Raw genomic sequence first — 57,671 nt, 5'->3', positions numbered from 1 at the left:
CGTTCGCGGCGCCTGGACTTCGACGACCTGGCCGGCTTCGTCGGTGCGCCGCCGCGCACCGGCGCTGGCGAGACCGCCAACGACGAACAGAAGGCGCAGGCGGCCAAGCTCGCCGCCAACAGCAAGGTGCTGCCCTCCACCCCGTACGACCTGGGCAAGCTGCGCGCGATGGACGCCGACGTGCGCTGGAAGGCGCAGCGCATCAACGCGCAGACGCTGCCGCTGGACGACATGGACGCGCATCTCAAACTCAACGACGGCGTCCTGCTGCTGCAGCCGCTCGACTTCGGCGTGGCCGGCGGCAACATCCGCTCCGACATCCGCATGGATGCGCGCAAGCCGACCATCGCCACCCGCGCGCAGATCTCGGTGCGCGGCATGCAACTGGGCAAGCTGTTCCCGGACGGGCAACTGGCCAAGGAAGCCTCCGGCGCGATCGGCGGCGAGATCGCGCTCGCCGGCACCGGCAACTCGATCGCGCAGATGCTCGGCAGCGCCGACGGCAGCGTCGCCATCGGCATGGGCAAGGGCCACATCAGCAACCTGATCATGGAACTGGCCGGGCTGGACATCGCCGAATCGCTGAAATTTCTGGTCACCAAGGACCGCGAGATTCCGGTGCGCTGTGCGTTCGGCGATTTCGCGGTCAGAGACGGGGTGATGGCGTCGCGCGCACTGGCGTTCGACAGTACCGATACGCTGCTGATCGGCAGCGGCGACATCGACCTGGGCGACGAGACGCTGGACCTGCTGCTGAAGGCGCGCCCGAAGGACCGCAGCATCCTGTCGCTGCGCTCGCCGCTGCGCGTCGGCGGCACCTTCAAGGATCCGACCTTCCGCCCCGACTTCAAGGCCCTGGGCATGCGCGGCGCGATCGCCCTGGCGCTGGGCAGCATCGCCCCGCCGGCGGCCCTGCTCGCCACGCTGGAAACCGGCCCGGGCAAGGACGCCGATTGCGGCGGTCATTACGCCAAGTAGCCGGGATTGGGGATGACCAGCCATTCGGCTGTGGAAAGCCGGGATTGGGGATTCGTAAAAGCAAGAGCGGCTGATGTGCTTTTGACTTTCCGAATCCCGAATCCCCAATCCCGCGTCAGCTACTGATATAGCGCTGCAGCTGATCGAGCTCCTGCTGTTGTTCCTCGATCACCGCCTTGACCAGATCGCCGATCGAGATCACCCCGACCACCGCGCCCGCCTGCACCACCGGCAGATGGCGGATGCGCTGCCCGGTCATCAGCTCCATGCATTGCTGCACGCTCTGCGACGGCTCCACCGTGTACACCTTCGCGCTCATGATGTCGCGCACCGGCGTGGTCGCCGAAGAGCGGTCCTGCAGCACCACCTTGCGCGCGTAGTCGCGCTCGGAGAGGATGCCGGCCAGACGCCCGTCCTGCATCACCAGCACTGCGCCGATGCCCTTGTCGGCCATCAGCCGCAGCGCGTCGACCACCGCCGCATCCGGCGACACCGCGTGGATCTCACCGCCCTTGTCGCCCAACAACTGTCGTACCGTACGCATCGCTGCCTCCCGGTTCGCTGGATCGTACGGCCGAGGATACTCCTCCGCCCGGTGCGCGCCAGCTGTCGACCAGATACAGCGGCCGCTGCTTGGATTCCTCGTACAGCCGGCCCAGGTATTCGCCGATCAGGCCCAGCGCGATCAGCTGCGCGCCGCCCAGGAACAGGATCACCGCCATCATCGTCGGCCAGCCGGCGACCGGATCGCCCCACAGCGCCGCCTTGATCACGATCCAGGTGCCGAACACGAACGCGGCCATCGCGGTCGCCAGGCCCAGATAGGTCGCCACCCGCAGCGGCGCGGTGGAAAAACTGGTGATGCCTTCCAGCGCGAAGTTCCACAACCGCCACAGGCCGAACTTGCTGCGCCCGGCCAGCCGCGGCGCACGCCGGTACGGCAACGCCATCTGCCGGAACCCGACCCAGCCGAACAGCCCCTTCATGAAGCGATGGCGCTCGCGCAACTGCGCCAGCGCCGCCAGCGCGCGCGGCGACAGCAGGCGGAAATCGCCGGTGTCGGCCGGAATCGGCGTCTTCGACAGGCGTCCGATCACCCGGTAGAACAGCGACGCGGTGCCGCGCTTGAGCCAGCCTTCGCCGTCGCGCGCGATGCGGGTGCCGTAGATGTCGTCGTAGCCGGCGCGCCAATGCGCGACGAACTGCGCGATCAGTTCCGGCGGATCCTGGCCGTCGCCGTCCAGCAGCATCGCCGCGCCGCGCTCGACGAAATCCAGGCCCGCGGTCAGCGCCAGCTCCTTGCCGAAATTGCGCGACAGACGCAGCGCCCCGACCCGCGGATCGGCCGCGGCCAGCGCCAGGATCACTTCCCAGGTCGCATCGCGGCTGCCGTCGTCCACGTACAGCACCCGCCCCTCCAGGCCATCCACGCCATCGAGCGCGGCGAGGATCCGCGGCTGCAGCAGCGGCAGGGTCTGCGCCTCGTTGAAGGCAGTGACGACGACGGTCAGGCGCTCGGGTTCCATGTGCCGATGGTACGGAGCGGCCTGCGCGTTCACCAGCGGCAGCGCATCACCTGACGAGGATCCGGAGCCACTCCCTTCTCCCACCTGGACCATGGCCGCCTTTTCGGGAGAAGGTGCCTCGAAGAAGCGGATGAGGACACGCCTGCCGCCGAAGACCCCAAGTTCATGGACGGCCGTACCCTCACCTCACCCCCTCTCCCGATGGGAGAGGGGCTAAAACGCGGCGCCTGCGCAGTGCCATGCCGAAACCCTCGACCGCGTCCTGGCAGGCAGCGTCCGCCTTACGCCGGGACGGCTCAGGCAGGCCCATGGGCTGGCGCCCGAGCGCTCACGTCGCTACGCACATATGCAAAAACGGCCAACGTCGCATGCGCCATAGCTCGAATGTTCCTAGGGCGCCTGCAGATAGGCCGGCCCGCCCAGCTGCCGCGTCTGCCGCTGGATCCAGTTGGCGCGGCGCTGCACATACGGTCCCGGGCGCGCGGCGTTGTAGCGCTGCGGCGCCGGCAGCACCGCCGCCAGCAGCGCGCTCTGCGCCGGACTCAGTTGCGCCGCATCCTTGCCCCAGAAACTGCGCGCCGCCGCCTGCGCGCCGTAGACCCCGTCGCCGAACTCGGCGACGTTGGCATACACCTCCAGGATCCGCTGCTTGGACCACAGCGCCTCGATCAGCACCGTGTACCAGGCCTCCAGTCCCTTGCGCAGCCAGCTGCGGCCCTGCCACAGGAACACGTTCTTGGCCACCTGCTGGCTGATCGTGCTGGCGCCGCGCAGGCGCCCGCCGCGCGCATTGTGGTCGCGCGCCTTCTCGATCGCCTCCAGATCGAAGCCGTGGTGGCTCGGGAAGCGCTGGTCCTCCGCGGCCACCAGCGAAATCGGCAGGCTCGGAGCGATCTGCGCGCTGTCGCGCCAGTCGTAGGCGACGCGGAACGACCAGTCGCCCTCGCCCCAGGCGCCGAGCTGGCGCTCGAGCATCATCGCCGAGAACGGCGGATCGACGAAGCGCAGCATGATCACCTGCGACGTGCTCGCCAGCGCAAACAACAGCGGCGCCGCCAGCAGCCAACGCAGCCAGCGCCGTCGCCGCGGCACGGCCGCGCCACTTGCAACGCCCCGCGCCGCCCCCATTGCTATGCCTTCTTCGACTTTGTCCACCGAGATGACCCACTATCCTGCGGTCGCCATCTTCCCATGCGCAGCGAGGCCGCGATGAGTTCTTCCGATCACGATCACCTGACCCGCTTCCTGCTGCCCAGCGCCGGCGTGCGCGGCGTGCACGTGCGCCTGGAGTCCGCCTGGCGCGACATCCTCGCGCCGGCCAGCTATCCCGCCGCGGCGACCGAGTTGCTGGGCGAGGCCTGCGTGGCCGCGGCCCTGTTCACCGGCCACACCAAGGTCGACGGACGCCTGTCGGTGCAACTGCGCAGCCAGGGCGCGCTGCGCACCCTGTTCGCCGAGTGCACCGCGGCCGGCACCCTGCGCGGCATCGTCCAGCTCGGCGAGGGCAGCGACGCCCCGCGCGACCTGCGCGCGCTGGGCAGCGGCGCGCTGCTGGCGATCACCATCGAGAACCCCGGCCTGGACCCGCGCGAGCCGCAGCGCTACCAGAGCCTGGTGGCGCTGTCGGCGGCCGAACTGGGCGAGGCGTTCGAAGACTATTTCCGCCAGTCCGAACAGCTGCCGACGCGCCTGATCCTGGCCGCCGACGGCCGCCAGGCGGCCGGCCTGCTGCTGCAGAAGCTGCCCGGCGACAGCGGCGACGAGGACGGCTGGAACCGCGCCGGCGCCCTGTTCGAGACGGTGAGCGAGGCCGAACTGCTGGCGCTGCCGGCCGACACCCTGCTGCACCGGCTGTTCCACGAGGAAGCGCCGGAGCTGCTGGGCACCAAGCCGCTGCGCTTCGGCTGCTCCTGCTCGCGCGAGCGGGTGGCCGCCATGCTGCGCTCGCTGGGCGAGGAAGAAGCGCGCGCCGCCGCCGAGGCAACCGGCCAAGTTGAGATACGGTGCGAGTTCTGCGGCCGACACTATGACTTCCCCTTGACGGAATTCGGCGTATTGTTCGCTGTAACCCCGGCTGAACCGGCGCCCTCGGAGCGCTTGCAATAGCCAGGGGCGAGGACTAGGACCGGGGAGTCCGACTTGTTAAAGAAACATAAACCCACTAGTATCATTCACCCTGCACGGCGGGAACTTTAGTCCCCGCCCGAGAGTCACAGACTGCCGATGCGAGCCTTACTGCGCCTGCCACTTGCCCTGCTGATCGCCCTTGCGGCGAGCACGGGCGCGCATGCGCAGAGCAAGCCCGCGGACCGTACCGTGCTGCCGGTCTGGAACAAGGGCAGCGGCAAGGTCGAGGCGCTGCTGTACCTGGAGCCGACCGGCGAACAGGCGGTCGGCGCGCGCTGGCACTTCGGCCGCAACTCGCTCGACGCCGCCTTCGGCCTGTCCTCCGGCGATTCGCTCGGGCTGCTGTGCAACAGCGCCAGTGGCAGCAGCATCAGCGGGCTGGCCAGCCATTGCATGCTCGCCAGCCTCGGCGACGACGACAACGATGTCGGCCACCACGTTGCCGCGACCACTACCTTCAACCGCCCCGGCGGGCGCGTGTCGCTGTCGGCCGGCACCGGCCGCGAGAACATGCCGGCGTGGCTGGCGGGTCCCAACAAGACGCCCGCGCTGCGCATGGAGCAGAACGATCTGACCGTGTTCGCGCAACAGAACATCGGCCGCGAAGGCTTCGTCTCGATCGGCGGCACCTATGCGCGTGCGCGCTTGGTCCCGATCGCCGATGCCTCGCAGGCGCTGGTCGACCAATGGGACAGCAAGAGTCTGAGCATCGGCGGCGGCTACGGCTCGTTCAGCGCCAACGTCATCGGCCGCGTCGTCGACGCGCCGGGCCAGCCGGGCAAGTGGTCCGGCCTCGGCGTGGGTCTGACCTGGCGCACTCCGTGGAGCGGCCAGCTGACCGTCGGCGCCGAGAACGTGATCACCCGCGGCAAGAACCCGTTCGCCCCGAACAACATCAGCACCGAGGAAGGCACCATCCCTTACGTGCGCTACGAACAGGACTTGTAAGTACAACCCCTTGTTCGAAAAGGAGTTGCCGCGGAAAAACGCCCCCTTGAGGGGCTTTTTTTTGTCCGATCGGCGCAAATTAGTGATACTTACATCACATTTATGTCGATCTTATTAACAACTCTTTAATTTCTCTGAAGACGCAGTTACTATCGGTTCACCCTGCGGATTTTGGCATCGCCTTTCGACGCCACCGCCGGACAACCTTCAGTTGACACCACATCTCATTCGGAGAGAGAGCCAATGAATTGCAAGACCCATCGCCTGCGCGACGCCATCACGTTCGCGCTCGCCGCTGGCACCACCGCCCTGCTCAGCACGGGTGCGGCCGTTGCCCAGGACAGCTCTTCCAGCGACCCCTCCAAGACCCTGGACACGATCCAGGTGACCGGCTCGCGCGTTGCCCGCGTCGAGACCGAAACCGCCAGCCCGGTGGTGGTGATCGATCGCGCCGCGATCGAGCAGACCGGCAAGCTGACCCTCGGCGACCTGGTGCAGGAACTGCCGGCGATGTCCGGCGCACCGTCCACCCCGGCGGTCAACAACGGCGGCGGCGACGGCAAGTCCTCGGTCGACCTGCGCGGCCTGGGCGATGAGCGCACGCTGCTGCTGGTCAACGGCCGCCGCGTCGCCAACAACGACGTCAACTCGATCCCCGCCACCGCGGTGGAGCGCATCGAAGTGCTGACCAGCGGCGCCTCGGCCGTGTACGGCTCCGACGCCGTCGCCGGCGTGGTCAACTTCATCCTGCGCAAGGACTTCGAAGGTCTGGCGGTCACGGTCGATTACGGCCAGGCGACCCACCTGAGCGACGGCGCGCGTAACGGCGGCTCGGTGACCTTCGGTCAGGTCGGCGACCGCGGCAACATCATGGCGGGCCTGAACTACAACAAGTTCGACGGCATCTCCTCGGCCGACCGCAAGTACTCCAAGGACGCGACCTACCTGTACAGCGGCTCGGTGACCATCCTCGGTTCCAGCCGCACCCCGGGCGGCCGCATCACCATGCCGGCGAACCTGGCCACGCAGTACGGCTGCGCCACCGTCACCCTGACCCCGGGCGCCAGCGGCGCTTCGCAGGGCGACTACCGCTGCTACTCCGGCGCGCGCGACTCGTTCAACTATCAGGCCACCAACCTGATCATGACGCCGCAGGAGCGCACCAACGCGTTCTTCCTGGCCAACTACCAGATCACCGACAGCATCAACGCGTTCGCCCAGGTCTACCACAACAAGACCAGCTCGAACTTCGCCATCGCGGCGCTGCCGTTCGATGCACGCGGCGACAAGGTGGTGATCTCCGCCGACAACTTCTACAACCCGTTTGGCGTCGATTTCGGTGCCGACACCGCCGGCAATCAGTACAACCAGTTCCTGACCCGCTTCACCTCGCTGGGCCAGCGCCGCTCGTACTACAGCACCGTCACCGACCAGGTCGTCGCCGGCCTGGAAGGCTTCGTCGGCGACACGTCCTGGAAGTGGGACGCGGCGATGAACTACGGCCACTACACCCGCGAGAACACCAGCTACGGCTACGTGTACTACGCCGGCCTGCGCGACGCGCTGGGCCCGTCGTTCCAGGACACCGACGGCGTGGTCAAGTGCGGCAGCGCCGGCAACGTGATCGCCGGCTGCACCCCGCTCAACATCTTCAACATCAACGATCCGCAGACGATCTCGACGCTGAAGGACTACGAAGCGCGTCCGACCTACTCGACCACGTACCAGATGCGCAGCTTCGAAGCCAATGCCAACGGCGAGCTGTTCACGCTGCCGGCCGGCGCCGCGCAGCTGGCGGTGGGCGTGTCCTGGCGCGAGGAGTACCAGAAGAGCGCGGTGGACTACATCGCCATCGCTGACGCGAACGGCAACTGCTTCATCTCGCAGGAAGCCTGCGGTACCCCGCTGAGCGGCAAGTACAACGTCAAGGAAGTCTACGGCGAGCTGTACGTCCCGCTGCTGTCGGAAGTGCCGTTCGCGCACCTGCTGGCGCTGACCCTGGGTACGCGTTACTCCGACTACAACACCTTCGGCAACACCACCAACAGCAAGATCCAGCTGGAATGGCGCCCGATCGAGAACCTGCTGCTGCGCGGCACGGTGGCTGAAGTGTTCCGCGCTCCGACCATCGACAACCTGTACGCGGGTGCGAGCGGCGATGCGCCGAACTTCACCGACCCGTGTATCGGTTACGGCGCCACCGGCACCTCGCGCAATCACGAAGCCGCGTGCGGCGCGGGCTCGGGCGCGACCGCCATTCCCGCCACCGGCATCACCTCCAGCGGCCTGTCGCAGACCACCGGCGTGTGGTCGGGCTCGGTCGCTGCCGGTTTCGACCTGAAGCCGGAACAGGGCAAGTCGTTCGACTGGGGCGTGGTGTACGACCCGGATTGGCTGCCTGGCTTCTCGGCCAGCCTGGACTACTGGCGCCTGTACCTGAACGACACGATCAACCGCGCCGATGCGCAGACCGTGGCCAACATCTGCTACAACGACGAAAGCAGCCCGTTCTGCGGCTTCATCAGCCGTTACTCGGATGGCCAGGTCAACTTCATCCGCGAGCCGATCGTCAACCTGGGCCGCCTGGATACCAAGGGCTGGGATCTGGCGCTGCGCTACCGCCTGCCGGATACCGCGTGGGGCAGCTACACCTTCGGCCTGGACGGCACCTACATCGCGCGTTACGACAACAACACCAACCCGGCCGATCCGGATGGCGTCGTGACCCACGTGGCAGGCACCTACAACAAGACCTACGGTCTGTACTCGCGGGTCCGTGGCCGCTTGTTCGTCAACTGGCAGAAGGGCGATCTGGGTGCCAGCTGGCGTATCCGCTACATCGGTCCGTTCGACGTGGGCAGCGCCGATCCGTCGCAGAACTTCAGCTCCGACGCCGGCTACCCGAACATCGTCACCTCGTACGGCTCCTACTTCCTGCACAGCGTCAGCCTGAACTACGCGCTGCCGTGGTTCAACTCGAAGGTGGAAGTCGGCCTGGACAACGTGTTCGACAAGCAGCCGCCCATGCTGTATCAGAACAACGTGCTCAACGCGAACACGGACGTCAACAGCTTCGACACCGTGGGCCGCTACCTGTGGGCTCGTTACAGCATGAACTTCTGAGCACGGCAACGACGCGCTTGATTTGAAGACGGGGCCGCGCGAACCATTCGCGCGGCCCTTTTCATTGGCAGATCCGAATGAACTCACCGCAACTGCAATACGCCATCCAATTGATCGACCAGGGTCAGGCCGAGATGGCCGCCGACCTCTGTCGCAAGGCGCTGGCCAACGCCGCTGGCGATCCTTCCTGGAACACGCTGTTGGCGATGTCGCTGCAACATGCCGGCGATATCGCAGGCGCTGCCGCCATCTATCGGCGGTTGACCGAACTGCAGCCGCACGAATCCGCGCATTGGGCCAATCTCGGCCTGACCCTGCGCACGCTCGGCGAGCACGCCCCGGCCGAGCACGCCTATCGGCAAGCCCTGGCGCTGGCGCCGCAGACGTATCACTACCTGGTCGATTACGGCCTGGTATTGCTGGACAAGGGCGACATCGCCAATGCCCGCCACCGATTCCTCGATGCCGTGGACCTGGACCCCAGCCAGGCCGAGGCACGCATCTATGCCGCGATCGCCTGCTTCGAGTGCGGCGACGCCCAGCGCGCGGCAGCGTTGCTGCCGCCACCGGCGATCTGGCCGCAACTGCCGGACAACCTGCGCGAGGAACTGGCCACCGCCCTGATCCAGGTCGGCCGCACCGATGAAGCCGAAGCGCTGCTCACGCAGAACCGGCCCGGACAGGCCCCGTCGCTGTCCAACGTCCTCCGCCTGGCCCAGTTGCACGAACGCACCAACCGCGTCGAACAGGCCAGCGCGCTGTTGGCGCAGGCGGCATCCATGCCGCCGCAGCAGCACGACCGTCAGACCCGCGTGGAGATACTGCAACTGGAAGCGTCGCTGGCGCAGCGCCGCAAGGACTATGCCGCGGCACGCCGCGCAATCGAGAACCTGCTGGAGCTGCAGCCGCACATCCAGGTCCAAGCCATCGCCTATTTCGCTCTTGCCGGCATCGAGGACAAGCAAGGCCATCCCGCCGCCGCGATGGCCATGCTGGAGAAGGCGCATGCCATCCACTTCAAGCTCGCAGCCGATAGCGTGCCGGAGATCGCCTACTCCAACGAAGAGCCGCTGCAGGTCTCCAGCCTGTGGCTGGACGACGCACAGGCGCGCTACGCCGACGCGCGCAGCGACGCGCCCGGCAGCGACGCCTCGCCGGTGTTCATCGTCGGCTTCCCGCGCTCGGGTACCACCATGCTCGAGCAGATGCTGGACGCGCACCCGGGTTACGCGTCGATGGACGAACGCGCCACCTTGCAGCGCTGCATCGAGTGGATGGAAGCGCAGGGCAAGCGCTATCCCTACGATCTGGGCGCGCTGGACGATGCGCAGGTGGAGGCGATGCGCCAGCTGTACTGGTCGGAGATCGCCAAGGTCATCGCGCTGGCACCGGGCCAGCAGCTGGTCGACAAGAATCCGCTCAACATGCTGCGCCTGCCGATGATCGTGCGCCTGTTCCCGAACGCCAAGATCATTCTCGCCCTGCGCCATCCCTGCGACGTGCTGCTGAGCTGCTACATGCAGAACTTCCGCTCGCCGGCGTTCATGGTGCTGTGCTCCAGCCTGGAACGCCTGGCCAAGAGCTACGTCAACGCGATGCGGTTCTGGATCCACCATCAGGCGCTGCTGCAGCCGGACCTGCTGATCCTCAAATACGAGGAAACGGTTGCCGATTTCCCCGCGCAGGTGCAGCGCATCGGCGGCTTCCTCGGCATCGCGCAGCCCGAGTTCCTGGAAGGCTTCAGCCAGCATGCCGCACGCAAGGGCTATATCAGCACGCCCAGCTACTCGCAGGTGGTGGAACCGGTGAACCGGCGCGCGGTGGACCGCTGGCACGCCTACGCGCCGTGGCTGGCCGGCGCGTTGCCGATCCTGCAACCGGTGGCCACGCATTGGGGGTACGACCTGGAGACAGCTGCGCCATGAAAGCACTGAGCGACTACATCCGCAGCTACGACGATGCGCTGCCCGAGGCGTTCTGCCGCCAGCTGATCGATGGCTTCGAGGCCTCGCGCGCGCATCACCAGCGCAACGGCAGCAACAGCCGCGCGGCGCTCGGCGACAGCAACTGGACCGAACTGGATGTCGGCAAGCTGGCCGATCCGGCGTTCCTGGGATTCTTCCTGGACAAGATCGAGCACTACCTGGCGCGCTACAACCAGGACCTCGGGCTGACCCTGTCGATCCCGTACCGGCCCACCATCGACCGGCTGATCCTGAAGAAATACCAGGTCGGTGGCAGCGACCGCTTCCAGCCGCACTTCGATTCGATCGACGAGGTGTCCGAACGCTACCTGGTGTTCCTGTGGTACCTCAACGATGTGGCCGAGGGCGGCACCACGCGCTTCTGCGACCTGGACGTGGAAACCGTGCCGCGCACCGGCAGGCTGCTGATGTTCCCGCCTTACTGGATGTACCAGCACGTCGGCAACCCGCCGGTCTCCAACGACAAGTACATCCTCTCCACCTACCTGATGTTCAAGCGCTGAGCGGCGCGTGCCGGCCCGACGCCGGGTGCTTGGAGCGGGCCGCGCGCGGCGTCCCGCCGACTGCGCCCGCTACAGGCCAGCGCGCAGGTTGAACGCGCCGATCGTCTCGATCAGCTGCCGCAGCGCCAGGGTCTCGGCCTCTTCCAGGTCCGGATGCCAGGTGTCCAGGATCATCACCACCCGCAGCTGATCGCTGTGGTTCCAGGCCTGGTGCAGGCAGGTGTCGTTGAAGGTGACCAGTTGCCCGACCTGCCAGTGGTGGGCGATGCCGGACACCTCCAGCGCGCACTCCGGCGGCACGATCAGCGGCAGATGGGTGACCACGCGCGAGTTGCTGACGCCATAGTGCGGCTTAATCGTGGTACCGGGCGCGAGGATCGAGAACAGCACCTCCGGCGCGTGCAGGTCGATCCGGGTCAACGGCACATGCGCCAGCGCCGCCGCGGTCACCGGGCAACGCTGCAGGTTCTCGGCATGCGCAACGCCGTGCCGATAGAAGAAATAGGCATCCCAGGCGCCATCGCCGTGCTTGGCGCTGAGATAGTCCTGCGGCGTGGCGCCGTTGCTGAAATCCAGGAACGGCTGCACGGCCTGGCGCGACGCCAGCACCTGCCGCACTTCGTTGCAGATGCCTTCGGTGGCGGCCTGCAGCCGCGCGTACCAGGGGAAACGTGACGCATCCAGATACGGCGAGGGGTCCAGATCGGGCACATACAGGAAGGTGGGGCGCTGGCCGTCGTCGGCAGGACGCGGCTGCAGCCCCAGATAGATCCGCAGCGCCGCCGTCACCCGGCGCAGCGCCGTTTCGCCGAAACGGTCGATCAGCGGCTGCACCGCCGCCGCGAACAAGGCGTGCCGTCCCTGGTCGATCCGCGCCATCGCCGCGATCACCCGCGGCCGCAACTCCGGCGCGGTGCTGTGCTGATCGAGCCAGCGGCCCTTGGCCTGCGCGGCGTGCACCGCGGCGAAGTACATCGGCAAGGCGTCGTCGCCGCGCCCCACCGCATCCAGGCTCTCGGCGTAGCACAGCCGCACCAGGAACGCGTCCGCCGACAGCTGCAAGGCCTGCTCGAACGCGGGCAACGCCTGCGCATGCTCGCCCAGGTGGGCCAGGCAGATGCCCAGCCGGCTGCACGCCTCCAGGCTCGGTTCGGCGGCGGCCACCAGGGCCCAGGCCTGGGCCGCGCGCGCGATCTCGCCGCTCTCCATCAGCAGCATCGCGTGCATGCGCCGCAGCGTCACGTCGTCCGCCGCGATGGCCAGCACCTGTTCGCACAGCGCATCGGCACGCCGATGGTCGCCCTGGGCGAGATGGCGGCGCACTTGCTCGTGCACGCTGGCGCGGGTCAGTTCCTGGAACATCAGCCGGGAATCAGGGTCACGATCACGTGTTCGACGTAGGCCTCGAATTCCTCGCGCGCCTGCTTGGGCTGGTGCAACTGCAACGACAACTGCAGGAAGCCGACGTAGGCCGCGTAGGCCAGGCGGGCGCGGTGCTGGGCATCGGTGCGGCTGAGGCCGGCCTGGCGGAACGAAGCGATCAGGTACTCCATGCGCCGCTGCGAGACCCGGTCGATGACCGGACGCACCGCCGGATGGTCCAGCGCCTTCAGCAGCTCGCTGTAGATGATGTGCGGCTTGACCTCGTGCGCGACCAGCTGGAATAGCGCGCGCAGCCGGGTGCGCGGATCCGGCACCTCTTCCAGGCTGCCGAACACCTGCTGCTGCTCGACCAGTTCCCAACGCTCCAGCGCCGCCTGCAGCAACGCATCGCGCGAGGGGAAGTGCCAGTAGAAGCTGCCCTTGGTCACGCCCAGACGCCGTGCCAAGGGCTCCACCGCCACCGCGTTGACGCCCTGCTCGGCGATCAGGTCCAGTGCCGCCTGCGCCCAATCTTCGGCGCTGAGTCGGTTGTTGCGGCCACCGCTGGGAGCGGCGGCATCGTCGGTGGTAGACACGGAGGCATTGTTCATCCGTCGATTTAACCATACGGGGAAGTCGGTTGCAGTATGTGCCCTCCATGAATCGCACGCAAATGCCCGGCAGCATTGGCTTTTCGTTTCCATACTGCATCGTATTGACATCGCTGCCGGCTCATCCATACTAGCTCGTATGGTTTCCTCTCCTTCCAGCATGCCGATTGCGGCCTCCGCCCTGCTCGCCGGCGCGGACGACATGCAATTGACCGCGACCGTCACCGAACCCGGCGCTGCGGGCAGCGTGCTGTTCGCGCACGGCTTCGGGCAGACCCGGCATGCCTGGATGGCCAGCGCCGCGGCGTTGCAGGCGCACGGCTACCGCAGCGTCGCCTACGACGCGCGCGGCCATGGCGACTCCACGCGCAATCCCGCCGCCCTGCCTTACCGCGGCGAGCAATTCACCGACGACCTGATCGTGGTCGCCGGCGAAATGGCGCCGGCGCCGGTGCTGGTGGCCGCCTCGATGGGCGGGCTGTTCGGGCTGATGGCCGAGGCGCGCTGGCCGGGCCTGTTCCGCGCGATGGTGCTGGTCGACATCACCCCGCGCTGGCAGCCGGCCGGGGTCGAACGCATCCTCGCCTTCATGACCGCGCATCCGCACGGCTTCGCCACGCTGGACGCCGCCGGCGATGCCATCGCCGCCTATCTGCCGCAGCGCGCGCGCAAGTCGCCGGACGCGCTGCGCAGCGTCCTGCGCCGGCACGCCGACGGCCGCTGGTACTGGCACTGGGACCCGCGCCTGGTCGAGGAGCTGGCGCGCGACGGCGAGCAGCACCAGGACGCGATCGCGCAGGCCGCGAGCAAGGTGCATTGCCCGGTGCTGCTGGTCAGCGGCGGGCGCAGCGACCTGGTCACGCCGCAGACCATCGAAGAATTCCTGTCGTTGGTGCCGCATGCGCAGCATGTGCACCTGCCCGAGGCCACGCATATGCTGGCCGGCGACGACAACGCCGCGTTTACCGCCACTGTGTTGCATTATCTGGACGCACTGCCACCGGCTAGCGCCGGCGCACCGTCCGCCGTCACCGAGCAAGTCCCCGGAGCAAGCCCATGAGCATCGTCGCACCCTTCCTCGTGTTGTTGTTGGCAGGCGCCTTCGCCGCCTATCACCGCATGCGGCTCGCCGTCTGGGCCGCGCTGAGCGCCACGCTGCTGGTCGCATGCTGGCTGCTCGGCGCCAGCCACACCGCCACCATCGTCGCCGCCGTGCTGCTGGCGCTGGTCGCGGTGCCGCTGCTGTTGCCGTTCGTGCGCAAGCCGCTGCTCACCGCGCCGATGCTGAAGGTGTTCCGCAAGGTGCTGCCGCCGCTGTCGCAGACCGAGCGGATCGCGCTGGAAACCGGTTCGGTCGGCTTCGAGGGCGAACTGTTCACCGGCGACCCGGACTGGCAGAAGTTGCTCGATTATCCGAAGCCGCAGCTGACCGCCGAAGAGCAGGCCTTCCTCGACGGCCCGGTGGAAGAGCTGTGCCGGATGACCAACGACTGGGAAATCACCCACGTCCATGCCGACCTGCCGCCGGAACTGTGGAGCTTCGTCAAGAAGCACAAGTTCTTCGGCATGATCATTCCCAAGGAATACGGCGGCCTGGGTTTCTCCGCGCTGGCCCACCACAAGGTGATCCAGAAGATCGCCTCGGTCTCGAGCGTGGTCAGCTCCACCGTCGGCGTGCCCAATTCGCTGGGCCCGGGCGAACTGCTGCTGCACTACGGCTCCAAGGAGCAGAAGGACTATTACCTGCCGCGTCTGGCGGTCGGCCAGGAAGTGCCGTGCTTCGGCCTGACCGGCCCGTTCGCCGGCTCCGATGCGACCTCGATTCCGGACTACGGCATCGTCTGCAAGGGCGAGTGGAACGGCGCCAACGTGCTCGGCGTCAAGCTGACCTTCGACAAGCGCTACATCACCCTGGCGCCGGTGGCCACGCTGGTCGGCCTGGCGTTCCGCATGTACGACCCGGACGGCCTGATCGGCGACACCAAGGACATCGGCATCACCCTGGCGCTGCTGCCGCGCGAAACCCCCGGCGTCGAGATCGGCCGCCGCCACTTCCCGCTGAACTCGCCGTTCCAGAACGGCCCGATCCACGGCCGCGAGGTGTTCATCCCGCTCAGCCAGCTGATCGGCGGCGTGGACATGGTCGGCAAGGGCTGGAACATGCTCAACGAGTGCCTGGCCGTGGGCCGCTCGATCACCCTGCCCTCCACCGCCAGCGGCGGCGCCAAGTACGGCGCGATCGTCACCGGCGCCTACGCGCGCATCCGCAAGCAGTTCGGCCTGTCGGTCGGCCGCTTCGAGGGCGTGGAAGAGGCGCTGGCGCGGATCGGCGGCAAGGCCTATGCGATCAGCGCGCTGTCGCAGGCGACCGCCGCGGCGGTGGACCGCGGCGACGTGCCGTCGGTGCCGTCGGCGATCGCCAAGTACCACTGCACCACGATGAGCCGCGAGGTCATCAGCGACGTGATGGACGTGGTCGGCGGCAAGGGCATCATCCTCGGGCCGCGCAACTTCGCCGGCCGCAGCTGGCAGGCGGCGCCGATCGCGATCACCGTGGAAGGCGCCAACATCATGACCCGCAGCCTGCTGATCTTCGGCCAGGGCGCGATCCTGTGCCATCCGTGGGTGATGAAGGAAATGAAGGCCGCCGGCAATCCGGACCACAAGGCCGGCGTCGACGAGTTCGACCGCAATCTGTTCGGCCATATCGGCTTCGCGATCTCCAACGCGGTGCGCTCGCTGTGGTTCGGCCTGACCGCCGCACGCATCGGTGCCGCGCCCGGCGACGCCTACACCCGCCGCTTCTTCCGCAAGCTGGACCGCTATTCGGCGAACCTGGCGCTGATGGCCGACGTGTCGATGCTGATGCTCGGCGGCAAGCTGAAGTTCAAGGAATCGCTGTCCGGCCGCCTGGGCGACGTGCTGAGCCACATCTACATGACCAGCGCGATGCTCAAGCGCTACCACGACGACGGCGCGCCGGCGACCGACCAGCCGCTGCTGGCCTGGGCGTTCCACGACAGCGTGCACAAGATCGAACTGGCGCTGTCGGCGGCGTTGCGCAACTTCCCGATCCGTCCGGTGGGCTGGCTGATGTGGGCGCTGATCTTCCCGTGGGGCCGCCGCGCCGAAGCCCCGGGCGACCGCCTGGGCCACCGCGTCGCCGCGCTGCTGATGACGCCGAACGAAGCCCGCGACCGCCTTGGCCAGGGCGTGTTCCTGACCCCGTGCGAGAACAATCCGGGCGGCCGCATCGCCAGCTACCTGACCAAGGCGGTGCTGGCCGAGCCGGTCGAGCGCAAGTTCCTGAAGGCGCTCAAGAGCAAGGGCATCGAGGCGCTGGACTTCGCCTCGCAGCTGGACGAAGCGGTGCGCGAAGGCGTGCTGTCGGCCGACGAGCGCCGCCAGCTGGAGGAACTGCGCGAGATCACCATGGACACGATCAGCGTGGACGATTTCGACGCCGACGAACTGCGCTCGGCCAGCTACTACCACCGTGCCACGGCCGGCGACGACCATTCGCGCGAAGCGGCCTGAGATCCATTCGGCAATGCGCTCACCACGACGGCGGACTTCGGTCCGCCGTCTTCATTTGAGGCACGCACCATGAGCAAACTGCTGTCGCTCTATCGACGCATGCAGCGCTGGCCGGCCGGGCAATGGCTGTTTTCCCGCGCCGTGTGCTTCAAGGCGCCCTACTTCGCCAGCATCGCCCCGCGCATCACCGTGCTGCAACCAGGCCGCTGCGAGGCGCGCATCGCGCATCGGCGGCGGGTCAGCAACCACCTCGGCACCGTGCATGCGATCGCGTTATGCAACCTGGCCGAGTTGGCCGGCGGGGTCATGGTCGATGCCAGCCTGCCGCCGTCGATGCGCTGGATCCCCAAAGGCATGCGCGTCGAATACCGCAGCAAGGCCAACGGCACGATGCACGCGGTGGCGACACCGGACGTGCCGATCGTGGCCGCCGACAGCGGTTACGAGCTGCCGGTCAGCGTGGAGATCCGCGACGCGCGCGAACAGGTGGTGTTCTTCGCCAGCATCGCCATGTGGGTGTCGCCGCGCGCGAAGGCGGCGAACGGCTGATGCGGCACCGCGATGCCGGCGCGCAGCCGGCTCAATACGCCAGCAGCACCGCCGCGCTCGCCAGCGCCGCCGGCAGCGCCTGCACGAACAGGATGCGGCGGCTGACGCTCCACGCGCCGTACAGGCCGGCCACGACCACGCAGCCCAGGAAGAACAGCATCACATCCACGCGCTGCGCCGCCACGCCCCAGCCCAGGCCGGCAGCGAGGAAGCCGTTGTACAGGCCCTGGTTGGCCGCCAGCACCTTGGTCAGCTGCGCCTTGTCCGGCGTGTTGCGGAACACCTTCATGCCCAGCGGCCGCGTCCACAGGAACATCTCCAGCACCAGGATGTAGACGTGCAGCAAGGCCACCAGGCATACCAGGATCGAGGCCAGCAGGGTCATGCGCGCGTCCATCGGCGAAAGAGGATGCACAGCATAGCGGCTGGCGCGGCGGCCGGCAGCGGGGGCGTACGGCGCGCGGGCTCAGCGCGTCGGGGGCGTCTCGGCCGCTGCAACGGGCGCGGCGCTTTCGACCGCGCGCGCCAGGCGCCAGCCGATGACGCCGGAGAGCGTCGCCGCCAGCGCCGCCAGCGCGGCGAAACCGGGCACGCCCATGCCCAGCCCGCGCAGGCCGATCATCGCAGAGGAGACGGCCACGTCGCCGGCACGCCACACCGCCGTATCCACTGCGTTCTTGCCCTGGTAGCGCAGCTGCCGCGGCACCCGCGTGTACAGCGATTCGCGCGCCGGGCCGACCATGCCGTAGGTCAGCGAACGGGTGATCACCACCGGCAGCACCACCCAGGGCACGATCCACACCGCCAGGGCATAGGGATCGGGCGACAACGCGGTCGCCACCAGCGTGCCCACGCTGATCAGCGCCCACAGCGCGATCACCGCGCCGGCGCCCTTCTTCATCAGCAGCCAGCGGGTCACGGTGATCTGCACGGCGACCTGCAACACATTGGCCAGCATATCGATATTGGCAGCGAACTCGGTACGCTCGACCGCGTTGTGGAAGGTGGCGCCGGAGTAATCGGTCATCAGCGCATAGCCGGCCGTGCCGATGCAATCGCCCAGCAACATCAGCAGCGCCATGCCGCGCATGAACGGATTGGCCAGGATCTGCTTGAGGCCGTCGAACATGCCCCCACCGACCGCCGCCTCGTGGCCGGCGTCGTGGCGACGCGCGCCATGCACCCGCGCCCAGCGCCCGAGCAGGATCACGCATGCCAGCGCCATACCGAGCAGCGCCGCCGACACCAGCAGCAGCGGCGCCACACCGATCACCCCGACCAGCCCGCGGGTCAGCAGCGGCCCGGCCACCGCGCCGGCGGTGCCGCCCAGGCCGATCAGCGGGAACAGCCGCCGCGCCTGTTCGTTGCTCCAGATATCGGCCATGAAGCTCCAGAACACCGACACCACGAACAGGTTGAACACGCTGACCCAGACGAAGAACACGACGCCCAGCGCACGCGGACCAAGCCCGCCGTGGCCGTTGAACAGCGGCACGAAGCCGATCAGGCACAGCGCGAAGAACACGTACACCGCCGGCACCACGATCCGCCGCGGCCAACGCGCCGCCATCCACGCGAACAGCGGGGTCAGCAGCAGCGTGGCGACGAAGGTCGCCATGTAGAACCAGGGCAGTTGGGTCGAGCCGACCGCCGCGGCCAGCTGCTCGCGCACCGGGCGGATCACGTAGTAAGCCGCCAGCACGCAGAAGAAATAGACGAAGGACAGCAGCACCGCGCGCAGCTCGCCGGTCTGGACGCGCTTGTTTTCCGCTTGCATCGGCCTGCCGTTCGCCGTGTGGTTGCGCGCACGTTAGCCGATGCACTGCAACATCGCCAGCGCCGCCGACACGCGCAGACCCACGCCCATCGCGGCGTCCGCAATCCCGCGGCGCGGCCGAGCATATGCTCTATCCCCGGCGACTAGCGTCGGCGCCACGAAACAGGGGGACCGCGGGTGTACGACTACATCATCATCGGCGCAGGCTCGGCAGGCTGCGTGCTGGCCAACCGGCTCAGCGAGGATCGCGATTGCAAGGTGCTGCTGATCGAGGCCGGGCCGCGCGACCTCAATCCCTTCATCCACATGCCGGCGGGCCTGGCGCGGCTGACCGGCAACCGCCGCATCAACTGGAACTACCTCACCGCACCGGAGCCGGCCTTGAACGATCGGCGCCTGTGGTGGCCGCGCGGCAAGGTGCTGGGCGGCTCCAGTTCGATCAATGCGATGTGCTACGTGCGCGGCGTGGCGGCCGACTACGACGACTGGGCCGCCGACGGCGCCGAGGGTTGGGACTGGCAAGGCGTGCTGCCGTATTTCCGCCGCAGCGAGCGCAACAGCCGCGGCGGCGATGCGCTGCACGGCGGCGACGGGCCGCTGCACGTGTCCGATCTGCGCTATCACAACCCGCTGTCGGACGTGTTCATCGCTGCCGGAGAACAGGCCGGTTTCGCCCACAACCGCGATTTCAACGGCCCGCAGCAACAGGGCGTGGGCCTGTACCAGGTCACCCAGAAGGACGGCGCGCGCTGCTCGGCGGCGGTCGCCTATCTGGCGCCGGCGCAGGCGCGCGCCAACCTGCAGGTGATCACCGACGCGCTGGTGCTGCGCCTGCTGCTCGAGGGCGAGCGCGTGGTCGGCGTGGCCTACGCGCAACGCGGCGCCGAAGTGCAGGCGCGGGCCGCGCGCGAGGTGCTGCTCAGCGCCGGCGCGGTGAACTCGCCGCAATTGCTGATGCTTTCGGGCATCGGCCCGGCCGACGAACTGCAGCGCCATGGCATCACGGTGCGTCTGGACCAGCCGCAGATCGGCGCCAACCTGCAGGACCATCTGGACGTGTGCACGCTGTACCGCACCCGCCCGGGCATCAGCTACGACCGCCGCAACCAGCTGAAGATCGCCTTCGACTATTTCCTGCGCGGCCACCGCGGCGCCGGCAGCAGCAACATCGCCGAAGCCGGCGGCTTCATCCGCTCGCCGCTGGCGCCGGACGCGCGCGCCGACATCCAGTTGCATTTCGTGCCGGCGATGCTCGACGACCACGGCCGCAACCGGTTGCCCGGCGACGGCTTCACCCTGCACGCCTGCCACCTGCAGCCGCGCAGCCGCGGCCGCCTGTCGCTCAACGACGCCGACCCGCGCACGCCGGCGCGGATCCAGGCGAACTACCTCAGCGATCCGGACGGCTTCGACCTGCGCATGCTGGTGGAATGCGCGCGCCTGGCGCGGCGCATCCTGCAGCAGCCGGCATTCGATCCCTGGCGCGGCGCGCCGCTGCTGCCGGCACGCGACGACCTGGACGACGCCGGCCTGGTCGCCTACATCCGCGCCAAGGCCGAGACCATCTACCACCCGATCGGCACCTGCCGCATGGGCAACCATGCGCAGGCGGTGGTCGATCCGCAACTGCGCCTGCGCGGACTGGAAGGGTTGCGCGTGGTCGATGCATCGGTGATGCCGCGCCTGGTCAGCGGCAACACCAACGGCCCGACGATGATGATCGCCGAGCGCGCCGCCGACCTGATCCGCGGCCACAGCGTGCTGCGCGACGGCTGAGGCGCAGCGTGCGGGCCTACCCGCGCCTCACCGCGCGCGCCCTGCCAGCCACACGCCCAGCGCCGCCAGCGCGAAGCCGCACAGCTTCAGCGCGGTCAGGTGCTCGCCGAGCAGCACGTGGCCGAACACCGCGGTCACCGGCGGCATCAGGAAGAACAGGCTCGCCACCTGCGTGGCCGCGCCGCGCCGCAGCAGCAGGAACAGCAACGCGAAGCCGCCGATCGAATTGACCAGCACCAGCCACGCCATCGCCGCGACGAAGCCGTCGCTGGCCTGGAAGCGGAAACCTTCCCACGCCGCCAGCGGCAGCAGCACCAGCGTCGCCGCGGCGTTCTGCACCGCCAGCCCGACACGCAGGTCGAGCTGCGCGGCATGCCGCTTCTGGTACAGGGTGCCGGCGGCGATGCCGAACAGGCCCACCAGCAAGGCCAGCCAGCCGCCCCACGGCGTCGCCCCGTCGATGCGGTCGGCGGCCACCGTGGCGACGCCGGCGAAGCCCAGCGCCATGCCCAGCCACTGCGCCGCGCGCAAGCGCTGGCCGCCCCACCATGGGCTGGCCCAGGCCACCAGCAGCGGCATCGCCCCGATCACCAGCGCGGCCACGCCGGAGCCGGTGCCCAGCGCGAAGGCCGCGTAGACCCCGCCGAACTGCAAGGCGAGCATCAACACCCCGGCCACGGCGCTGCGTGCCAGTTCCTGCCGCGGCAGCGCCTGCAAGCGTGCGGGACCGGCAGCCAGCGCGAAGCACAGCGCGGTCAGGCCGAAGCGCCACAGCAGCGCGGTGAACGGCGCCGCATGCGCCACCACCTGCTTGCCGGCGATGTAGCCGGTGCACCAGACCAGCACGAAGGCCAGTCCCAGCCAGGTCGCGGCGGCCGGCGCCGTACGCGCGGCGGGGATCGGGGGAAGGTCGGGATCGGGCATGCGCCATGATCCCGCAGCGGTACCGCGCCGTCACTGCGCTGGCAACGGTTCAGCCTGGCCGGCGGCGACCGCAGCGGCTTCGGCACATCGATTGCATGCGTTTCAGGCACCCGCCGCGCCGTCGCGGCAACCGCGGCGGACGCCGCGTTGCCGGCCTTGTCGGCCCGGCAAAATCACCAGCAGGATCAAGACGATGCCCATTCATCTTCTCCCGGTTTGTGCAATGGCGAAAAGCGGCGCTAGAATCGGTTTCGGCAGCACCTCACAGGCCACACGCGCGATGAAACAGAACAGCAGGCACCGGCTCCTTCGACCGGTGGCAACCGGGTTGCTCGGGGCATTGCTGCCCTTTGCGATGTCCTCCACCGCGCAGACGCCGGCGCCCTCGCAGCCGCTGCCGCCGCCGATCTACACCGAGGCCACGCGCTACACCTCGCCGACCCAGCCGCTGCCGTACCGCGCCTCGCTGCCGGAGAGCAAGGTGCTGCCGCTGGCCAGGGACTTCGATGTCGCCAGCCTGGAAGCGATGGCCGAGCAGCTCACCTACGGCGAGCGCGTGCCCGGCCTGGCGGTGGCGATCGTGCACAACGGCCAGGTGATCAGCGCGCGCGGCTACGGCGTCACCGACGTCAACCGCCCCGAGCCGGTCGATGCGCACACCGTGTTCCGCCTGGCCTCGCTGTCCAAGGCCTTCGCCGGCACCATGGCCGGCCTGCTGGTCAACGACGGCACCCTGCGCTGGGACAGCAAGGTCGTCGACTACGTGCCCGGCTTCCAGCTCAGCGATCCGGTCGCCACCCGCCAGTTGAACGTGGCCGACCTGCTCAGCCATCGCGTCGGCCTGACCTACAACGCGTACGACCGCGACGTCGAATCCAATACCGACTACTACACGCTCAGCCACAAGCTCGCCTACGCGCCGCTCAAGTGCGCGCCGGGCGACTGCTACGCCTACCAGAACGTCGCCTTCAGCCTGATCGGCGACGTGGTGTTCGCCGCCTCCGGCAGCTTCTACGAGCAGTCGGTGGAGCGCCGCATCTTCAAGCCGCTGGGCATGAACGACGCCAGCATGGGTCTGGCCGGGATCCAGGCCAGCCCGCGCTGGGCGCGCCCGCACGTGCGCAGCCGCAACGGCTGGGTGTCGCTGATGCCCAAGCCCACCTATTACCGGCTGGCCCCGGCCGCCGGCGTCAACGCCAGCATCAGCGACATGGCGCAGTGGCTGATCGCGCAGACCGGGCACCGTCCGGACGTGCTGCCGGCGCCGCTGCTGGCCACGCTGCACGCGCCGCTGATCACCACCCCGGGCGAGATGCGCTCGGGCTGGCGCCGCGAGCGGGTCAATTCGGCCAGCTACGCGCTGGGCTGGCGCATCTTCGATTACTCGGGCCACCAGGTGGTGTTCCATGCCGGCGCGGTGCAGGGCTATCGCGGCCTGGTCGCGCTGGTGCCGGAACGCGACCTGGGCGTGGCGATCCTGTGGAACGGCGAGAGCGGCCTGCCCTCCGGCCTGCTGCCGACCATCCTGGACCGCGCGATCGGCCTGCCGACGCAGCGCTGGCTGGACGTGGACACCGACTTCGGCAGCGACAACATGATGGCCGAGCGTCCGGATCCGAAGGACAAGAAGGGCGCCTCCTCGTCCAAGTCGACCGCGTCGCCGCACTGACGCAGGCGGTCTCCCGATGGTTCGGCGGAAGGCGGCGCAAGCCGCCTTTCTGCTGTCTGCGCGCTGGTTTCGGGAGACCTGCGCTCCGGCGCGACAGGATCTGGTGAGGCCGCGCAAGCCAGCAATTGCGACGGCCCCGACGTCGATGGAATCCAGGCGATACGGTCGCGGCTGAAGCCGCTCTTACAGGGGAGCGGCACGCGGTAGCGGCTCGGCCAACATCGAAGCGCTGCTTGAAGCTATCGACGGAAAAACCTTTGTTGCGTTGACCGTCGTCCGTCACTACGACAACCGGCACCGGATCAGCTGCGGACACCCGCGCAGAAGTCCCATCAAGCGAATAGAGCCCCTCTCCCATCGGGAGAGGGGTTGGGGTGAGGGTCCGGGCGAAGCCTCGCGGCAAGAGGTTGCTGAGGGTTCGGGCGAAGCCTCGCGGCAAGAGGTTGCTGAGGGTCGGACGAAGCCTCGCGGCAAGAGATTGCTGAGGGCCAGGCGCAGCCTCGCGGCAAGAGGTTGCTGAGGGTCGGGCGCAGCCTCGCGGCAAGAAGCTGCTGTGAGGATCCGGGCCAAGCCTCATGGCAGTGAGTGCGCATGGCGACGCACGTCCACCTCGCCCCACACGCGTCGCTACGCACGCACCCTCATCCGGCGCTGCGCACCACCGCCCTCCCCCGGTGGTCCAGTTGGAGGCGCAGGATCAGTCAGCCAGCCCGAGCAGCAGGCCGGCACTGCAGCGATGGGGTTGCCAGCACCTCAGCGCCTGCCCGCTCGCACTCGCACGCTCCACGCCGGCGCCGCCAGCGCGCGCGGCACCGGCGCATGGAGCACGGTGCGGATGGTTTGAAAACGGCGAGGCTGCCAGCGCGACATGGCAGCGCCGCCGGGATGCCCTCGCGCAGACGAAAGCGAGGAGCCGAGCGGCGGCGTCGACCACGTCGCCTGCGGCAGCGAGGCAGCCGCTTGGCGAACTCGCGCAGCATCGCCGCCTGCAGCGCAGTCGGAATTCAGTGCAGGCCGGGCACGCGCCCGGCGGCGAGAGAACACGGTGGCGGCAACAGCGCCGGCTCTGGGACTGGCCACCGTGCAGGCGACACGTCGGCGGCAGATGGGCGGCAGGTCGGTGCCATGTCGACGCCGGCAAGCAGCTGGTCGCGGCGACGGCAGACGGACGCCCATAAAAAAGCTCCCTCCCCGCTGGGCACCGGGGAGAGAGCTCTAGGTACGGCTATCGGGATGGATCAGATCAGATCAGCGGCGCGGGCGTTGCCGGCAGCGCGACCGGAGCGGTCTTCTTCTTGCGGGCAACCGGCTTCTTCTTCGCGACGGCCTTCTTGGCGACGGCCTTCTTCGCGGCCGGCTTCTTGGCAGCCGACTTCTTCACCGCCCTCTTGGCGACGGCCTTCTTCGCGGTCTTCTTTACGGCCTTCTTAGCGGTGGCCTTCTTCGCGGTCTTCTTGGTGGCGGCCTTCTTGGCGGTCGCCTTCTTCGCCGTCTTCTTTACCGCCTTCTTCGCGGTGGTCTTCTTGGCGGTGGCCTTCTTGATGGCCTTCTTCACCTTGGCGACCTTCTTGGCGACTTTCTTGGCGACCTTCTTGACCGCCTTCTTTACCGAGACCTTCTTCGCTGCCGGCTTCTTGGCGGCAGTCTTCTTGACCGCTTTCTTAGCGGCCGGCTTCTTTTTCGCAGCTTTTTTCGTGGCCATGGGATGGCTCCTCGTCAGTGAACTATGGATTGAAAACGCCCAGTTAAAGCAAACCCGCGGCGATGGTCCGCCTGCAGGATCCGCCGGCGCGTAGTGCGGGCCGGGTCGGATACAGAAACACCCGTATCGAAGCTCGATACGGGTGTCGTGCCAGGGGAGACGTTGCGTTTCTCGGAGGGAAGCGACACCTGATCCACCATCGTCAGGTTCCTGGTGGAGGTCCAAGTTGTGCTTCGCGTTCTGATGTCGATCCGATTCACTCGCTTGCGCAGCAACGTCTGCTGGGCGAAACCTAATCACGCTTTTTTTTACTGTCAACAGTTCTACGCAATTTTTTTTCAGGCGTCGCGTGCCGCGAGCGCACCGATCGTCGCGATCGGCGGCCCCGGGACCTCGACGACAGCCGTTGCGAAACCCGCGGCGAAACTTCGACGCAAACAAAAACAGCGGTAATTCCCGTGCTTTTTCGCAAGACGCCGACGCGACCGGCCGTTTCGCGCACTGCCGCGCGCTGCGCTGGCGGCATCCAGGCGCGCATACGCGAGCCTGTCCGCAAGCTGAAAAAAACTTTTCGCGGCATGCGCCGTTCCGGCATCGCACAAGAGCAAATGCGCAAAACTGCGCAAACTTTTTCGCGTTGTTCGGCGCTTGCGAGCGCGCGTGCGCGGCGCCTCGCAGCGCATCGCCGCGGCGACGACGATGCCGTTGTAGCGTCCGCATGTCTGCGCATGCTCCTCACCGGCACGTCACGCACACGCGACCGGATGCGTCGCGCGTGCTGTTGCCGCCGCGTCCGCTGCCGAGTGCGTGTCTCGCCTCGACCGACCCGCAGCACCGCGCGCGCACGCCACGACGAACACACCCGACCGGACGAACGCGACGACGCTGGCCGCAGCGCAGCAGGCGCTGCTGCGATCGGCAGACGCCGCGCCCGCGACGCCCGACTGCGATGCACATCACCGTCACTGCCAAAAAACCGGCGCGACGTTCGCCGCGTCCAGGCACCGCTGCAGCGGCGCCGCCTTCCAACACGTGGCGACCGAGTCGTGCGCGTCGATGCATGCGGCGCGGCCGGCATCCGCCGCCTGGCGCGGCGCATCCGGCGCCTGCGTTGCGTCCGCTCGCCGCTACTCCGGCCATTCGGAGAAGCCGATCGCCCGATCGGCAAACGTCGCGGACTGTCGACAGCGCGCTCCGCTTCCTGCCGCCGCTTTCGTTTGTGCCGCACAAACGAAAACCGGCCGCATAAGGCGGCCGGTTCGGCTGTCGCGACGTGGGGCTCGGCTCAGTGGCCGTCTTCCTCGAGCAGCTCGGCGTAGTCGTCCGGCGTCAGCAGGTCGTTCAACTGCTCCGGATCGGCGATCTCCAGCACGAAGATCCAGCCTTCGCCGTAGGCGTCCTCGTTGATCGTCTCCGGCTTGTCGCTGAGCGCGGCGTTGACCTCGACCACCTTGCCGGTGAGCGGGCTGTACACGTCCGACGCGGCCTTGACCGACTCGACCACGGCCACGCCGTTGCCGGCGACGACCTCGTCGCCGACGTTGGGCAGCTCGACATAGACCAGGTCGCCGAGCAGGCCCTGGGCATGTTCGGAGATGCCGACGGTGACGCGACCGTTGCCTTCGACGCGCGCCCATTCATGGGACTTGAGGAATTTGAGGTCGCCAGGGATCTCGCTCATGGGGCTGCTCCGGAAAAAGACGGTATCGGGGATGGGTGGCTAGTGTAGCGAACCGGATGCTCCGCAACGACGTCGCGGGCGCATTGCGGCGGCCGCCGGTTCAATCGAGGACGCCGGGCTGGACCTGGCCTTCGCGCACGAACGGGAACTTGACCACGCGCACCGGCACCTCCTTGCCGCGGATGTCCACCCGCACCTGCCCGGGGTCGCCGGCCGGCACGCGCGCGAACGCGATCGCCTTGCCCAGCGTCGGCGAGAACGTGCCGGACAGGATCTCGCCGTCGCCCTGCGCGGTGAGCACCTTCTGGCCGTGGCGCAGCACGCCCTTCTCGTCCATCACCAGGCCGATCATCTGCCGCGGCGCGCCGTTGGCCTTCTGCGCCTCGAGCACGTCGCGGCCGATGAACACGCGGCCCTCGTCCAGCGCCACGGTCCAGGCCAGCGCCGCCTCGTACGGCGACACGCTGTCGTCCATGTCCTGCCCGTACAGGTTCATGCCGGCCTCCAGGCGCAGCGTGTCGCGCGCGCCCAACCCGGCCGGCTTGACCCCCGCGTGCAGCAGCGCGTTCCAGAACGCCACCGCCTGCTCCTGCGGCAGCACGATCTCGAAGCCGTCCTCGCCGGTGTAGCCGGTACGCGCGACGAACAGCGCCACGCCGTCGGCCGAGGTCGCCTCGAAGGCGGCGAAGCGGCCCAGCTTCTGCACCGCGGCACGGTCGTCCTCGCGCAGCAGGACGATCGCCTTGGCGCGCGCATTCGGGCCCTGCACCGCGATCATCGCGAAGTCCTCGCGCTCGCGTACCTCCACGCCGAACGCCTGCGCCTGCGCGCCGATCCAGGCCAGGTCCTTGCTGCGCGTGGCGGCGTTGACCACCAGGCGGAAGAAGGTGTCGGACATGTAGTAGACGATCAGGTCGTCGATCACCCCGCCCTGCGGGTTGAGCATGCAGGTGTACAGCGCCTTGCCCGGCAGCTTCAGCTTGTCTACCGAGTTGGCCAGCAGGTGGCGCAGGAACCCGCGCACCTGCGTGCCATGCAGGTCGACCACGGTCATGTGGCTGACGTCGAACATGCCGGCGTCGCGGCGCACCTGATGATGCTCGTCGATCTGCGAGCCGTAGTGGATCGGCATGTCCCAGCCGCCGAAGTCGACCATCTTGGCGCCGAGGGCGCGATGGCTGTCGTTGAGGATGGTCTTCTGGGTCATGGCGCGGGTCCGTGAGAAAAGTCGCCCATTATCGCCGCCGAGCGGCCGGGATTGGAGATTCGGGATTGGGGGATTCGGGGCGGCCGCATACGATCCCGCCCGAAGGCACGCCGTTGTAGGAGCGGCTTCAGCCGCGACAGGCATTATCAGAGATTGTGTCGCGGCTGAAGCCGCTCCTACAACGGATGCATGCAGCATGCGGAGATGCCGCGCACGCACGGCAGCCTCCCAATCCCCAATCCCGGCCCTACTCCGCCTGCACCAACAGCGTCATCCCATCCACCCCGACGATGCGCACCGCGCTGCCGGCCGGCAGGTCGGGGCCGCCGACCACCCAGAACGCGTCGTCGACCTTGGCGCGGCCGCGGCCGGCCTGGATCGGCTGGTCCAGCGTCACCACCCGGCCGATCAACTGTTCGGCGCGGCGGTTGAGCAGCGGCCGGTCGCTGACCCGGTCGCGGCCGCGGAACCAGGTGCGGTAGATCTGGATCGAGACGAAGCTGAGCACCACGAACGCGCCGATCTGCAGCAGCAGCGCGATGTCCGGCAGCACCAGCACGGCCACGAACACCGCCGCGGCGGCGAAGCCCATCCACAGCATGAACGCGCCCGGCGCCAGCGCCTCGGCCGCGAACAGCAGCAAGGTCAGCGCGCCCCATGCGACCACCTCGGCGCGCATGGCTCAGACTCCGCTGCGCGGCGGCATGCCGCGCGGCACCGCCGGCGGCGCGGACTGCTGCTTGCCCAGCGCCTCGCGCGCCAGTTCGCCGATGCCGGCGATCGAGCCGATGATGCCGCTGGATTCCATCGGCATCAGCACGAACTTCTGGTTCGGCGCGGTGGCCAGTTCCTTGAACGCCTCCACGTACTTCTGCGCGATGAAGTAGTTGATCGCCTGCACGTCGCCCTCGGCGATCGCCTTGGACACCATCGCGGTGGCGCGCGCTTCGGCCTCGGCCAGTCGCTCGCGCGCCTCGGCGTCGCGGAACGCGGCTTCCTTGCGGCCTTCGGCCTCCAGCACCGCCGCCTGCTTCTCGCCCTCGGCGCGCAGGATCTCCGACTGCCGCGAGCCCTCCGCCTCCAGGATCTGCGCGCGCTTCTCGCGCTCGGCCTTCATCTGCCGCGCCATCGAATCGATCAGGTCGCGCGGCGGCTGGATGTCGCGGATCTCGATGCGGGTGACCTTGATGCCCCACGGATTGGTCGCATGGTCGACCACGCTGAGCAGCTGCGCGTTGATGGTCTCGCGCTGGCTCAGCGATTCGTCCAGGTCCATCGAGCCGATCACGGTGCGGATGTTGGTCTGCACCAGCGCGATCGTGGCGATCTCCAGGTTCGACACTTCATAGGCGGCCTTGGCCGCGTCCAGCACCTGGAAGAACACCACCCCGTCCACCCGCACCACCGCGTTGTCCTTGGTGATCACGTCCTGGCTGGGCACGTCCAGCACCTGCTCCATCATGTTGACCTTGCGGCCCACGCCGTAGACCACCGGAATCAGGAAGTGCAGACCGGGCGACAAGGTGTGGGTATAGCGGCCGAAGCGCTCCACCGTCCACTGGAACCCTTGCGGCACCATGCGCACGGTCTTGAACAGCACGATCACGCCCGCGACCAGGATCACCAGCGCGAGGAAATAGGTGGACGGCATCGGCTCGCTCCATTGACCAAAGAAATGAATACGCCGCGAGTATAGCGAGCGCCGGCAGGCCGCCAGCGCTACCAGCGGATACGCCCGAGCAGCATGTCCTTGAACATGACCCAGTCGCCGGCGAACGAATACAGCGGATGGCGGAAGGTGGCCGGGCGGTTCTTTTCGAAGAAGACATGTCCGGCCCAGGCGCAACCGTAGCCGCACAGCGGTGCCGCCCACAGCCAGCGTGACTGGCCGCTGCAGATCGCCAGCAGCACGATCAGCAGCACCCCGGCGCTGCCGACGAAGTGCAGCCGGCGCGACAGCGGATGCCGGTGCTCGCTCAGGTAGAACGGATAGAACGCGCGGAAACTGTCGAAGCGACGCATGCGTTGGCCCTCCCAGGCAGCGCAGGCACAGCATACGCCGCCGCGCGGGCGCCGACATCAAAGAGGATGGCCGCGGCAGCGGGGAACCGCTGCGCAGGACGTAGCGAGCAGGGTGGACCGCCCGCATCTGCGCCACGCCCACATTGCGCAGCTCAGGCCTGCCGCGGCGCGAACATGATCACCGCCATGCCCAGCAGGCACAGGCCGGCGCCGAGCAGGTCCCAGCGCGTGGGCCGGATCGATTGCACCGCCCACAGCCACAGCAGCGCCACCGCGATGTAGACGCCGCCGTACGCGGCGTAGACGCGGCCGCTGGCCTCCGGATGCAGGCTCAGCAGCCACACGAACGCAGCCAGGCTGGCGCTCGCCGGCAGCAACAGCCACGCGCTGCGCTGCTCGCGCAGCCACAGGTACGGCAGGTAGCAGCCGACGATCTCGGCCACGGCGGTCAGCACGAACAGCAGCAGCGTCTTCACTGCGCCGCGTCGCGTTCCTGGCGCTTGGCACGCTGCCAGTAGGCTTCCTGCCGGTCCAGCGACACGCCATCCAGCGCGCCGCCGTCGTGCTGCGCCAGCTGCTCCATCGCGCGGAAACGGCGTTCGAATTTCTGATTGGCATGACGCAGCGCAGCACCGACATCGACCTGGGCGTGGCGCGCGAGATTGGCGCAGACGAACAGCAGGTCGCCGATCTCGTCCTGCAGCCGCGCCTGGTTGTCCTGCACGGGGCCGCGCGCGAATTCCGCACGCACTTCCTCCAGCTCTTCCTGCAACTTTTCCAGCACCGGCTCCGGCCCCGGCCAGTCGAAGCCGACCCGCGCCGCGCGCGCCTGCAGCTTCACCGCGCGCTGCCATTCCGGCAGGCCGCGGGCGATCCCGGCCAACGCCGAACTGTCGGTCTTGCCGGCCGCGGCGCGCTCGTTGCGCTTGATCTCTTCCCACTTCAGCGTCTGCTGCTCGGCGTCGGCGACCTGGCTGTCGCCGAACACATGCGGGTGCCGGCGCACCATCTTGTCGCAGATCGCGGCGACCACGTCGTCGAAGCCGAAGGCGCCCTGCTCGCGCGCCATCTGCGCATGGAACACCACCTGCAGCAGCAGGTCGCCGAGTTCGTCCTTCAGCTCGCCCAGGTCGTTGCGGTCGATCGCATCGGCGACTTCGTACGCTTCTTCGATCGTGTACGCGGCGATGCTGGCGAAATCCTGTTCCAGGTCCCAGGGGCAGCCGTGCGCGCGATCGCGCAGGCGCGCCATGATCTCGAGCAGGGCGGGAAGGTCGTAGCGGGCTGCGGTCACGTGCGGGTTCCGATGCGACGGCAACGGCGCCGCCTGCCGGCTAGTTTGGCAGAGCGGCCCGCACGATGAGCGGCCGGCGACGGGACCAGCGGCGCGGCGGCGCACGCGAACGACCAGCGGCGCATGGCCGCAGCGCCGTCATCGCGCCCGGCGACCGAGGGCGCGTGCGGCCGCGTCAGCCGCGACGCCGCCTTGCAGGCCATCGCCGCTGCCGGCGACAGCGGGCGCTCAGCCCAGCCAGCTGCGCCACGGCAGCATCGGATCGCCCAGCGCCAGGAAATCGCCGTTGAGCAGCGATTCGCGGCGGTTGTAGCGGAACGGCTTGCCGGTATCGGCGGCGAGCAGCGTGCCGCCGGCGGCCTGCAGCACGCACTGGCCGGCGGCGGTGTCCCATTCGGAGGTCGGGCCGAAGCGCGGGTACACGTCCAGCTCGCCGTCGGCGATGCGACAGAACTTCAGCGACGAGCCCTGCGCGATCACCTCGGTCTCGCCCATGCGCAGCAGCAGCGCGTCGGTGCGCGGATCGCGGTGCGAGCGGCTGGCCGCCACCCGCAGCGGCGCGCTGGCCGGCCGCCGCGTGTTCAGCGCGGTGTCGCGGAAACCGTCGCGACGGTACGCCTGCTCGCCGCGCACCGCGTGCCAGACGCGGCCATCGACCGGCGCCTGGACCACGCCGAACACCGGCGCGCCCTGGTGGATCAGCGCGATGTTGACGCTGAACTCGCCGTTGCGCTTGACGAACTCGCGGGTGCCGTCGAGCGGGTCCACCAGCCAGTAGCTGGTCCAGTGCTCGCGCACGTCCCAGGGAATGTGCGCCGATTCCTCGGACAGCACCGGCAGGTCGGGGGTCAGCCGTTCCAGGCCTTCGACGATGATCCGGTGCGCGGCCAGGTCGGCCTGGGTCAGCGGGCTGGCGTCGGCCTTGTGCTCGACGTCGAAGCCGGTGGCGTAGACGGCCATGATCGCCGCGGCGGCGTCGATGGCGATGGCGATGACGGTTTCGCGCAGGTCTGCGGTGATGCGGATCATCCGGTACGACCCAGCCACTCGCGGGCGATGAACAGCGCCGCCAGCGAACGCCCTTCGGAGAAATCCTCACGCAACATCAGTTGGTCCAATTCAGCCAGTTTCCAGGGCACCACTTCTAGTTCCTCCGGCTCGTCGCCGGCAAGTTTTTCGGGATAGAGATCTTGCGCGAGCACCAGCCAGGACTGGTGGCTCATATAGGTGGGCGCCAGGGTCATCGCGCGCAGCACCTGCAGCTGCCGGGCGCCGTAACCGGCTTCTTCCTTGAGTTCGCGGTCGGCCGCCTGCAGCGGCGTCTCGCCGGCATCGATGCGGCCCTTGACCAGGCCCAGTTCGTAGCGGTGCACGCCGGCGGCGTACTCGCGCACCAGCAGCACCGTCTGCGCGTCCAGCATCGGCACCACCACCACCGCGCCGTGGCCTGGGGATTTGAGCCGGTGGAACACGCGCCGTTCGCCGTTGCTGAACTCCAGGTCCAGCTCTTCGACCTTGCGCTCCATGGCCGACTCGCCGCGCTCGCGCAGCGCGTGGATGATCGGCAACGGACGGCTCACGCCGGCACCCCGCGGCGCTTTGCGGCGTCGATCGATAGAATGCACGGAGCGAAGAACCTGTTCATGAGCGCGAAATGCTAACAGACCTGACCGCATCACAGACTGCCGCCGCCTGGCGGCAACGCGACCTGGCGGTGCTGTGGCACCCCTGCACGCAGATGCGCGAGCATCCGGACACCCTGCCGCTGCTGCCGATCGCGCGTGGCGAAGGCGCCTGGCTGATCGACCACGAAGGCAACCGCTACCTGGATGCGGTGAGCAGCTGGTGGACCAATCTGTTCGGCCACAGCGAGCCGCGCATCGCCGCGGCCATCGCCGCGCAGGCCACCCAGCTGGAACAGGTGATGCTGGCCGGGTTCAGCCACGCGCCGGCGGTGGAACTGGCCGAGCAGCTGCTGGCGCTGGCGCCGCGCCAGGACGGGCGCGCGCCGCTGGCCAAGGTGTTCTACGCCGACAACGGCTCGGCCGGGGTCGAGGTGGCGCTGAAGATGGCCTTCCACTATTTCCACAACCGCGGCGAGACCCGCCGGACCCGCTTCGTCGCGCTGGAGAACGGCTACCACGGCGAAACCATCGGCGCGCTGGCGGTCGGCGACATCCCGCTGTACCGGCGGGTCTACGCGCCGCTGCTGTGCGAAGCGCTGTTCGCGCCCTCGCCCGACGCCTACCTGGCCGCGCCGGGACAGAGCGCACGGCAGCGCGCCGATGCCGCCGCCGATGCGCTGGCCGACCTGTTCGACCGCCATCCGGGCGAGATCTGCGCGGTGATCCTGGAGCCGCGCCTGCAATGCGCCGGCGGCATGCGCATGCACGACCCGGCCTACCTGCGCCGCGCGCGCGAGCTGTGCGACGCCAACGGCGCGTTCCTGATCGCCGACGAGATCGCCACCGGCTTCGGCCGCACCGGCACCCTGTTCGCCTGCGAGCAGGCCGGGGTGATGCCGGACCTGCTGTGCCTGTCCAAGGGCCTGACCGGCGGCTTCCTGCCGCTGTCGGCGGTGCTGGCCACGCAACACTTATATGACGCCTTCCTCGACGACAGCCGCGAGCGCGCCTTCCTGCACTCGCACAGCTATACCGGCAATCCGCTGGCCTGCGCCGCCGCGCTGGCCTGTCTGCGGATCTTCCAGCAGGACGACGTGATCGCGCGCAACCGCAGCACCGCCGAAACCATGCGCGCGCTGTCGGCGCCGTTCAACGACCATCCGCACGTGGCCGACGTGCGCCAGGCCGGGATGGTGGTCGCGTTCGAACTGACCCGCAACGGCGACAAGCGCACCCCGTTCGCCGCCGGCGCACGGGTCGGCCTGTGCGCGTACCGGGCCGCCCTGCAGCGTGGCGTGGTGCTGCGCCCGCTGGGCGACGTGCTGTACTGGATGCCGCCGTACTGCGTGGACGACAACCAGTTGGCGCTGCTCGCCGAGACCACCCTGGCCGCGATCGACGAGGCCGTGGCATGCGCCTGACCCGCTGCCATGTCGATCTGCCGCTGCACGCCGGCGACGACGTGGTGTTGCCCGAGTACGTCGCCGGGCATCTGCTGCGCGTGCTGCGGCTGCGCGAAGGCGACCGCTGCGTGCTGTTCAACGGCGACGGCTGCGACTACGACGCCGAACTGCTGCAGGTCGGCAAGCGCGGCGCCAGCGCGCGGATCGGCGCGGCGCAGCCGGCGGACAACGAATCGCCGCTGGCGATCACCCTGCTGCAGGGCGTGGCGCGCGGCGAGAAGATGGACCTGATCCTGCAGAAGGCGACCGAACTGGGCGTGGCCGCGATCGTGCCGGTGTGGGCCGAACGCACCGAGGTGAAGCTGGATGCGGCGCGTACGGAAAAGCGCGTGGCGCACTGGCGCAGCGTCGTCGTCTCGGCCTGCGAACAGTCCGGCCGCGCGCGCGTGCCCGGCCTGGCCGCGCCGCTGGCGCTGGCCGATGCCGCCGCTGCCGTGGCCGGCACGCAGCTGAAGCTCATCCTCGATCCGCAAGGCGAACACCGGCTGCGCACGCTGGACATCGCCGGCAACGCGGCGACGATCGCGATCGGCCCGGAAGGCGGCTGGTCGCCGCGCGATCGTGCCGCGCTGCACGCCGCCGGCTTCGCCGGCCTGCGCCTGGGACCGCGCATCCTGCGCACCGAAACCGCCGGCCTGGCCGCGATCGCCGCATTGCAGGCGCGCTGCGGCGACCTGTGAACCGGCGCACGCAATCGCGTAGACATCGTTGACCGCAGGCGCGCCGCGGCGGTGCCGCCGACGCTGCACGAATCGCGGATTTCCCCTGCAAAACAGCGCTTTTCTTAGCGATTCTTTAACCGCGATGCGCGTTGACAACGAAGGACAAGCGCGACACAGTCGGCGCTCCTGAGCCATCGCGCGGGGTGCTTCCGGTTTGAACCGGCGCAACGAACGACACGGCCCGCCAGCGCGTGGCCGCCCGTCCGCACAACCCACGCACGCGCAGCCGCGTGCGCCATCCGCCGCTGCCGCGCCCACGTGCGGCGCGCGCGCCGTCACGCAGCACAGCACCGATGCCGACGTGCCGTCTCCGCCGCGCGGCGGCATGCACGCCCCGCCCTTCTTTTCCATTCGCCCATCGCGCCGCATCCGGGCCGATGGCGTCACTTGCCTGCCGCCACACCGGCAGGCTTTTCGCGTCCTGCGCACCTTTCGGAGACCGCCCGCTTGAACCACACCCGCCTCGCTCCCCTGGCCTTCGCCATCGCCGCCGCACTGGCCGCACCGGCCAGCGCCTTCGCCCAGCAAGTTCCCACGCCGCAGCGCGACGACGCGGCAGCGCCGGCGGCCGACGCCGGCGCGTCCGCCAGCGGCCAGGCCACGCCCGCGGCGGTCCAGGAACTGGATGCGGTCAAGGTCACCGGCTATCGCGCCAGCCTGCAGAAATCGCTCAACATCAAACGCAACGCCGATGCGATCGTCGATGCGATTTCGGCCGAGGACGTCGGCAGGTTTCCCGCGGCCAATGTCGCCGAATCGCTGTCGCACCTGCCCGGGGTCAGCGTCGATCGCCAGTTCGGCGAAGGCGAGAAGGTCTCGATCCTGGGCACCGATCCGGCCCTGAACCGGGTCCTGCTCAACGGCCAGAGCATCGCCTCCACCAGTTGGGGCGGCGATCCGAACAATCCGGACAGCCGCTCGTTCAACTATTCGCTGCTGGCGCCGGAAGTGATCGGCAGCGCCGAGGTCTACAAGAGCCCTCAGGCCAGCATCGACGAAGGCAGCCTGGGCGGCACCGTGATCCTGCACACGCGCAAGCCGCTGGAACTGGACAGGAACCTGCTGACCGGCAGCGTCAGCTACGGCTACAACGACCGCTCCGAGGACGGCAAGCCCAACGCCTCGCTGCTGTACAACTGGAAGAACGATGCCGGCACGCTCGGCGTGCTCGGCTCGGTGATGCATTCGGAGCGCTCGCTGCGCCGCGACGGCGTGGAGATCTTCGGCTACAGCGACATCCAGGGCGCCGGCTTTCCCGACGCGGTCGCCGCCGGCAAGCAAGGGGTCTACCCCACCGCGATCAACAGCGCGCTGTTCACCCAGACCCGCAAGCGCGACGGCGTCACCGGCTCGCTGCAGTGGAAGCCGAACGATGCCTTCGAACTGACCTACACCGGCCTGTATGTCGAAGAGACCTTCGACAACGTCAACCAGAGCCGCTACGCCAACGTCGTGCCGGCCAACGCCACCGCGCTGGACGTGACCGACGGCGTCGCCACCTCGGGAGCCTATGGCGACAGCGCCGAAACCATCCTCGATTCGTACGTGCGCAAGACCACGGTCAAGACCAGCAGCAACACCCTGCGCGGCGACTGGCACGGCGACGGCTGGAACGTTTCCGGCCAGGTCGGCGCGACCCGCTCGGCCGGCGGCGCCGATCGCATCTACGGCCTCACCTTCCGCGGCAACGGCGCTTACGACTACGCCATCGACCACCGCACCGTCGGCGTGGACTACGCCGTGCCGCCGTCGGCGCTGGAATCGATGTCGGTGCTGGGCGCCACCGTCAACCGCTATCCGAACCTGGACAAGGAGCGCTACGCGCAACTGGACTTCGACCACGACGTGGCCTGGGGGCCGATCACCAAGCTGCGCGCCGGGCTCAAGGCCACGCGCCACAGCACCGCGCAGGACATGTACTACGACAGCTTCCCCGCCGATCCGGACACCACGCTGGCCGCGGTCTATGGCGGCGGCACGCCCGGCGGCTACCTGGACGGCCTGTCGGTCAGCGACGACATGCGCCACTGGCCGCGGCAAAGCCCTGGCGCGCTGGTGGACTACGTCGGCGGCCTGCCCGGCAGCGACACGCTCGCCCCCAGCTACGGCAGCAGCTTCGACGTGGTCGAGCGCAACCGCGCGGCGTACCTGCAGGCGGATTTTTCCGGCTACAACTACCGCGGCAACATCGGCGTGCGCTACGTCAACACCCGCGACGCGATCGGCGGCTACCAGTACGACGGCAGCGCCTATGCGCCGGTGCGCTACAACAAGTCCTACGGCGAATGGCTGCCGTCGCTGAACTTCGCCTACGACCTGTCCGATGCGCTGATCCTGCGCGTGGCCGCGGCCAAGGTGATCGCGCGGCCGCGCTATGCCGACCTCACGCCCTACGTCAACGCCGACGACAACAAGCTCACCGCCAGCAGCGGCAATCCAGCGCTGGACCCGTACCGCTCCACCAATTACGGCGCGTCGCTGGAATGGTATTTCGCGCCCAACAGCGTGCTCGCCGGCGAACTGTTCTACCGCGACATCTCCAACTACATCCTGCAGACCCTGGTGCAGCAGCCGCTGCACAACAACACCTACGACCGCGAGGACATCTACGAGGTGACGCTGCCGCAGAATTCCGGCGCGGCCAAGGTCAAGGGCGTGTCGCTGAGCTACCAGCAGGAACTGGGCGGCGGCTTCGGGCTGGCGGCGAACTACACCTACTCCAAGGCCGACACCCAGGGCGACTACAACCTGCCCTACAACTCCAAGAACAGCTACAACCTCAGCCCCTACTTCGAGAAAGGGCCATGGGAGGCGCGGCTGACCCTGGGCTGGCGCTCGGCCTACTTCACCCAGATCGGGCGCCTGGGCGCGAACCAGATGACCGACGACTTCACCCAGCTCGATGCGTCGGTGTCCTACGCCATCACCGACAAGGTCAAGCTGCAACTGGAAGGGACCAACCTGCTGGACGAGACCTACTACAGCTACGTCGGCCAGGAGAGCCAGCCCTACTATCTGTACAAGAACGGGCGCGGCTACATGCTCAGCGTGCACTTCACGCTGTAGCCGCGGCGGCGCGGCGGCCGCGCAGGCGGTCGCCGCACTGCGATCGCAAAGTCGGTCAACCCGCGCGACGACGGCACAAAAACGACGCGGGAGCGGCACTGGGTGGTTTGGGGCCACCCAGCGACACTCCCGCAGTCGGTCGACAATCGCGGCGAGGAGGCGCTAGCGCTGCTGCTGCAGGAACCAGTTCGCCGCGCCGATCACCCCGAGCTGCCCGTGCTCCACCAGCTTCACCGGGATCTGCTCCAGCGCCGGGCGCATCGCGCCCTTGTTCAAGTAGCGCTCCACGAAGCTGCTTGCGGCCAGGAACTCGCCGATCTGCGGCAGGAAGCCGCCGGCCAGATAGATGCCGCTCTGGATGCCGTACAGCAAAGCCATATCGCCGACCATGCTGCCGAGAAGGCCGCAGAACACCGACAGGCTTTCGTGCGCGAGCGCATCGTCGACCGCCAGCGCCCCCGCGGTGACCTCGCTGGGCGCCGCATGCACCGGCACTGCGCCGCGCAATGCGCACAACGCTCTATATAGATTGAGCAGACCCGGGCCGGACAGCAGATGCTCCACCGGCACGTAGTCCTTGCCGTTGAGCACATGCCGCACCAAGTCCATCTCCAGCGCGGTACAGGCGGTGAGCGCGGCATGCCCGGCTTCGGTCGCCAGCACCACCGCACCGTCGCCGGTGGGGATCCACACCGCCGCACCGAGCCCGGTCCCCGGGCCGATGATCAACGCCGGTCCGTTCTGCGCGCTACGCGGACCGGTCAGGTGCAGCACTTCGCTGGTACCCATGTAGCTGGCGGCGTAGGCCACCGCTTCGAAGTCGTTGACCAAGTGCAGCGCGCTGAGGCCGAGCCGCTCGCGGATGTCCGGCGGCGACAGTTTCCACGGCAAATTGGTGGTGATGACGCTGCCATCTTCCAGCGCATAGCCAGCGCTGGCGATGACGCCGCGGGTGACCGGCTCGCCATCCACCTCGGCCAGGAATTCGCCGATGATTTCGGCCAGGCCCGGATAGTCGGCGCAACGATACTTGCGATAGTCGAGCACGGTGACCGGATGGGCGAGGTCGCCATCCTCGCGCATCAGACCGATGCGGACATGCGTGCCGCCGACATCGGCGGCGATGAAGGGTTCGGCGCGCGGAGATGCCGCCACCATTGGGGAACTGCTTGCGGACACGCTTTCTCCCTGAGGGACGCCGGGAACGGACTATACGCTGAGTGTTAAGCACGCTTGACAACGTTGTCAAATATATATGTAGACAGACCCCTGTGCGCACTAAAAAACCTGGCCAGCAGCCTTGTCCCGGCGCGTCAGTGGACAAGATCCAGGCCCGGCTTCAGGACGAGCGGTTGCTGATGGGGGTTTGCCACGACGCGGCACGCCTGCGCCTTATCCGACACTTGCCAACCCGACCACTTTGCGACGCGCACCGCATTTTAGAGGCATTAATTCTTTGCGCGGGCAAAACACGCAGATTTTTGACCACATCGCCCACTAGATGTCAAGCAAAACATAAAAATCCCGTTGACATCGCTGTCATGCGGATTACATTCTCAATACACCGCATGTTCAGGGGATGGGCAACGCATGTTAGGCCAATTCGACACGACCATCGCCGCAGCCGGCATTCGTTGCGCCAGGGGAACCGGCAGCAGCGTCGATCGCATGCCGCTTTCGGTGCGCGCGCCCCGTTGTTCGCCCTCCGTCCCGCAGACGCACGCGGCGACCCCGCATCCCACCGACGCATTTTCGGGCCAGGCCATGCATCACCGTCCGGCGGCCGCTTAAGACTCAGGAAATACAGAACGTCCGGCGACATCGGTGCCGCCGGACGGCGATCACCACGTCAGCCTTCGGACGACAGGCACCGAACCACTTGCTGAGCGGACATCCGCTTTGTTGCTCCTACGCTTCCACAGCCCGGGCGGCGGCCCTGTGCACCGGCCTTTCGGTGGCCGCCGCGTGCCCGCGTTACCACCTTATAAGGTTTCCCGCCAATGAAAAGCCGCAACACCACACTCGCCCTCAGCATCATGGCCGCCTTGCATCTGTCCGCAAACGCCGCCGCACAGACCGTTCCTACCGACCCGACGGCCAGCACCGACAGCGATTCGAAAAGTGGCGAGAAAACGGTGCAGCAACTGGACACCATCAATGTCACCGGCTATCGCGCCTCGCTGGAGAAGAGCCAGGCGGTCAAGCGCTCGGCCAACGCCATCGTCGATGCGATCAGCGCCGAGGACATCGGCAAGTTCCCGGATACCAATGCCGCCGAATCGCTGTCGCACCTGCCCGGCATCAGCGTCGATCGCCAATTCGGCGAAGGCGAGAAGGTCAGCATCAACGGCACCGATCCGGCGCTGAACCGCGTGCTGGTCAATGGCCAGACCATCGCCTCGGGCGACTGGGGCGGCAACCCGACCGACACCAGCGGCCGCACCTTCAACTACACCCTGCTGTCGCCGGAAATCATCGGCCTGATGCAGGTGTACAAATCGCCCGAAGCGCGCATTGACGAGGGCTCGATCGGCGGCACGGTGATGATCAGCACGCGCAAGCCACTGGACCTGCCGAAGAACACCATCCGCGGCTCGCTGGGCTACTCCTACAATGACCGCTCCGGCAATTCGAACCCGCGCGGATCGGCCCTGTGGAGCTGGAAGAACGACGACGAAACCGTGGGCTTCCTGATTGCAGCAACCCACGACAAGGAAGAGATCGATCGCGCCGGCATCGAATTTTTCGGCTACACCACCGGCGCCAGCATTCCCAGCACCGCCAGCATCAGCGGCAGCGGCGACACCGCCTCCGCCAAGGTGCCGGTCGGCATCAACAGCTCCTATTTCGAGCAGACCCGGCAACGCGACGGCGTGCAGGCCGCACTGCAGTGGAAGCCGAACGAGCAGAACGAGTTCAACCTGACCGGGATCTACATCCGCGGCGTCTATAACAACTACAGCCAGTCCCGCTACATTTGTCCGGGCTGCAACAGCGACCTGGCCAAGGTCACCTCGGCGACTGTGGACAACGGCTACATCACCTCCGCGTCGGTCTCCAGCGATACCGGCAACGGCCAACCGTATGCGCAACTGGATACCAACTATCGCAAGACCACCGTCACCACCAAGAGCCTGAACCTGCGCCACGATTTCTATGGCGACAACTGGGTACTGACCTCGCAAGTGGGCACCACCGGCGCGCGCGGCGGCAAGGACCCGGAATACCTGATGAAGTTCCTGCTGCAGAACGGCGGCTACAACTTCTCCTACGACGGCAGCAACACCTCGGTCAACTACGACGACGCCAGCGCCAGCAACTGGGGGCTGACCACCGGCCAGCAGGCCGGCGGCATCTACTATTCGGTCAGCCACGACGACGAGAAGTACTTCCAGTTCGACGCCGCGCGCGACGTGAGCTGGGGGCCGATCAACAAGCTGCTGCTCGGGGTGAAGTACATCAACCACGAAAACAGCAACTCGGCATGGGGCAGCTCGCTGTATGCCACGTCGGACGTCTCGCTCAGCGACTTCGGCCTGACCAGCACCCCTAGCGGACTGTACGACGGACTCGGCGCCAGCGGCGATCTGGTCAACTGGTCCAGCGCCAACCTGAGCTCGGTCATCGCCTACCTGAAGTCGCTCGGCGACCAGGGCCATAACTACTACGACTATTCCTCCTCGTTCGACGTCAAGGAAATCACCAAGGACGCCTACGCTCAGGCCAACTACGAATGGGGCAAGTTCCGCGGCAACTTCGGCGTGCGCCTGGTCGACACGACCGACAAGTCCAACTACTGGGCCACCGAAGACAGCGGCAACACCTATTACCTGCAGTCGGTCAGCAAGGATTATTTCAAGCCCCTGCCCAGCTTCAACATCGCCTACGACCTGACCGACGATGCGGTGCTGCGCTTCTCCGCGGCCAAGGTCATCGCACGCCCGCGCTACTCCGACCTCGCCGGCGCCATCGCGCTCAGCGAAAGCTCTACCGGCGTCTATACCGCCAGCGGCGGCAACCCGGATTTGAAGCCGTACGAATCGACCAACTACGACCTCGCTGCGGAGTGGTACTTCAATCCGAGCAGCATGGTCGGCATGGAACTGTTCTATCGCGACATCGGCACCTACATCGTCACCACCACCAGCGACCAGCAGTTGCAGGATTCCTCGGGCGTCACCCATACCTACTCGGTCAGCTCGCCAATCAACGCATCCAACGCCACCGTTACCGGCGCCTCGGCGATGTACCAACAGAGCTTCGGCCTGGGCTTCGGCCTGCAGGCGAACTACACCTACGCCACCGCCAACACCAGCAACGGCCTGAACATGCCGTACCTGTCGAAGAACACCTACAACGTGATCCCCTACTGGGAACACGGGCCGTGGATGGTGCGCGTCAACTACAGCTGGCGCTCGGAGTACTTCACCCAGATCGGCCGCCTGAACTCCACCTATTTCGCCGACGCCTACAAGGAACTGGACCTGTCGGCGTCGTACAACGTGAACAAGTGGCTGAGCATCAACTTCAGCGCCACCAATCTGCTGGACTCGACCTATTACTGGTACAACAAGGTCAAGTACGCACCGATCGGCGAGTACAAGAACGGCCGTTCCTACCAGGCGACACTGAACTTCAAGTTCTAAGCCCTCGCCGACGTTCCCAGCAAAAAGGCCCCCGTCCACCGACGGGGGCTTTTTTGTGGGCGCACCGCTACCGGCACTAGCAACACGGCCTATCCGCCGCGCGCGGCGGCTTCGCCTGCGCATGGACATGCGGCCGCAAAGTACAAAGCAACGCACCCAGCCTGTATGGCGAGTCGTTCGCGGACGGCTCTTGATAACGTTGTCAGGTACATCGCGGCGCATGTGCGGCCGCCGCCTCCGACTACGGCTCGCAATGGCCAGAACCGCTGCATCCGAAGCGCTGTACGGCACGTATACCGTTACCTGCCGGCCCATCGACAGCGATTACGCGACCTCCAACGAGCACCACAAAGCCTGCTGCGACGCAGCAATATCAACCTCCCGCACAGGCCCGCCGCGACAGCGGGAACCCTTGCCACAAGGCCGTTTGCCGGCATCGGCACAGATAGTCAAAAATATGTGAAGGAAGTATTGACAACGCTGTCAGCGGTGTTACAGACTCGAGACACAGAAGGTTATGGAATGTGAAATGCCAGTCTGGGTCAGACGCGCGTGAGATTGCGTCAGACGACGACCGGAATGACACACGCACGCACGGTCCGGCACGGCCGGATGGCGCCAACACCTTCCATCGACGAATTGAAGGCATTCCACGGGAGCGGACCGATGTCGCCATACAGCCAATGCACGCTTCGCAATCGTCCCACCGCGTTTTCTCCTGCTCCTGCACCTCGCATTAGGTAAGACGCAACGGGATGCATCGCCTCCCGACTGCCGCGCTTTCGCAATCGCTCTTCAGCAGTACCAGGAATATGCAGACCGGCGCGTCGGTGCCGCCGGTCCCAGGCGCCACGTCATTAGAGATGCCGGACGACACGCACCGAAGCAGCACCAGGGACACCAAGCCGACCTCACTGGTCAGCACGGCCGGCAGCGGCCTGCACACCGCGTGACGGGTGGTGCTTCTTGCCCAACGCACTCATCAAACAGCAGGGGTTTAGCCAACATGAATAGCCGCACCACCACTTTAGCCGTCAGCATCATGGCTGCGTTGTATCTGTCCGGTACCGGCATCGCCGCCGCCCAGGAAGCGCCCGCTTCCGGCAGCGACTCCAAGAACGTGCAAGAACTCGACACCATCACCGTCACCGGCTACCGCGCCTCGCTGGAGAAGAGCCAGGCGGTCAAGCGCTCGGCCAACTCCATCGTCGACGCGATCAGCGCCGAAGACATCGGCAAGTTCCCGGACACCAACGCCGCCGAGTCGCTGGCGCATCTGCCCGGCATCAGCGTCGACCGCCAGTTCGGCGAAGGCGAGAAGGTCAGCATCAACGGCACCGATCCGGCGCTGAATCGCGTGCTGCTTAACGGGCAGACCATCGCCTCGGGCGACTGGGGCGGCAACCCGACCGACACCAGCGGCCGCACCTTCAACTACACCCTGCTGTCGCCGGAAATCATCGGCCTGATGGAGGTCTACAAGACCCCGGAAGCGCGCATCGACGAAGGCTCGATCGGCGGCACCGTGATCGTGCACACCCGCAAGCCGCTGGATCTGCCGAAGAACACCATCCGCGGCTCGGTCGGCTACAACTACAACGACCGCTCGGAAGAAGGCAACCCGCGCGGCTCGGCGCTGTGGAGCTGGAAGAACGACGACGAGACCTTCGGCGCGTTGATCTCCGCCACCCACGACAAGCAGGATCTGGCGCGTGCCGGTATCGAGTTCTTCGGCTACAACACCGGCTCCGGAATTCCCGCCACGGCTGCCATTTCGGGCGACGGTGGTAACGTTGCTACCGCCAAGATCCCGGTCGGCATCAACAGCGCCTTCTTCCAGCAGACCCGCGAGCGCAACGGCCTGCAGGGGGCGCTGCAGTGGAAGCCGAACGAGCAGAACGAGTTCAACTTGACCGGCGTCTACATCAAGGGCAAGTACAACAACTTCAGCGAATCGCGTTACGTCTGTCCCGGCTGCGGCGATCAGGACAAGATCACCAGCGCGACGGTGAACAATGGCTACGTCACCCAGGCCACGGTCACCGACGGCGCCGGCAACGGCAACCAGCCGTATGCGCAGTTGGACACCAACTATCGCGAGAGCACCGTCGTCACCAAGAGCCTGAACCTGCGCCACGACTTCTATGGCGACAAGTGGGTGTTCACCTCGCAGGTCGGCACCACCGAAGCGACCGGCGGCAAGAACCCCGAGTACCTGATGAAGTTCCTGCTGCAGAACGGCGGCTACAACTTCGGATACGACGGCAGCCACACCGACGTCAATTACGACAATGGCAGCGCCTCGAACTGGGGCCTGGCTGCGACGCCTTCCAACCTGCCGGCCGGATCCACCGATTCTTCCGCCACGCAGGCAGGCGGCATCTATTACGCCAAGAGCACGGACAAGGAGAAGTACTTCCAGTTCGACGCCTCGCGCGACCTCGACTGGGGCCCGCTGAACAAGCTGCAGCTCGGCTACAAGTACATCAACCACGACAACGGCGTGGACGCACGCGGCAACCGCATCAACACCACCGATGCCGTGTCCCTGACCGACTTCAGCCCGGGCACCACGCCGAGCGGCCTGTACGACGGCCTGGGCGCCAGTGGCGACCTGACCAACTGGTCCACCGCCAATCTGAACTCGGTGATCAAGTACCTGCGCTCGCTGCCGCAGGGTCCCTACAAGACCGACTACGGCTCCTCGTTCGACGTCAAGGAGATCACCAGCGACCTGTACGCACAGCTGAACTTCGAGTCCGGCAAGTGGCGCGGCAACCTGGGCGTCCGCTATGTGGACACCAAGGACAAGTCGCTGTACTGGCAGAGCAACGATGGCGGCGCCAATTACAACCAGACGCAGGTGACCAAGCAGTACTACAAGCCGCTGCCGAGCTTCAACATCGCCTACGACCTGGATGACACCAAGGTGCTGCGCTTCTCCGCAGCCAAGGTCATGGCACGCCCGCGCTACAGCGACCTGGCCGGTTCGTTCACCATCAACAGCAGCAACGGCAACCTGACCGCGAGCGGCGGCAACCCGGACCTGAAGCCCTACGAATCGACCAACTACGACCTGGCCGCGGAATGGTACTTCGCCCCGTCCAGCATGCTGTCGGCGGAAGTGTTCTACCGCGACATCGGCTCCTACATCGTCACCACCACCACCGAACAGCAGTTGACCGACTCGGTGTCCGGCGTGAGCGGCGTGTACTCGGTGAGCTCGCCGGTCAACGCCTCCGACGCCAAGGTCAAGGGTGCATCGCTGAACTATCAGCAGGCGTTCGGCTACGGCTTCGGCCTGCAGGCGAACTACACCTACGCCACCGCCGACGCCAGCAGCGGCCTGAACCTGCCGTACCTGTCGAAGAACACCTACAACGTGATCCCCTACTGGGAAAACGGTCCGTGGATGGTGCGCGTGAACTACAGCTACCGTTCCAAGTACTTCACCCAGGTCGGCCGCCTGAACTCGCAGGTGTTCACCGACGAGTACAAGCAGCTCGACCTGACCGCCTCGTATGAAATCAACGACTGGATGAGCGTCAGCGTCAGCGCCACCAACCTGCTCGACTCCACGTACTACTGGTACAACGAGGTCAAGTACGCGCCGATCGGCATGTACAAGAACGGCCGCGGCTACCAGGCGCAGCTGAACTTCAAGTTCTGATGCACCGCGCGTGCGACCACTGTCTGGTCGCACGTGTTTTTCGGGGGGCGGGCGATGTTGCTTATCGCCCGCCCTTTTTCGTTTGTGCGTCGCGGTATCGACACGCTGCGCCATGCGCAGCCGCCGCGCCCGCGTGCCATTGCGCGACATCGATCGACACGCTTGCCGTTTTGATGAAAACCACTTGATTTACGCCATTAAAAGCGACGCATCGCACTGCGAGCTGTTGCATAATCGAAGCGCGATCCGTACAAGTCCGTACCGCCCCATCACGTCTCCGGTACTTGCCAGCAGCGCTCGATGCTGCGGCATGTATCGCCGGTCGCCTCCGGGCAACCGATGACCGTCTTTGCCAAAGGAGCGTAGTTCCCATGCCGTTCGACCGCCGCCTCCGTCCGCGCCGTAGCCGCCGCCTGCGCTCCTTTTCGCTCGCCCTGTCCGCCGTGCTGTGCACCAGCGCGTTCCATGCCGCAGCGGGCGATGCCCCGTCGCCGACCGCGCCCACCGCCACCACCCTCAGTCCCGAACAGATCGACCAGCAGTGGCTGCAGGCCACCGCCAAGTACGCGCCCGAACGCGCGCGGCTGGTGCGCGAAGCCGATGCCGGCGCGCGCAAGGGGCCGTTCCGCCCGGACTGGACCTCGCTGAAGCACTACCGTTCGCCCGGCTGGTACGACAACGCCAAGTTCGGCATCTTCATCCACTGGGGCGTGTTCTCGGTGCCGGCCTTCGGCAACGAGTGGTACTCGCGCAACATGTACCAACCCGACGCCAAGGACAGCCAGGACTACGCGCACCACCGCGAGAAGTACGGCCCGCAGTCCACCTTCGGCTACAAGGACCTGATCCCGCTGTTCACCGCGCCCAAGTTCGACCCGCAGGGTTGGGCCAAGCTGTTCCGCGAGGCCGGCGCGCGCTACGTGGTGCCGGTGGCCGAACACCACGACGGCTTCGCGATGTACGACTCGCAGCTGTCGGACTGGACCGCGACCAAGATGGGCCCCAGGCGCGACGTGATCGGCGAGCTGTCCAAGGCGATCCGCGCGCAGGGCATGCACTTCGGCCTGTCCTCGCACCGCGCCGAGCACAACTGGTTCTTCGACGGCGGCCGCACGTTCGACTCGGACGTCAACGACCCGCGCTACGCCGGCCTGTACGGCCCGGCGCAGATCCGCCTGCGCGGCAAGGACGACGCCGACGTCGCCAACGACTGGACGCCGGTGTCGCAGGCGTGGCTGGACGACTGGCTGGCGCGCACCACCGAGCTGATCGACCGCTACGACCCGGAGCTGATCTACTTCGACTGGTGGATCGCGCACCCCACCTTCCGCAGCACCCTGCCGACCATGCTGTCGTACTACTACAACCACGGCGCCGCGCGCGGCGACGGGGTGGTGGTGAACTACAAGCTCGGCGCGTTCCCGGAAGGCGCCGGCACGCTGGACATCGAGCGCGGCCAGCTCACCGGCATCCATCCGACCCACTGGCAGACCGACACCTCGGTCAGCAACGCCTCGTGGGGCTATGTGGAGAACGACACCTACAAGACCCCGACCTTCATCGTGCACATGCTGGTGGACGTGGTCAGCAAGAACGGCAACCTGATGCTCAACATCGGCCCGCGCGCCGACGGCTCGATCCCGGACACCGAGCGCGAGATCCTGCTGTCGATCGGCAAGTGGCTGAAGACCAACGGCGAGGCGATCTACGACAGCCAGCCATGGCGCACCTACGGCGAGGGCCCGACCGAAGTGGTCGGCGGCACCTTCCAGGACACCAAGACCAAGCCCTACACCGCCGAGGATTTCCGCTTCACCACCGGCCACGGCGCGCTGTACGCGATCGAGCTGGGCTGGCCGGCCGGCGGCAAGGCGGTGATCCGCTCGCTCACGCCCGCCGACGGCGTGCGCGGCGTGACCCTGCTGGCCACCGGCAAGAAGGTGCCGTTCGAACAGCGCGCCGACGGCCTGCACCTGACCCTGCCGGCCAAGCCCGCCGGCGAACACGCCTACGTGTTCCGCATCGACCTGCCCTCCCCCACCTCCACCCGCTGACGGATATTCCCCCGATGATGAAGCGATTCGCAGGGCTGCTGCTTGCCCTGGCCATGGTCTGCACCCCGGCCATGGCCAAGAACCCGACCGCGCTGTTCTATCTGATGAGCACGCAGAAATCGACCAATTCGTTCCTGGCCAACGTCGACAAGATCGACGTGCTGGTGCCGACCTGGTACGGCGTGGACCAGAACGGCCTGGTCAACGGCACCCCCAATGCGTACATCTACGACATCGCCAAGCGCAAGCAGCTGCGGGTGATGCCGATCCTGTCGATGACCACCGGCCGCGACGGCTTCCACAAGCTGATGCACGACGAGGACGCGAAGAAGCGCATGATCGCTTCGCTGCTGATCCACGGCAAAAAGAACGGCTACTACGGCTTCCAGTTCGATTTCGAGAACATCGCCTGGACCGACCGCGACGCCTACACGCTGATGGTCAAGCAGACCGCCGACGCGCTGCACAAGGCCGGCTTCAAGATGTCGGTGGCGGTGGTGCCGAACGCGCCGGGCTACGCCGAGGGCGGGCAGTTCTCCAAGTGGATGTGGGAGTACTGGCGGGGCGCCTACGACCTGAAGGCGCTGGGCCAGGCGGTGGACCTGGTCAGCCTGATGACCTACGACCAGCACACCCGCTGGACCACGCCCGGCCCGGTCGACGGCATGGTGTGGATGAAGAAGCACCTGGACTACGCGCTGACCCAGGTGCCGAAGGAGAAGCTGTCGCTGGGCATCGCCACCTACGGCTACCGCTGGTACACCGGCAACCCGGTGAAGGAAGACGGCACCGAAGCATCGAACATCTCGGCGACCTACATCGACGCCGACGAGTCCTTCCCGCTGGCGATCGAGCAGAACGCCACCGTGCAGTGGGATGCGCAGGAGCAGGAGTCGTGGTTCTATTTCTACCGCGACGACATGCGCGAGTGGGTGTTCCGCCCGGATGCGCGCAGCTTCCGCGCGCGCTACGACCTGGTGAAGGAATACGGCCTGGAAGGCTTCAGCTGCTGGGTGCTGGGCGCCGAGGATCCGAAGGTGTGGGACGAGCTGCCGACCGCATCGCGCTGATCCGTTACGCGCCGATCCACTACGATAGGCGTCCGCACAGCACGAGGTAGACCGAATGATTGCAGCAGGTGCACGCCAGCGCACGCCACACCGCCCGACGACCGCCCCGGCGGGCGTCGCGGCGACGTCCCGCACCACGTGGCTGGGGCTTGCCCTGTTCGCCCTCACTGCCGTGCTGAGCGGCTGCGACCGCCAGGCCCCCGCCACGGCGGACACGGCCAAGCCCGCCGCAGCGCCCGCACCGGCTGCGCCGAAACCGGTCAGCACCGCGCCGTTGCCGCTGATTCCGGCGCCGGCGCAGGTCAAGCGCGGCAGCGCCACGCTGACCATCGGCACCGGCAGCACGCTGTCGGTCCCGACCGACGACGAGGCGGCCATGCGCGTGGCCCAGCAACTGGCCACGCTGCTGGAAAAGACCCGCGGCCTGTCGCTGGAGGTGCGCGCCGAGACCATTCCGGCCAACGGCGCCATCCGCCTGCAGATGAACCCCAATGCCCCGGTGGAAGCGCCGGAAGGCTACGGGCTGGACGTGGACGGCAGCACCATGCTGATCCAGGCGCGCGACGAGCGCGGCCTGTTCTACGGCGCGATGAGCGCCTGGCAGCTGCTCACCCCCGATGCCGGCAAGGGCGAAGTGGACGTGCCCGAGGTCAAGATCCGCGACTGGCCGCGCTTCGGCTGGCGCGGCCTGCTGCTCGACGTGGCCCGCCACTTCCACGGCCCGGACACGGTCAAGCACGTCATCGATGCGATGGCCGAGCACAAGCTCAACGTGCTGCACCTGCACCTGACCGACGACCAGGGCTGGCGCATCGAGATCAAGCGCTATCCCAAGCTCACCGAGATCGGCGCCTGGCGTACCCCGCCCGGCGCAGGCACGCAGGGCGTGCCCGACCGCTACGGCGGCTTCTACACCCAGGACCAGATCCGCGACCTGGTCGCCTACGCCGCCGCGCGGCACATCACCATCGTGCCGGAACTGGACATGCCCGGGCATGCGCAGGCGGCGGTGGCGGCATATCCGGAACTGGTCGGCGTGACCAAGCAGCGGCCGAAGGTGTCGGTGGACTGGGGCGTCAATCCCTACCTGTTCGACACCGACGAAAAGAGCATGACCTTCATCCAGGGCGTGCTCGACGAAGTGCTGCAGCTGTTCCCCTCGCAGTACATCCACATCGGCGGCGACGAAGCGGTCAAGGACCAGTGGGAGCGGTCGCCGGCGGTACGCGCGCAGATGCGCAAGCTCGGGGTCAAGGACGCGCATGCGATGCAGGGCTGGTTCAACCAGCAGCTGTCCGACTACCTGACCAAGCACGACCGGCGCCTGATCGGCTGGGACGAGATCCTGGAAGGCGGCCTGCCGGCCAGCGCGTCGGTGATGTCCTGGCGCGGCGTCGACGGCGCGGTGACCGCGGCCAAGCAGGGCCACGACGTGGTGCTGGTGCCGGCCGGCTGGCTGTACCTGGACAACCTGCAGAGCGCACGCAGCGAAGAGCCCAACGGCCGGCTGGCGGTGCTGCCGCTGCAGAAGGTCTACGAGTTCGATCCGGTCCCGGCCGCGCTCAGCGCCGAGGAAGCCAAGCACGTGCTCGGCGCGCAGGCCGCGCTGTGGGCCGAATACATTCCCTCGGCCTGGCATATCGACCACGCGCTGTTCCCACGCCTGGACGCGCTGGCCGAGGCGGCGTGGTCGCCGATGGCGGTGCGCGGCTGGGACGGTTTCCTGCAGCGCCTGCCGGCGCAGCTCAACCGCTACCGTGCGCTCGGCATCGACTATGGCGACGGCGCGTTCGCGCCGGACATCGCCATCCAGGGCGGCGACAACGCCGCGCTGGACAGCGGCAAGGCCAGCATCGTGCTCGGCAACCAGGCCAAGTTCGGCAGCTTCCGCTACACCACCGACGGCAGCGAGCCCAAGGCCGATTCGCCGCGCTACGCCAAGCCGTTCGAGGTGACCCTGCCGGTCACCGTGCGCGCGGCCACCTTCGCCGACGACGGCAGCGTGCTGGCCGCACCGCGCACCCGCATCCTCGACCGCCCCGGCCTGCTCAGCCGCGACACCCAGGGCCTGGGTTCCTGCGCCGACGGCAGCCTGGGCCTGCGCGTGCCGCTGCTGCCGGACATGCCGGGCAAGGACACGCCGGTGTTCAACATCGACCTGTTCGGCAGCTGCTGGCGCTACGCCGACGCGCGCCTGGACGGCATCGCCAGCATCCGCATCGATGCGGCGCGGCTGGCGCGCAATTACGGACTTGCGCACGAGCAGGCCAAGGTCAAGCAATACCCGGCCAAGACCGCGCACGGCGAACTGGAAGTGCGCCTGGGCGACTGCAAGGGCAAGCTGCTGGCGCGGATCCCGCTGCCGGGCGGCAAGGCCCTTGGCGAGCAGTTCTCGCTCGAAGCGCCGTTGCCCAAGCAAACCGGAACGCACGACCTGTGCCTGCGTTCGACCGCCCGCATCAACGGCCCGTATTACGCCATCGGCGCCGTCCACCTGATCGAAACCACCGCGCAGGCGCCCCCCGCCGCCGCGCGTTGACCCTGGAGACCCACGCATGACCCAGCCGCACCGCCGTCCCCGTTCCGCGCCGCGCGCGCGCTTCCCCGCCCGGCTCGGGCTGCTGCTGGCCATGGGCCTGCCGATGTTGGCCCAGGCGGCGGTGCCGGCGACGCTGTCGCTGCAACAGGGCTGGCAGGTGCGGCTGGCGCCGGGCGAGGCGCATGCCAAGGAATTCCCGAAGGCCGCGCAGTGGCTGCCGGCGCAGGTGCCGGGCACGGTGCAGACCGACCTGATCGCGGCCGGGCTGGTGCCCGATCCGTTCTATCGCGACAACGAAGCCAAGATCCAGTGGGCCGGGTTGAGCGACTGGCAGTACCAGACCCGCTTCAAGGCCGACGCTGCGCTGCTGGCGCGCGAGCACGTGGAGCTGGTGTTCGACGGCCTGGACACCTACGCCGAGGTGTACCTCAACGGCAAGAAGCTGCTCGCCGCCGACAACATGTTCCGGCAGTGGCGGGTCGACGCCAAGCCGCTGCTCAAGCGCGGCGACAACGTGCTGGAAGTGCGGCTGTTCTCGCCGATCAAGAAGATCCAGCCATGGCTGGCCAAGCAGCCGTACGCGCTGCCCGGCGCCTACGACTCGGCCTTCGGCGACGAACCCGTCGCGCGGCACAGCTCCACCTACGTGCGCAAGGCGCCGTACACCTTCGGCTGGGACTGGGGTCCGCGCATCGTCACCGCCGGCATCTGGCAGGAAGTGCGCGTGGAAGCCTGGGACGCGCTGCGCGTGGAAGGCCTGCACATCGCCCAGCAACGCGTCGATGCCGACGCCGCGCAACTGCTCGCGCAGCTGGAGGTGCAGGCCGGCCGCAGCGGCGAGGTGCAGCTGGAGCTGGACGTGCTCGGCCCCGACGGCCAGCGCGTGGCGCAGCTGAGCCAGAAGGCGGTGCTCGATCCGGGCAGCAACACGCTCACCGTGCCGGTGCGCATCGCCAAGCCGCAGCGCTGGTTCCCCAGCGGCTACGGCAAGCAGGACCTGTACACGTTCAAGGCGCGCATCCGCGACGCCGCCGGCGACAGCTACGCCACCCAGCGCGTCACCGGCCTGCGCAGCGTCGAGCTGCGCCGCGACAAAGACAAGTGGGGCAAGGGCTTCGCGATCGTGGTCAACGGCATCCCGGTATTCGCCAAGGGCGCCAACCTGATCCCGTTCGACAGCTTCCCCAGCCGGGTCGATGCCGCGCGCATGCGCGGCATCCTGCAATCGGCGCGCGACGCCAACATGAACATGCTGCGCATGTGGGGCGGCGGCCACTACCAGCCGGACAGCTTCTACGAGGATGCCGACCGCCTCGGCATCATGATCTGGCAGGACTTCATGTTCGGCGGCGCGATCCCGCCCTACGACGTGGCGTTCCGCGAGAACACCCGCGCCGAGGCCGAGGCACAGGTCAAGCGCCTGGGCGACCACCCCAGCATCGTGATCTGGTGCGGCAACAACGAAGTGCAGACCGGCTGGGAGAACTGGGGCGACCGGGTCAAGTTCAAGCAGTCGATCGATCCGGAAGAACGCAGCCGCATCGAGCGCGGCATGACCACCCTGTTCGGCACCGTGCTGCGCGAGGCGGTGAGCAAGTACGACAGCGACACCCCGTACTGGGCCACTTCGCCCGGCACCGACTTCGACGGCGCCGCCGACCAGCCCGACGACGGCGACATGCACTACTGGAAGGTCTGGGGCGGCCCGGCGCTGCCGGTCACCGAATACCTCAACGTGACCCCGCGCTTCATGTCCGAATACGGACTGCAGTCGTTCCCGGAGATGCGCACCATCCGCGCCTTCGCCGAACCCGGCGACCTGCAGCCGGAATCGCCGGTGATGCGCGCGCACCAGAAGTTCGACAAGGGCAACGGCAACCAGCGCCTGCTGCTCTACATCCGCCGCGAATTCGGCGAGCCCAAGGACTTCGAGAGCTTCGTCTACCTGAGCCAGCTGATGCAGGCCGAGGGCATCGCCCTGGCCGCCGAGCACCTGCGCGCGTCGCGGCCGCAGTCGATGGGCTCGCTGTACTGGCAGCTCAACGACGTGTGGCCGGGCGCGTCCTGGTCGAGCCTGGACTACTTCGGTCGCTGGAAGGCGCTGCATTACCACGCCAAGCGCTTCTACGCGCCGGAGCTGATCGCCGCGCTGCGCAACGACAAGGGCCAGACCGAGGTGACGCTGGTGTCCGACCGCACCGCGCCGCTGGCCGCGCGCTGGCGCATGCGGGTGATGGACGTCTCCGGCAAGGTGCTGAGCAAGAGCGAGAAGCCGGTGACCCTGGCGCCGCTGTCCAGCGTGCGCGTGGGCAGCTTCAGCGATGCGCAGCTGCTGCGCCGCGCCGATCCCAAGCGCAGCGTCGCGGTGTTCGAACTGCTCGACGGCGCGCGCGTGCTGTCGCGCAACCTGGTGTTCTTCGATGCAGCCAAGAACCTGCATCTGCCCAGCCCTGATATCCGCAGCGAACTGCGCGCCGACGGCGACGGCTACACGCTGACCCTGACCAGCGCCACGCTGGCGCGCGAGGTATGGCTGGCGTTCGGCGATCTGGACGCCACGCTGTCCGACAACGCCTTCGACCTGTTGCCGGGCGAGCCGCTGACCGTGCACGTGCGCAGCAGCGCCACGCTGGAACAGCTGCGCGGCGCCTTGCAGGTGCGCGACCTGGCCGCCACGCTGGCCGGTGCGCCGCCCGAGCCGGCGGAGGCGAAGTGATGCGGAGGGCAACGACACTGCACCAGGAAATCCGGGGAACCACGAGCGGTTGCGCGCGACGCGAGGCGGACAGCGCACGGTCGCGGCTGAAGCCGCTCCTACAGGGGATTTTGCGGGGGTTGTCTCTGCTCGGGTTGGCTGCTGCGCCGCTCGCCCATGCCGACGACGCCGAGGACCGCGCCGCCGCGCTGGTGGCGAAGATGACCCGCGAGGAAAAGATCGCGCAGGCGATGAACGACGCGCCGGCGATCCCGCGCCTGGGCGTGCCGGCCTACGAGTGGTGGAGCGAGGGCCTGCACGGCATCGCCCGCAACGGCTACGCCACCGTGTTCCCGCAGGCGATCGGCCTGGCCGCGACCTGGAACACCGCCCTGCTCGAGCAGGTCGGCACCGTGACCTCGACCGAGGCGCGCGCCAAGTTCAATCTCGCCGGCGGCCCCGGCAAGGACCACCCGCGCTACGCCGGGCTGACCATCTGGTCGCCGAACATCAACATCTTCCGCGACCCGCGCTGGGGCCGCGGCATGGAGACCTACGGCGAGGATCCCTACCTCACCGGGCAGCTGGCGGTGGGCTTCATCCACGGCCTGCAGGGCGACGACCTCACCCACCCGCGCACCATCGCCACGCCCAAGCACATCGCCGTGCACAGCGGCCCGGAACCCGGCCGCCACGGCTTCGACGTGGACGTGTCGCCGCGCGACCTGGAAGCGACCTATACCCCGGCATTCCGCGCCGCCATCGTCGACGGCCGCGCCGGCTCGGTGATGTGCGCCTACAACTCCTTGCACGGCACCCCGGCCTGCGCCGCCGACTGGCTGCTCAACGGCCGCCTGCGCGGCGACTGGGGCTTCAAGGGCTTCGTCGTCTCCGACTGCGACGCGGTCGACGACATGACCCAGTTCCATTATTTCCGCGCCGACAACGCCGGTTCCTCCGCCGCCGCGCTCAAGGCCGGCCACGACCTCAACTGCGGCCACGCCTATGCCGAACTGGGCCAGGCGATCGAGCGCGGCGAGGCCGACGAAGCCCTGCTCGACCGCTCGCTGGTGCGGCTGTTCGCCGCGCGCTACCGGCTCGGCGAACTGCAGCCGCAGCGCAAGGACCCGTACGCACGGCTGGGCGCCAAGGACGTGGACAGCGCCGCGCACCGCGCACTGGCGCTGCAGGCCGCGCAGCAATCGCTGGTGCTGCTGCAGAACCGCAACGCCACGCTGCCGCTGAAGCCAGGCCTGCGGCTGGCGGTGATCGGCCCCAACGCCGACGCACTGGCCGCGCTGGAAGCCAACTACCAGGGCACCTCGGCCGCACCGGTGACGCCGCTGCTGGGCCTGCGCGAGCGCTTCGGCGCCGCGAACGTCAGTTACGCGCAAGGCGCCCCGCTCGCCGCCGGCGTGCCCGGCATGATCCCCGAGACCGCCTTGCGCAGCGACGGCAAGCCCGGCCTGCGTGGCGAGTATTTCGACAACGTCGATCTGGCCGGCACGCCGCGCACGCAACGCCAGGACCGCGTGGTCAGCTTCAACTGGGACCACGTGGCGCCGGCCAAGGGCGTGGACAAGGACCGCTACTCGGTGCGCTGGAGCGGCGAGCTGCTGCCGCCCGGGCCGGGCGACTACACCCTGGCGGTGCGCGTGGCGCGCTGCTTCGATTGCGCCGGCCACGATCCGGTGCGGCTGTACATCGACGACAAGCTGGTCGTCGCCGGCAATGCCGAGGACAAGCACCTGCCGGCCGGCATGCACAACGCCGACGGCCGCAACGTCGAGACCGTGCTGCACTTCGACGACGCGCGCCCGCGCCGCATCCGCCTGGAACTGGAGCACCGCGGCCAGGACCAGGGCCTGCGCCTGGAATGGCTGGCGCCGGCCGCGCCGCAACTGGCCGAGGCCGAACGCGCGGTCGCGCAAGCCGATGCGGTGGTCGCCTTCGTCGGCCTGTCGCCGGACGTGGAAGGCGAAGAACTGCGCATCGACGTGCCCGGCTTTGACGGCGGCGACCGCAACGACCTCGCCCTGCCCGCGGCGCAGCAGGCGCTGCTGGAGCGCGCCAAGGCCAGCGGCAAGCCGCTCGTGGTGGTGCTGATGAGCGGCAGCGCGGTGGCGCTGAACTGGGCCAAGCAGCATGCCGATGCGATCGTCGCGGCGTGGTATCCGGGGCAGTCCGGCGGCACCGCGATCGCGCAGATGCTGGCCGGCGACGTCAACCCGGGCGGCCGCCTGCCGGTGACCTTCTACCGCTCCACCAAGGACCTGCCGGCCTACGTCAGCTACGACATGAAGGGCCGCACCTATCGTTACTTCAAGGGCGAGCCGCTGTTCGCGTTCGGCAGCGGGCTGAGCTACACCAGCTTCGCCTACACCGCGCCGCAGCTGTCGGCGACGACGCTGCAGGCCGGCGCGCACCTGCAGGTGCGCACGCAGGTGCGCAACAGCGGCACGCGCGCCGGCGACGAAGTGGTGCAGGTGTACCTGGAATACCCGCAACGCGCGCAGTCGCCGCTGCGCACCCTGGTCGGCTTCCAGCGGGTGACGCTGCAGCCGGGCGAGTCGCGCGAGGTGCAATTCGACTTGACGCCGCGCCAGCTGAGCGATGTCGATCGCGCCGGCCAGCGCGCGGTGCAGCCCGGCGACTACCGCGTGTTCGTCGGCGGCGGCCAGCCCGGCACTGGGGCGCCCGGCGACGGGACCGCGTTTTCGATCCAGGGCAGCGCGCCCATCCCGCGGTAACCAGCGAATGCGCCACACCATTGCTTCCTGTAGGAGCGGCTTCAGCCGCGACCGGGCCTTACCGGTAACC

Annotated in this window: 40 protein-coding genes (1 of these 40 running past the window's edge); 21 read left to right on the top strand and 19 right to left on the bottom strand. The window is 67.9% G+C overall.

Annotated elements, in window-relative coordinates; translation table 11 throughout:
* On the top strand, positions 1-978 hold the 3' portion of the coding sequence (locus tag H9658_RS18940; RefSeq protein WP_191826549.1) for an AsmA family protein. 1,002 nt of this gene lie to the left of the window's left edge; the window shows 978 of its 1,980 coding nt (coding positions 1,003-1,980); its start codon lies off the left edge, out of view; it ends in the stop codon at positions 976-978.
* Between the two features lie 115 nt (positions 979-1,093).
* On the opposite strand, the gene H9658_RS18935 is transcribed toward H9658_RS18940, so the two are convergent.
* The 3 genes from H9658_RS18935 to mtgA form a co-directional block, all read right to left on the bottom strand.
* A complete protein-coding gene (locus H9658_RS18935; protein ID WP_179566331.1) occupies positions 1,094-1,522 on the bottom strand; it encodes a CBS domain-containing protein in 429 nt (142 codons plus the stop codon).
* A complete protein-coding gene (locus H9658_RS18930) occupies positions 1,482-2,504 on the bottom strand; it encodes a glycosyltransferase family 2 protein (protein WP_191826548.1) in 1,023 nt (340 codons plus the stop codon). Before H9658_RS18930 ends, H9658_RS18935 begins: the two co-directional genes overlap by 41 nt.
* A 390-nt stretch (positions 2,505-2,894) precedes the next feature.
* Positions 2,895-3,632 carry a monofunctional biosynthetic peptidoglycan transglycosylase gene (mtgA, locus tag H9658_RS18925; RefSeq protein WP_191826547.1) on the bottom strand — a complete coding sequence of 246 codons (738 nt, stop codon included), beginning with the start codon at positions 3,630-3,632 and terminating at the stop codon, positions 2,895-2,897.
* Positions 3,633-3,695: 63 nt separating this feature from the next.
* Between mtgA and hslO the strand changes: the two genes are divergently transcribed.
* The 5 genes from hslO (at position 3,696) to H9658_RS18900 (ending at position 11,190) form a co-directional block, all read left to right on the top strand.
* Positions 3,696-4,610: an Hsp33 family molecular chaperone HslO gene (hslO, locus tag H9658_RS18920; protein ID WP_179566337.1), complete on the top strand. Its 915-nt coding sequence runs from the start codon at positions 3,696-3,698 to the stop codon at positions 4,608-4,610.
* A gap of 117 nt (positions 4,611-4,727) precedes the next feature.
* Positions 4,728-5,579 carry an XOO1806 family protein gene (locus H9658_RS18915; protein WP_179566339.1) on the top strand — a complete coding sequence of 284 codons (852 nt, stop codon included), beginning with the start codon at positions 4,728-4,730 and terminating at the stop codon, positions 5,577-5,579.
* 243 nt (positions 5,580-5,822) lie between these two features.
* Entirely contained in the window at positions 5,823-8,702 is a 2,880-nt protein-coding gene (locus H9658_RS18910; RefSeq protein ID WP_191826546.1) for a TonB-dependent receptor plug domain-containing protein, read from the top strand.
* 77 nt (positions 8,703-8,779) lie between these two features.
* The gene (locus H9658_RS18905; RefSeq protein ID WP_191826545.1) at positions 8,780-10,627 is read left to right on the top strand and encodes a tetratricopeptide repeat-containing sulfotransferase family protein; all 1,848 of its coding nucleotides are present in this window, start codon (positions 8,780-8,782) and stop codon (positions 10,625-10,627) included.
* Complete coding sequence (locus tag H9658_RS18900; RefSeq protein ID WP_179566345.1) at positions 10,624-11,190, top strand: 2OG-Fe(II) oxygenase; 567 nt, start codon at positions 10,624-10,626, stop codon at positions 11,188-11,190. Before H9658_RS18905 ends, H9658_RS18900 begins: the two co-directional genes overlap by 4 nt.
* 69 nt (positions 11,191-11,259) lie before the next feature.
* Here the strand turns inward: H9658_RS18900 and H9658_RS18895 are convergent, their stop codons facing one another.
* A complete protein-coding gene (locus H9658_RS18895; protein WP_191826544.1) occupies positions 11,260-12,552 on the bottom strand; it encodes an aspartyl/asparaginyl beta-hydroxylase domain-containing protein in 1,293 nt (430 codons plus the stop codon).
* The gene (locus tag H9658_RS18890; protein WP_184410732.1) at positions 12,552-13,163 is read right to left on the bottom strand and encodes a TetR/AcrR family transcriptional regulator; all 612 of its coding nucleotides are present in this window, start codon (positions 13,161-13,163) and stop codon (positions 12,552-12,554) included. Before H9658_RS18890 ends, H9658_RS18895 begins: the two co-directional genes overlap by 1 nt.
* Positions 13,164-13,302: 139 nt before the next feature.
* Between H9658_RS18890 and H9658_RS18885 the strand changes: the two genes are divergently transcribed.
* The 3 genes from H9658_RS18885 (at position 13,303) to H9658_RS18875 (ending at position 17,249) form a co-directional block, all read left to right on the top strand.
* On the top strand, positions 13,303-14,223 hold the full coding sequence (locus H9658_RS18885; RefSeq protein WP_191826543.1) for an alpha/beta fold hydrolase: 921 nt from the start codon (positions 13,303-13,305) through the stop codon (positions 14,221-14,223).
* The gene (locus tag H9658_RS18880; protein ID WP_191826542.1) at positions 14,220-16,700 is read left to right on the top strand and encodes an acyl-CoA dehydrogenase; all 2,481 of its coding nucleotides are present in this window, start codon (positions 14,220-14,222) and stop codon (positions 16,698-16,700) included. Before H9658_RS18885 ends, H9658_RS18880 begins: the two co-directional genes overlap by 4 nt.
* 69 nt (positions 16,701-16,769) lie before the next feature.
* Positions 16,770-17,249: a hotdog fold domain-containing protein gene (locus H9658_RS18875; protein ID WP_191826541.1), complete on the top strand. Its 480-nt coding sequence runs from the start codon at positions 16,770-16,772 to the stop codon at positions 17,247-17,249.
* Between the two features lie 31 nt (positions 17,250-17,280).
* Here H9658_RS18875 and H9658_RS18870 read toward each other — a convergent pair whose 3' ends face one another.
* Together H9658_RS18870 and H9658_RS18865 are read right to left on the bottom strand one after the other, a co-directional pair.
* Positions 17,281-17,634 (bottom strand): DUF1304 domain-containing protein, encoded by a 354-nt coding sequence (locus tag H9658_RS18870; protein WP_179566357.1) that lies wholly within the window; start codon positions 17,632-17,634, stop codon positions 17,281-17,283.
* A gap of 81 nt (positions 17,635-17,715) precedes the next feature.
* Entirely contained in the window at positions 17,716-19,026 is a 1,311-nt protein-coding gene (locus tag H9658_RS18865) for an NTP/NDP exchange transporter (protein WP_225210109.1), read from the bottom strand.
* 177 nt (positions 19,027-19,203) lie between these two features.
* On the opposite strand from H9658_RS18865, the gene H9658_RS18860 reads away from it, so the two are divergent.
* Entirely contained in the window at positions 19,204-20,802 is a 1,599-nt protein-coding gene (locus H9658_RS18860) for a GMC family oxidoreductase (RefSeq protein WP_191826540.1), read from the top strand.
* A gap of 27 nt (positions 20,803-20,829) precedes the next feature.
* Here the strand turns inward: H9658_RS18860 and H9658_RS18855 are convergent, their stop codons facing one another.
* Complete coding sequence (locus H9658_RS18855) at positions 20,830-21,726, bottom strand: DMT family transporter (RefSeq protein ID WP_179566361.1); 897 nt, start codon at positions 21,724-21,726, stop codon at positions 20,830-20,832.
* A gap of 316 nt (positions 21,727-22,042) precedes the next feature.
* On the opposite strand from H9658_RS18855, the gene H9658_RS18850 reads away from it, so the two are divergent.
* On the top strand, positions 22,043-23,395 hold the full coding sequence (locus tag H9658_RS18850; protein WP_179566363.1) for a serine hydrolase domain-containing protein: 1,353 nt from the start codon (positions 22,043-22,045) through the stop codon (positions 23,393-23,395).
* Positions 23,396-24,638: 1,243 nt separating this feature from the next.
* Here H9658_RS18850 and H9658_RS18845 read toward each other — a convergent pair.
* The 10 genes from H9658_RS18845 to nudE form a co-directional block, all read right to left on the bottom strand.
* Positions 24,639-25,097 carry a histone H1-like repetitive region-containing protein gene (locus H9658_RS18845; protein ID WP_191826539.1) on the bottom strand — a complete coding sequence of 153 codons (459 nt, stop codon included), beginning with the start codon at positions 25,095-25,097 and terminating at the stop codon, positions 24,639-24,641.
* Positions 25,098-26,382: 1,285 nt separating this feature from the next.
* Complete coding sequence (gene gcvH, locus H9658_RS18840) at positions 26,383-26,778, bottom strand: glycine cleavage system protein GcvH (RefSeq protein WP_179566367.1); 396 nt, start codon at positions 26,776-26,778, stop codon at positions 26,383-26,385.
* A 100-nt stretch (positions 26,779-26,878) separates the two neighbouring features.
* Positions 26,879-27,985, bottom strand: coding sequence for a glycine cleavage system aminomethyltransferase GcvT (gene gcvT, locus H9658_RS18835; RefSeq protein ID WP_191826538.1), 1,107 nt, complete (start codon positions 27,983-27,985; stop codon positions 26,879-26,881).
* Between the two features lie 247 nt (positions 27,986-28,232).
* The gene (locus H9658_RS18830) at positions 28,233-28,664 is read right to left on the bottom strand and encodes an NfeD family protein (protein WP_179566371.1); all 432 of its coding nucleotides are present in this window, start codon (positions 28,662-28,664) and stop codon (positions 28,233-28,235) included.
* A gap of 3 nt (positions 28,665-28,667) precedes the next feature.
* A complete protein-coding gene (locus tag H9658_RS18825; RefSeq protein WP_191826537.1) occupies positions 28,668-29,636 on the bottom strand; it encodes an SPFH domain-containing protein in 969 nt (322 codons plus the stop codon).
* 68 nt (positions 29,637-29,704) lie between these two features.
* Positions 29,705-30,007: a DUF962 domain-containing protein gene (locus tag H9658_RS18820; protein WP_191826536.1), complete on the bottom strand. Its 303-nt coding sequence runs from the start codon at positions 30,005-30,007 to the stop codon at positions 29,705-29,707.
* A gap of 152 nt (positions 30,008-30,159) precedes the next feature.
* The gene (locus H9658_RS18815) at positions 30,160-30,483 is read right to left on the bottom strand and encodes a YnfA family protein (RefSeq protein ID WP_191826535.1); all 324 of its coding nucleotides are present in this window, start codon (positions 30,481-30,483) and stop codon (positions 30,160-30,162) included.
* Positions 30,480-31,325 (bottom strand): nucleoside triphosphate pyrophosphohydrolase, encoded by an 846-nt coding sequence (mazG, locus tag H9658_RS18810; RefSeq protein WP_191826534.1) that lies wholly within the window; start codon positions 31,323-31,325, stop codon positions 30,480-30,482. The genes H9658_RS18815 and mazG overlap by 4 nt, the downstream gene beginning before the upstream one ends.
* Before the next feature lie 204 nt (positions 31,326-31,529).
* Complete coding sequence (cysQ, locus tag H9658_RS18805) at positions 31,530-32,330, bottom strand: 3'(2'),5'-bisphosphate nucleotidase CysQ (RefSeq protein WP_179566381.1); 801 nt, start codon at positions 32,328-32,330, stop codon at positions 31,530-31,532.
* The gene (gene nudE / locus H9658_RS18800; RefSeq protein ID WP_179566383.1) at positions 32,327-32,881 is read right to left on the bottom strand and encodes an ADP compounds hydrolase NudE; all 555 of its coding nucleotides are present in this window, start codon (positions 32,879-32,881) and stop codon (positions 32,327-32,329) included. The genes cysQ and nudE overlap by 4 nt, the downstream gene beginning before the upstream one ends.
* 74 nt (positions 32,882-32,955) lie before the next feature.
* Here nudE and bioA point away from each other — a divergent pair, with 74 nt between their 5' ends.
* The 3 genes from bioA (at position 32,956) to H9658_RS18785 (ending at position 38,177) form a co-directional block, all read left to right on the top strand.
* Positions 32,956-34,347 (top strand): adenosylmethionine--8-amino-7-oxononanoate transaminase, encoded by a 1,392-nt coding sequence (gene bioA, locus H9658_RS18795; protein ID WP_179566385.1) that lies wholly within the window; start codon positions 32,956-32,958, stop codon positions 34,345-34,347.
* On the top strand, positions 34,338-35,069 hold the full coding sequence (locus H9658_RS18790; protein ID WP_191826533.1) for a 16S rRNA (uracil(1498)-N(3))-methyltransferase: 732 nt from the start codon (positions 34,338-34,340) through the stop codon (positions 35,067-35,069). Before bioA ends, H9658_RS18790 begins: the two co-directional genes overlap by 10 nt.
* Before the next feature lie 489 nt (positions 35,070-35,558).
* Entirely contained in the window at positions 35,559-38,177 is a 2,619-nt protein-coding gene (locus tag H9658_RS18785) for a TonB-dependent receptor (protein WP_191826532.1), read from the top strand.
* A gap of 162 nt (positions 38,178-38,339) precedes the next feature.
* Here the strand turns inward: H9658_RS18785 and H9658_RS18780 are convergent, their stop codons facing one another.
* Positions 38,340-39,356, bottom strand: a complete 1,017-nt coding sequence (locus H9658_RS18780) for a glucokinase family protein (RefSeq protein ID WP_191826531.1) — start codon at positions 39,354-39,356, stop codon at positions 38,340-38,342.
* A gap of 821 nt (positions 39,357-40,177) precedes the next feature.
* Here H9658_RS18780 and H9658_RS18775 point away from each other — a divergent pair.
* The 7 genes from H9658_RS18775 (at position 40,178) to H9658_RS18745 (ending at position 57,601) form a co-directional block, all read left to right on the top strand.
* The gene (locus H9658_RS18775; protein ID WP_191826530.1) at positions 40,178-42,823 is read left to right on the top strand and encodes a TonB-dependent receptor; all 2,646 of its coding nucleotides are present in this window, start codon (positions 40,178-40,180) and stop codon (positions 42,821-42,823) included.
* A 1,006-nt stretch (positions 42,824-43,829) separates the two neighbouring features.
* A complete protein-coding gene (locus tag H9658_RS18770; protein ID WP_191826529.1) occupies positions 43,830-46,493 on the top strand; it encodes a TonB-dependent receptor in 2,664 nt (887 codons plus the stop codon).
* Positions 46,494-46,864: 371 nt separating this feature from the next.
* Positions 46,865-48,547, top strand: a complete 1,683-nt coding sequence (locus tag H9658_RS18765) for an alpha-L-fucosidase (protein WP_191826528.1) — start codon at positions 46,865-46,867, stop codon at positions 48,545-48,547.
* A 14-nt stretch (positions 48,548-48,561) separates the two neighbouring features.
* Positions 48,562-49,617: a glycosyl hydrolase family 18 protein gene (locus tag H9658_RS18760; RefSeq protein WP_191826527.1), complete on the top strand. Its 1,056-nt coding sequence runs from the start codon at positions 48,562-48,564 to the stop codon at positions 49,615-49,617.
* A 55-nt stretch (positions 49,618-49,672) separates the two neighbouring features.
* A complete protein-coding gene (locus H9658_RS18755; RefSeq protein WP_191826526.1) occupies positions 49,673-52,156 on the top strand; it encodes a family 20 glycosylhydrolase in 2,484 nt (827 codons plus the stop codon).
* Between the two features lie 16 nt (positions 52,157-52,172).
* Positions 52,173-54,872 carry a beta-mannosidase gene (locus H9658_RS18750; RefSeq protein ID WP_191826525.1) on the top strand — a complete coding sequence of 900 codons (2,700 nt, stop codon included), beginning with the start codon at positions 52,173-52,175 and terminating at the stop codon, positions 54,870-54,872.
* On the top strand, positions 54,872-57,601 hold the full coding sequence (locus tag H9658_RS18745; RefSeq protein ID WP_191826524.1) for a glycoside hydrolase family 3 C-terminal domain-containing protein: 2,730 nt from the start codon (positions 54,872-54,874) through the stop codon (positions 57,599-57,601). The genes H9658_RS18750 and H9658_RS18745 overlap by 1 nt, the downstream gene beginning before the upstream one ends.
* The last annotated feature ends 70 nt before the right edge of the window (positions 57,602-57,671 follow it).

Origin of the sequence: Xanthomonas bonasiae (assembly GCF_014836395.1) — a bacterium.
GTDB lineage: Bacteria > Pseudomonadota > Gammaproteobacteria > Xanthomonadales > Xanthomonadaceae > Xanthomonas_A > Xanthomonas_A bonasiae.
Note: the sequence above shows the minus strand (reverse complement) of the source record. Positions and strands in the feature narration are given on the sequence as shown.

What these genes read in the sequence shown, in the direction of transcription:
- H9658_RS18885 (WP_191826543.1), top strand. Translation starts at nt 13,303, where the DNA reads ATGGTTTCCTCTCCTTCCAGCATGCCGATTGCGGCCTCCGCCCTGCTC.
- H9658_RS18775 (WP_191826530.1), top strand. Translation starts at nt 40,178, where the DNA reads ATGAAAAGCCGCAACACCACACTCGCCCTCAGCATCATGGCCGCCTTG.
- H9658_RS18890 (WP_184410732.1), bottom strand. Translation starts at nt 13,163, where the DNA reads ATGAACAATGCCTCCGTGTCTACCACCGACGATGCCGCCGCTCCCAGC.
- gcvT (WP_191826538.1), bottom strand. Translation starts at nt 27,985, where the DNA reads ATGACCCAGAAGACCATCCTCAACGACAGCCATCGCGCCCTCGGCGCC.
- H9658_RS18935 (WP_179566331.1), bottom strand. Translation starts at nt 1,522, where the DNA reads ATGCGTACGGTACGACAGTTGTTGGGCGACAAGGGCGGTGAGATCCAC.
- H9658_RS18770 (WP_191826529.1), top strand. Translation starts at nt 43,830, where the DNA reads ATGAATAGCCGCACCACCACTTTAGCCGTCAGCATCATGGCTGCGTTG.
- H9658_RS18745 (WP_191826524.1), top strand. Translation starts at nt 54,872, where the DNA reads ATGCGGAGGGCAACGACACTGCACCAGGAAATCCGGGGAACCACGAGC.
- H9658_RS18750 (WP_191826525.1), top strand. Translation starts at nt 52,173, where the DNA reads ATGACCCAGCCGCACCGCCGTCCCCGTTCCGCGCCGCGCGCGCGCTTC.
- H9658_RS18870 (WP_179566357.1), bottom strand. Translation starts at nt 17,634, where the DNA reads ATGACCCTGCTGGCCTCGATCCTGGTATGCCTGGTGGCCTTGCTGCAC.
- H9658_RS18855 (WP_179566361.1), bottom strand. Translation starts at nt 21,726, where the DNA reads ATGCCCGATCCCGACCTTCCCCCGATCCCCGCCGCGCGTACGGCGCCG.
- H9658_RS18930 (WP_191826548.1), bottom strand. Translation starts at nt 2,504, where the DNA reads ATGGAACCCGAGCGCCTGACCGTCGTCGTCACTGCCTTCAACGAGGCG.
- H9658_RS18820 (WP_191826536.1), bottom strand. Translation starts at nt 30,007, where the DNA reads ATGCGTCGCTTCGACAGTTTCCGCGCGTTCTATCCGTTCTACCTGAGC.
- H9658_RS18845 (WP_191826539.1), bottom strand. Translation starts at nt 25,097, where the DNA reads ATGGCCACGAAAAAAGCTGCGAAAAAGAAGCCGGCCGCTAAGAAAGCG.
- H9658_RS18875 (WP_191826541.1), top strand. Translation starts at nt 16,770, where the DNA reads ATGAGCAAACTGCTGTCGCTCTATCGACGCATGCAGCGCTGGCCGGCC.
- H9658_RS18905 (WP_191826545.1), top strand. Translation starts at nt 8,780, where the DNA reads ATGAACTCACCGCAACTGCAATACGCCATCCAATTGATCGACCAGGGT.
- H9658_RS18760 (WP_191826527.1), top strand. Translation starts at nt 48,562, where the DNA reads ATGATGAAGCGATTCGCAGGGCTGCTGCTTGCCCTGGCCATGGTCTGC.
- H9658_RS18830 (WP_179566371.1), bottom strand. Translation starts at nt 28,664, where the DNA reads ATGCGCGCCGAGGTGGTCGCATGGGGCGCGCTGACCTTGCTGCTGTTC.
- H9658_RS18880 (WP_191826542.1), top strand. Translation starts at nt 14,220, where the DNA reads ATGAGCATCGTCGCACCCTTCCTCGTGTTGTTGTTGGCAGGCGCCTTC.
- H9658_RS18915 (WP_179566339.1), top strand. Translation starts at nt 4,728, where the DNA reads ATGCGAGCCTTACTGCGCCTGCCACTTGCCCTGCTGATCGCCCTTGCG.
- H9658_RS18755 (WP_191826526.1), top strand. Translation starts at nt 49,673, where the DNA reads ATGATTGCAGCAGGTGCACGCCAGCGCACGCCACACCGCCCGACGACC.
- H9658_RS18790 (WP_191826533.1), top strand. Translation starts at nt 34,338, where the DNA reads ATGCGCCTGACCCGCTGCCATGTCGATCTGCCGCTGCACGCCGGCGAC.
- cysQ (WP_179566381.1), bottom strand. Translation starts at nt 32,330, where the DNA reads ATGATCCGCATCACCGCAGACCTGCGCGAAACCGTCATCGCCATCGCC.
- mtgA (WP_191826547.1), bottom strand. Translation starts at nt 3,632, where the DNA reads ATGGGGGCGGCGCGGGGCGTTGCAAGTGGCGCGGCCGTGCCGCGGCGA.
- gcvH (WP_179566367.1), bottom strand. Translation starts at nt 26,778, where the DNA reads ATGAGCGAGATCCCTGGCGACCTCAAATTCCTCAAGTCCCATGAATGG.
- H9658_RS18865 (WP_225210109.1), bottom strand. Translation starts at nt 19,026, where the DNA reads ATGCAAGCGGAAAACAAGCGCGTCCAGACCGGCGAGCTGCGCGCGGTG.
- H9658_RS18825 (WP_191826537.1), bottom strand. Translation starts at nt 29,636, where the DNA reads ATGCCGTCCACCTATTTCCTCGCGCTGGTGATCCTGGTCGCGGGCGTG.
- H9658_RS18900 (WP_179566345.1), top strand. Translation starts at nt 10,624, where the DNA reads ATGAAAGCACTGAGCGACTACATCCGCAGCTACGACGATGCGCTGCCC.
- H9658_RS18765 (WP_191826528.1), top strand. Translation starts at nt 46,865, where the DNA reads ATGCCGTTCGACCGCCGCCTCCGTCCGCGCCGTAGCCGCCGCCTGCGC.
- hslO (WP_179566337.1), top strand. Translation starts at nt 3,696, where the DNA reads ATGCGCAGCGAGGCCGCGATGAGTTCTTCCGATCACGATCACCTGACC.
- H9658_RS18910 (WP_191826546.1), top strand. Translation starts at nt 5,823, where the DNA reads ATGAATTGCAAGACCCATCGCCTGCGCGACGCCATCACGTTCGCGCTC.
- H9658_RS18895 (WP_191826544.1), bottom strand. Translation starts at nt 12,552, where the DNA reads ATGTTCCAGGAACTGACCCGCGCCAGCGTGCACGAGCAAGTGCGCCGC.
- bioA (WP_179566385.1), top strand. Translation starts at nt 32,956, where the DNA reads ATGCTAACAGACCTGACCGCATCACAGACTGCCGCCGCCTGGCGGCAA.